This window comes from Streptomyces sp. NPDC093071 (assembly GCF_044754545.1).
Classification (GTDB): domain Bacteria; phylum Actinomycetota; class Actinomycetes; order Streptomycetales; family Streptomycetaceae; genus Streptomyces.
Genome location: NZ_JBIVPH010000010.1, coordinates 111957 through 169627 on the forward strand (window position 1 = coordinate 111957; position 57671 = coordinate 169627).

The window sequence follows — 57671 nt, forward strand, 5'->3', positions numbered from 1 at the left end:
GGGCCCTGGACTGCTTCTCGAAGGCGGCGACGAAGGAGCTGAGCTGTCCCTTGAACCCGGCGAGGCGGCGGCGTCCGTCGAGGATCTCCCGCTCCAGGGGGACCAGGAGTTCCATCTGGGCGGCCTCGGGGCTGACCGCGACGAGCCGGCCCGTGCCGCCCCCGGCGGGCTTGACCAGGCGCAGTTCGCGCAGCACCGCGACCGCCTGCTCGGCCCGCCGGTGTGGGACGCCCAGCTCCTCGGCGATCCCGGCCGGGGCAAAATCGGCGCGCCCGAGGACGCACTCGTAGAACGTGACCACGAACTCGTCCACCTGGGCCGCCCTCCGGCCTTCCTGACGGGGGGGCTGTGTCGCGGTTTCCATCGTCACCTCGTTCTGATCGCGCGGATGTGGTCGGCAGGGGGAACGGTGTGGGAACGGCTGTGCGGTGCGGCCACCGTATGGCTCCGGGCTGGGCGGGCTCCTACAGCCGGACCAGAGGACCGGCGGCTTCCGGAAGGCCGCTCCCGGCCGCGCGCACCGGTGTCGACCTGTGGTTCCGGCAGCCGCCGGCGGTATGCCCCTGGCAACCGGCAGAACTCTGGCAACTGCCGGAGTACTTGTCCTTCCTCCGGTTCAACTTCCCGCAACAAAGCCGTAGTTGACTGAAAAGAGACCTTGCCGGCCGCTCAGCGGGGTAGAGCGCGGCCGGGGGCGTCGGCGGCGGTCGCGGCCCCCGTCCCGTGGCCGCAGCCGGTGAGTTCACGGGCCGGGGAGAAGGGGTCGCAGGCGGGGGGAGCGGTGCCGGTGCGGCGCAGCGCGAGGACCTGTCCCTCGGTCCAGTCGGCCTGCCGCGCGAGTTCGAGGGCGCTGGCGAACAGCTCCCGGGCCTGCGCCTCGTTCCCCAGCGCCCGGTGGCACTCGGCGCGCCGCAGCTGGGCGGCGGCCTGGGCCCGCAGCTCGCCGTCGGCGACGGCGGCGAACAGGCTGGCGGTCGCGACCTTGAGGCAGTCGCCCGTGTACATCCCCGTCGCGAGGTAGGGGTGCAGGCTCTCGGCGAGGCGCCAGGCGACGGCGGTGAAGCCGGACCCGGACGCCTGGAGGACGGCTCCGGCCAGGTTCTCCCGCTCGTCGTCCAGCCACCGGGCGGCCTCGGAGCGGTCCGGGAAGACCGGTGGGGCCGGGGGCGCCGTCCCGGCGGCCGGGGCCGGGAGGGTCTGCGCCGGGTAGAGCAGCCGGGCCGCCGCGTCGGCGCGGTGGAGGTACCAGTCGAAGAGCCGCTGCCGGGCGGCGTGCGCCTCCTCCCGGCCGGCCAGTTCGCGGGCATAGGAGCGCAGCAGGTCGTGGAGTCCGAACCGGCCGGGGGCCCGTTCCCGTACCAGGTGGGCGTCGGTCAGGACGGCGAGGAGGCCGGCCGATCCGGCCGGGGTCGCGTCCGCGAGGGCGGCGGCCCCGGCCACGGTGAGGTCGGGCCCCGGCATCAGGCCGAGCAGCCGGAACATCCGCCGCCCCTCGGCCGGGAGCGCGCGGTACGAGAGGTCGAAGGCGGCCCGCACCGTGGAGCGCCGGTCCCCCTCGACGCGCAGCCGGCTGAGCATGTCGTCGCCGGGTAACGCGGCGCAGTGGTCGGCGATGCGGGTGTCGCGGGCGAGCAGGTTCGCCCCGGCGATCCGGATGGCGAGGGGCAGGCCGCCGCACACCCGCACGAGCCTGCGGGCCGCCTCCTCCTCGGCCGCGACCCGGCTCTCGCCGATGGTGGCCGCGAGCAGGCCGCGGCCCTCCTCGGGGTCGAGGACGTCCAGGACGAGCTGGCGGGCGCCGTCGCTGGCGACGAGGCCCGCGAGCCGGCTGCGGCTGGTGATCACCACGGCGCAGCCCCGGGCGCCGGGGATGAGCGGTCTGACCTGCTCGGCGTCGCGCGCGTTGTCGAGGACGATCAGCATCTGGCGGTCGGCGAGCAGCGTGCGGTACAGCGCGGCGGCCTCGTCCTCGTCGGCGGGCAGCCGGCCGGGCGGGGCGCCCAGGGCCCGGAGGAACTGCGCCAGGACGTCGGCGGGGCGCAGGGTGGGGAGCGGGGAGTGGCCGCGCAGGTCGACGAAGAGCTGTCCGTCCGCGAAGTGTTCGCGCCGGGCGTGCGCCCAGTGCTTGGCGAGGGCGGTCTTGCCGACCCCGGGCGCGCCGACCACCGCCACCACGTGGGCGCGGTCCGCCGGGTCGGGCGAGACGAGGGCGTCCAGCTCCCGCATCTGCCGCCGCCGTCCGACATAGGGGCCGGCCGTGGCGGGCAGTTGGGCCGGGAGCGGTCCTGCGGGGGCGGTGTGCCCGGGGGGCGCGGGGCGTTCGGGGGGCGGGGCGAGGGGCAGTTGCTGGCGCAGCACCCGCAGGTGGGCGTCGCGGACCTCCGCGCTGGGCGCGATGCCCAGCTCGTCGTCGAGCCGGTCGCGCAGCCGGTTGAACACGTTGAGCGCGGCGGCCTGTTCGCCGCAGCTGGCGAGGGCGAGGATCAGCCGGGCGTGCAGGCCCTCGTGCAGCGGCTCGGCGTTCACCATGTCCCACAGCGCCGGGACGGCCTCTCCGGGCCGGTGCAGCAGCAGCGCCGTGTCGGCGTGCAGCAGCACCGCCTTGACCCGCCGCTCGTCGGCCACCACGGCGGCCGGGTGCCGGCGCAGGACCGGGTCGGCGTCGGCGAGCACCGGGCCCCGCCACCACCGCAGGGCCTGGGTCAGCGCCTCGTACGCGGCCGCCGGGTCGGGCACCCGGAGCAGCCGCTCCGCCTGGTCGAGGAGTTCGTCGAAGTGGCCGAGGTCGATCTGGCTCCGGGCCGCTTCCAGGAGGTAGCCGGTGGGGGTGCGGACGACGGTGGGCGGCGGACCGGTCCGCGGGCCGTCCTGCTCCAGGAGCCGCCGCACCTGGCTGACGTAGGTGTGCACGAGGCTCTGGTGGGAGCTGGGCGGTCCGGACGGCCAGAGGGTGTCGGTGATCTCCTGCTGGGTGGCGGGCTCGGGGTGCTTGAGCGCGAGGAGCCCGAGCAGACGGCGCAGCATCGGGCTGGTGACGGGGACGGGGGTCCGGCCGCGCCGCAGGGAGAGCGGGCCGAGGATGAGGAGCCGCGGCCGGCCGGCGCCGCGCGGCGCCCCGGCCCGGTCGGCTGCCAGCAGCTCCCCCAGCTCCCCGCTGCTGAGCCCCAGCGCCCCGGCGAGCCGTTGGAGGGTCCGTGACTGGGGCCGCTGGACCCGTCCGCGCTCGATGTCGCGCAGCGCCCTGGTACTGATCCCGGCCCGCGCGGCGGCCGTCTCCTGACTCATCCCGGCCCGCCTGCGGAACGCCCGGAGCCGCGGACCGAACGCCCCCGCCTCACCCTCCGGCCCGCCCCCGAAGTCCCCCGTGGCCGGCGCCCGCTCCGACATGGCATCCCCCTCATCCGATGACCGCGTCCTGTCGATCATGACCGGCGGCGGCCTGGCGGGCCGTGCACGGCCGACTCTGCAGAGGCTTCGTCAATGATCAGTTTGGACTAGACCAATGCACCGGGCAAGGGTACGTCGGCTACGCCCCCACGCCACTGCTCCGCGACGCCCCCTGGGTCGAGACCCGCGACAACCAGGGAGCAAGCCCCGCTCCGGGCAACGAAAAAGCCGGGCCAGAATTGATCTGACCCGGCTTTCGACTGAGCCGCCTTCGGGATTCGAACCCGAGACCTACGCATTACGAGTGCGTTGCTCTGGCCAACTGAGCTAAGGCGGCAAGCCGTGCGGTCCCATGGTGGGCGCAGCGGCGTCGCCAAGTCTACACAGTTTCCGGGAGTGCTCCGACCACCCCTGGAGAGGGCCTACGAGCAGCGCTTTCCGTCCGACGGAGGGGTGCCTTCGAGGAGGTAGGCGTTGATCGCCGTGTCGATGCAGTCGCTGCCCCGGCCGTACGCGGTGTGGCCGTCGCCCTCGTAGGTCAGGAGGGTGCCGGAGGAGAGCTGGGCGGCGAGGGACTCGGCCCACTTGTACGGGGTGGCCGGGTCGCGGGTGGTGCCGACGACCAGGATCGGGGCGGCTCCCTCGGCGGTGATGCGGTGGGGGCGGCCGGTGGCCGGGGACGGCCAGTAGGTGCAGTTGAGGGCCGCCCAGGCGAGGCCCGCGCCGAAGACCGGGGAGGCCTTCTCGAAGGACGGGACGGCCTTCGCCGCGTCGGCCGGGTCCCGGTAGGCGGCCGGCAGGTCGAGGCAGTTCACGGCGGCGTTGGCGGCCATCAGGTTGGCGTACTCGCCGTCCGGCTCGCGTTCGTAGTAGCTGTCCGCGAGCGCCAGGAGGCCCGCCCCCCGGCCGCCCTTCGCCTGGGTGAGGGCCTCGCGGAGCTGGGGCCAGGCGCCCTCGTCGTACATCGCCGCGATCACGCCCGTGGTGGCGAGGGACTCGCCGAGCTTCCGGCTCTCCCCCGTGGGCAGCGGCTTCGCGTCCACGTCCCGGAAGAACTTCTTCAGCGCCTCGCCGGCCTCCGGGACCGACCCGGTGCCCAGCGGGCAGCCCGGCGTGGCGACGCAGTCGGCGGCGAAGGCGCGGAAGGCGGTCTCGAAGCCGGCGGTCTGGTCGCGGTTGAGGTCGATCGCGGGGAGCGAGGGGTCCATCGCCCCGTCGAGGACCAGTCGCCCGACCCGGCCGGGGAACAGCTCGGCGTAGGTGGCGCCGAGGAACGTGCCGTATGACGCCCCCACGTAGTTCAGCCGCTCGTCGCCGAGGACCGCCCGCAGCACGTCCATGTCCCGGGCCGTCTCGACGGTGGAGACGTGCGGCAGGACCTTCCCCGAGCGCTTCGCGCAGCCCGCCGCGAAGTCCTTGAAGGCGGCGCCCAGCGCCTCGGTCTCGGCGGCGTCGTCGGGGGTCTGGTCGACCTGGGTGTACGCGTCCATCTGCGGGCCCGTCAGGCATTCGACCGGCTCGCTGCGGGCGACCCCGCGCGGGTCGACGGCCACCATGTCGTAGCGGGCGCGGACGGGGGCCGGGTAGCCGACGCCCGCGTACCCCTGGAGGTAGCCGACGGCGGAGCCGCCGGGCCCGCCCGGGTTGACCAGGAGCGAACCGAGCCGCTTCCCCGGGCCCGTGGCCCGCACCCGGGAGACCGCGAGCTCGATCTCCTCCCCGTCCGGCTTCGCGTAGTCGAGCGGGGCCTTCAGGGTCGCGCACTGGAAGCCGCTCGTCCCGCAGTCCCGCCACGCCGGCTTCTGGGCGTAGAACCTCTTCAGCGCCTCGGGCGCGGCGGAGGGCGCCTGCTGCCCCTGGGTCGTCGTGCGGGGCGCGGCTTCGCCGCTCCCGCCCGAGCAGCCGGAGAGGATGAGCCCGGCCGAGGCGAGGGCCGCGGCGGACGTACGGAGCAAGCGCCTGGAGTCCATCCCCGGAGCGTATCCGGCCCGGTACGGACCGTGTCCAATCGTGACGAGTCGCCTACGGAACGCCGCGCGGGATCCGGAGCCACTGGATCCGGAGCCACTGGACCCGGAGCCACTGGACCCGGGGCCCCGCCCTACCTCAGCGCCATCGTCATCGCCTCCACCGCGAGGAGCGGCGCCACGTTCCGGTCGAGGGCCTTGCGGCAGGCGAGGACGGCCTCGATGCGGCGGAGGGTCCGCTCCGGGGTGGTGTCGCGGGCGACGGCCTCCAGGGTGTCCCGTACGTCCTCGTTGTTCAGGGGCGTGCGCGAACGGAGCTGGAGGGCGAGGACGTCCCGGTAGAAGCCGGTCAGGTCGGTGAGGGCGAGGTCCAGGGTGTCGATCTGGGTCCGGCGTCCGCGCCGCTTCTGGTTGTCCTCCAGCTCCTTCATCATCCCGGCCGTGCCGCGCGGCATCCGCTCGCCCTGCGCGACACCGAGCGTCGCCTTCAGCTCCTCGATCTCCTTGGCGTCGATCTCCTCCGCGACCTGCTTCGCGTCCTCCGTCGCCGTGTCGACCAGCTCTTGGGCCGCCTTGAAACAGCCGCCGATGTCCGCGACCCGCGTCGGCAGTCTGAGGACGACGGCGCGGCGCGCGCGGGCCCGCTCGTCGGTGGCGAGCCGGCGGGCCCGGCCGATGTTCCCCTGGCCGGCGCGGGCGGCGGCCAGGGCGACGCCGGGCTCGACTCCGTCGCGCCGTACGAGCACGTCGGCCACGGCCTCCACCGAGGGGGTCCGCAGGCTCAGGTGGCGGCAGCGGGAGCGGATCGTGGGCAGCACGTCGTCCAGGGAGGGGGCGCAGATCAGCCAGACGGTGCGGGGGGCGGGCTCCTCCACGGCCTTCAGGACGCCGTTGCCCGACTTCTCGTTGAGCCGCTCGGCGTCCGCGACCAGGATGACCTGCCAGCGGCCGTTGGCCGGCGCGGTGAAGGACTTGCGGACGGTGGCGAGCATGTCACTGCCGCGGATCTGCGTACCGATGGCGGAGATCGTCGTGACGTCGGCGTGGGTGCCGATCAGCGCCGTGTGGCAGCCGGTGCAGAACCCGCAGCCCGGCGTCCCGCCGAGGGCCCGGTCGGGGCTCACGCACTGGAGGGCCGCCGCGAAGGCCCGCGCGGCGTCGACCCGGCCGGCGCCCGGCGGGCCGGTGAAGAGCCAGGCGTGGGTCATCTTCGAGGCCTCGGGAGCGGGCCCGCCGGTCTCCTGGGCGGTCACGAACGCGTCGGCGTCGCGCGCGGCGGCGGCGAGCTGCTCCTCGACCCGGGTCTGTCCGACCAGGTCGTCCCATACGGCCATGTCTGCCCCTCCTCAGGTACGCCCTCCATTGTGGGGCAGCCCTCGGACAGTCCCCGTCCACCGGAAAGGCGGGGAAGGCGGGGAACGGCCGCACGGCCGGAGCCCGAAGGCGTCCGGCCGTGCGGAAGGGGTACGGGAGGCGTCAGCGGCGGCGCCGGGGCTCCTCGTCCTCGTCCTCGTGCGGGCCGAACAGCTCGTCCGCCAGCGTCGGCAGGTCGTCGAGCGGGGTCTCCTCGGCCCAGTCGGAGCGGCGGCGCGGCCGGCCGTTCTCGTCGAGCTGGGGCAGCTCCCTGGTCCGGTCGTTCGCCCCGTGCGGCTCCTCCGCACGCGCACCGCCGGAACCGGCCCCCCGCTCGTCGCGGAAGAAGTCCTTCGGCAGCCGGTCGGCGGCGAGCCCGGACGCCCGGGGCTTCCGGGGATCCCGTACGGGGGGCAGCACGGCGGTCTCGTCGGCGCCCCGCTCCTCGCGGACCTGCGGCAGGACGGCGGTCTCCGCCTCCGGCCGGACCTCCGCCTCCGGACGCACGATCGGCGTGGCCACCGTGACCTCTTCGGGCGAAACGGTCGGGGCGGTCGAGTCGGCCGGGGCGGTCGGGGCGTCCCGCTCCGGGGAGCGCCCGGCCCCCGGCTTCACGACGGGAGTCGGCACGGTGACGTCGTCCGGCTTCACGATCGGTGTGGCCACCGTGACCTCGTTCGCCGACACCTCGGCGGCGCGGGCGGCCCGCTCGGCGGCGGCCCGTGCGGCGGCCTCGGCCTTCTTGCGCTCCGCCCGGCGCGCCGCCTCGGCGGCCTTCGCGCGGGCCTCCCGCTCGGCGGCGGCCGCGGCCTCGGCCGCCGCCTGCTCCGCCGCGGCCTTCTCCCGGGCCTCCTGCTCGCGGGCGGCCCGCTCCCGGGCCTCCTTCGCCTCGGCGGCCCGCTGGGCGGCAGCCTGCTCGGCCGCAGCGCGTTCGGCGGCGGCGCGCTCGGCCGCGGCCTTCGCGGCGGCCTCCGCCGCGAGCCTCTCCGCGGCCGCCTTCGCCGCTGCCTCCTCCGCCGCCTTCGCGGCGGCGGCGGCCTCGGCGGCCCGGCGCGCCTCCTCGGCGCGGAGCAGGGCCTCCTCGGCCTTGCGCTGCTTCTCCAGGCGGCGCGCCTCGGCCTCGGCCCGCAGCCGGGCCTCCTCCTCGGCCTCCCTGCGGAGCCGCTCCTCCTCTTCCCTGCGGGCCTTCTCCTCCGCCGCGAGGCGCTTGCGCTCCTCCTCGGCGGCGCGCTCGGCGGCGATCCGCTCCTCCTCGGCCTTCCGCCGGGCCTCCTCCGCCTGCCGCTCGGCCTCTAGGCGGCGCGCCTCTTCCTCCTCGCGCCGCTTGCGCTCCTCCTCCTCGGCGCGCAGCTTGGCGAGCTGCGCCTGGCGCTCGCGCTCCAGGCGCTCCTCCTCGGCCTTGCGCGCGGCCTCCTCCTCGGCCCTGCGCCGCGCCTCCTCCTCGGCCTTGCGGCGGGCCTCCTCGGCGGCCTTCACCTCGGCCTCGGAGAGCGGCAGCATCCGGTCGAGCCGGTGGCGCACGACGGTGGTGACGGCCTCCGGCTCCTGGCCGGCGTCGACGACGAGGTAGCGGCTGGGGTCGGCGGCGGCGAGGGCCAGGAAACCGGCCCGTACGCGCGCGTGGAACTCCGGCGGCTCGGACTCCAGCCGGTCGGGCGCCTCGGTGAACCGTTCCCGCGCGGTCTCCGGGGAGACGTCGAGCACGACGGTCAGGTGCGGGACCAGGCCGTCGGTCGCCCAGCGGGAGATGCGGGCGATCTCGGTCGGGGACAGGTCGCGGCCCGCGCCCTGGTAGGCGACGGACGAGTCGATATACCGGTCGGAGAGGACGATCGCGCCCCGCTCCAGGGCCGGCCGGACCAGGGAGTCGACGTGCTCGGCGCGGTCGGCCGCGTACAGCAGGGCCTCGGCCCGGTTCGAGAGCCCCGCCGACGACACGTCGAGGAGGATCGAGCGGAGCCGCTTGCCGATCGGGGTGGCGCCGGGCTCGCGGGTGACGACGACCTCGTGGCCCTTGGCGCGGATCCAGTCGGCGAGCGCCTGCACCTGGGTGGACTTCCCGGCGCCGTCGCCGCCCTCCAGGGCGATGAAGAAGCCGGTCGGGGACGGCGCCTGGGCCGGGTCGGAGCCGCGCAGCGCGTCGCGCAGGTCGCGCCGGAGCGGGACGCCCGCCCGGTCGTCGGTCTTCGCGAGGACGAGCGCGGCGACCGGGAGCAGCAGGGCGCCGGTGAGGGCGAGCGTGAAGGCGGCGCCGCCGTGCTCCAGGACGGAGCTGCCGGAGGCGAGCCGGTGCGGCCCGATCGCGGCGGCGAGCAGCGGGGCGGCGAGCGCGCCGATGCCCATCGCGAAGCGGGCGGTAGCCTGGAGGTGCTCGGTGGTCCGGGCCCGGCGGGGCTCCTCGGTCTCCTGGTCGACGAGGACGTGGCCGGTGTTCGCGGCGACCCCGGCCGCGTATCCGGCGAGGACGGCGAGGAAGAGGACGGTCGCCGTGTCCGGGACCAGGCCCGCGGCGATCAGGGCGACCCCGGTGACGGTGATCGCGAGGGCGAGCAGCCGGCGCCGGGACAGGACGGGCAGCACGGAGCCCGCGGTGCGGATGCCGGCGGCGGTGGCGCCGCTGAGGGCCAGGATCAGGAGGGCGTACGTGACGGGGCCGCCGCCCAGGTCGGCGGCGTGGAGCACGGCGACGGACGCGGCCGCGGCGATGGCCCCGGCGACGGTGGCGCAGGCGAGGACGAGGAGGGACAGGATGCCGGTGCGGCCGTCCTTGCCGGCCTTCTCCGGAGCGCCGGCCTTCCCCGGAGCGCCGCCGTTCCCCGGAGCGCCCCCCTTCTGCGCGGCACCGCTCCCGCCGTCCTTCTCCGCGGCACCGCCCTTGCCCGCGTCGGTCTTCTTCGCGGACGGCCGGCGCAGGCCCTCCAGGGGCGAGCGGGGCCGGGGCGTCTCCCCGCCGGGCAGCGCCATCGCGTACAGGACGGTGACGGAGGCGGCGAAGAGCCCGGCGGCAACGTACGAGCCGAGGGCGGCCTGGTGCAGCGAGAACCAGTCGAGTCCGACGCCGAGCAGTTCGCCGACCAGGGTGGCGGCGAGCAGGACGACGGCCGCGGCCGGGACGGCGAGGAAGCCGGTGCGCTGGGACAGCCGGCGCAGCGCGCCGAGGTGGTCGGGCAGCGGCCGTACGGCGGAGCCCTCCAGGGGCGGGGCGGGCAGCAGCGCGGGCGCGGCGCCCTCGCGGCTGATCGTCCAGAGCCGTTCGGCCGCTCCGGTGACGAAGACGGTGCCGAGCAGGTACCAGAGGGCGCTGCCGGGGGTCCAGTCGATCCACAGGGGCGCGACGACGAGGAGCGCGATCCGCACGCCGTCGGCGCCGATCATGGTCCAGCGCCGGTCGAGCTTCCCGCCGGGTCCGGTGAGCGAGATCAGTGGTCCGAGGAGGACGGCCCCGAAGAGGACCGAGGCGAGCAGGCGCGCGCCGACGACGGCGGCCACGGCGAACGCGGCCCCCCGGTAGCCGCCCCCGAGCGCGCCCTCCGTCACGGCCGCCTGGAAACCGAGGAGGACGAGGACGAGCAGGGCGAGGGCGTCGCCGGTACTGCCGAGCAGATGGGCGCTCCACAGCCGGCGCAGCGGCTGGTGGCGCAAGAGGGCGCGTACGGCGCGCTCCCGGGAATCCGCGACGAGTGCGGCGTCGGAATCGCCGAGACGGTCTGGCTGCTCTGCTCGCGTCATCCGTCCACCCTATCCGGACGCCCTTCCTCCCCGCGGCCTCCGCCCGAACATCCGGACGAGGCTGTGACAGGAGGACCGGAGAGGGGAGGGCGAAGGGGCGGAGACCGGTGGTCTCCGCCCCTCGGGGGTCGTCGCGGTGCGGGACGACTACTCCGCCTTCTTCGCCGCCGCGGTCTTCTTCGCCGTCGTCGTCTTCTTCGCGGTCGTCTTCTTCGCCGCCGTCTTCTTGGCGGTGGAAGCGGTGGCCTTCTTCGCGGCGGTCTTCTTCGCCGGGGCCTTCTTGGCGGTCTTCTTCGCCGGTCCCTTGGCCCGCTTCTCGGCGAGCAGCTCGTAGCCGCGCTCGGGCGTGATGGTCTCCACGCTGTCGCCGGTCCGCAGCGTCGCGTTCGTCTCGCCGTCGGTCACGTACGGGCCGAAGCGCCCGTCCTTGACGACCACGGGCTTCTCGCTGACCGGGTCGGTGCCCAGCTCCTTCAGCGGCGGCTTGGCCGCGGCCCGGCCCCGCTGCTTCGGCTGGGCGTAGATCGCGAGGGCCTCGTCGAGCGTGATCGTGAAGAGCTGCTGCTCGTCGGTGAGCGACCGCGAGTCCGTGCCCTTCTTCAGGTACGGGCCGTAGCGGCCGTTCTGCGCGGTGATCTCGACGCCCTCGGCGTCCGCGCCGACGACCCGGGGCAGGGACATCAGCTTGAGCGCGTCGTCCAGGGTCACCGTGTCGAGGGACATGGTCTTGAAGAGGGAGGCGGTGCGCGGCTTGACCGCGTTCTTGCCGGTCTTTGGGGTGCCCTCGGGCAGGATCTCGGTGACGTACGGGCCGTAGCGGCCGTCCTTCGCGACGATCTGGTGGCCGCTGACGGGGTCGGTGCCCAGCTCGAAGTCGCCGCTCGGCTTGGCGAGCAGCTCCTCGGCGAGCTCGACGGTCAGCTCGTCGGGCGCGAGGTCCTCGGGGACGTCGGCGCGCTGGTGGCCCTCGGCGTCCTTCTCGCCGCGCTCGACGTACGGGCCGTAGCGGCCGACGCGGAGCACGATGCCGTTGCCGACGGGGAAGGAGGAGATCTCCCGCGCGTCGATGGCGCCGAGGTCGGTGACCAGTTCCTTGAGGCCGCCGAGGTGGTCGCCGTCGCCGTTCCCGGCGTCGGCGGCGCCGCCCTCGCCGGGGGTCGCGCCCTCGCCGAAGTAGAAGCGCTTCAGCCACGGCACGGACTGGGCCTCGCCGCGCGCGATGCGGTCGAGGTCGTCCTCCATGCGGGCGGTGAAGTCGTAGTCGACGAGCCGCCCGAAGTGCTTCTCCAGGAGGTTGACGACGGCGAAGCTCAGGAAGGACGGCACCAGCGCCGTGCCCTTCTTGAAGACGTAGCCGCGGTCGAGGATGGTGCCGATGATCGAGGCGTACGTCGACGGGCGGCCGATCTCGCGCTCTTCCAGCTCCTTGACCAGCGAGGCCTCGGTGTAGCGGGCCGGCGGCTTGGTCGCGTGGCCGTCCGCCGTGATCTCCTCGGCGCTCAGCGCGTCGCCCTCGGCGACCTGCGGCAGGCGCCGCTCGCGGTCGTCGAGCTCGGCGTTCGGGTCGTCGGCCCCCTCCACGTACGCCTTCATGAAGCCGTGGAAGGTGATCGTCTTGCCGGAGGCGCTGAACTCGGCGTCGCGGCCGTCGGAGGCCCGGCCGCCGATCTTGACGGTGACCGAGTTGCCGGTCGCGTCCTTCATCTGGGAGGCGACGGTCCGCTTCCAGATCAGCTCGTACAGCTTGAACTGGTCGCCGGTCAGGCCGGTCTCCGCCGGGGTGCGGAAACGATCGCCCGAAGGACGGATCGCCTCGTGCGCCTCCTGCGCGTTCTTGACCTTGCCCGCGTAGACGCGCGGCTTCTCCGGCAGGTAGTCGGCGCCGTACAGGTGCGTGACCTGCGCCCGGGCCGCCGAGACGGCGGTGTCGGACAGGATCGTGGAGTCCGTACGCATGTAGGTGATGAAGCCATTTTCGTACAGCTTCTGCGCCACCTGCATGGTCGCCTTCGCACCGAAGCCCAGCTTGCGGCTCGCCTCCTGCTGGAGGGTGGTGGTCCGGAAGGGGGCGTACGGGGAGCGGCGGTACGGCTTCGACTCGACCGAGCGCACGGAGAACGCGGTGTCGGCGAGCGCGGCGGCGAGCGTCCGCGCGTTCTGCTCGTCCAGGTGGAGGACGTTCGCGGTCTTCAGCTGCCCGTCGGAGCCGAAGTCGCGGCCCTGCGCGACGCGCCGGCCGTCGACCGTCGCGAGCCGCGCGACCAGCGAGGACGGGTCGGAGGCGTCACCCTTGCGGCCGGTGGAGAAGGTGCCGGTGAGGTCCCAGTACTCGGCGGAGCGGAAGGCGATGCGCTCGCGCTCGCGCTCGACGACGAGCCGGGTGGCGACGGACTGGACGCGGCCCGCCGACAGCTTCGGCATGACCTTCTTCCACAGGACCGGCGAGACCTCGTAGCCGTAGAGGCGGTCGAGGATGCGGCGGGTCTCCTGGGCGTCGACCATGCGCTGGTTGAGCTCGCGCGGGTTGGCGACGGCCTCGCGGATCGCGTCCTTGGTGATCTCGTGGAAGACCATCCGGTGGACCGGGACCTTGGGCTTCAGGACTTCCCGGAGGTGCCACGCGATGGCCTCGCCCTCGCGGTCCTCATCGGTGGCGAGGTAGAGCTCGTCGGACTCGGCGAGCAGCTCCTTGAGCTTCCTGACCTGCGCCTTCTTGTCGGCGTTGACGACGTAGACGGGCTGGAAGTCGTGCTCGACGTCGACTCCGAGGCGGCGCACCTCGCCGGTGTACTTCTCGGGCACCTCGGCGGCGCCGCTGGGGAGGTCGCGGATGTGCCCGACGCTCGCCTCGACGACGTAGCCGGGGCCGAGGTAGCCCTTGATCGTCTTCGCCTTGGCAGGCGACTCGACGATGACGAGTCGGCGGCCGCCGTGTGCGGTCTCGCTGGTCGGGGACAACTTCGCTCTTCTCTCCGGTTCGGCACTCTCTGGGCACGTACGGCGCTGGCACGCACGGCAGCGGCACGGACGGTGACGCTCCCGTCGCTGCGGAGTGTGACGGTACAACCCGCCCCCGTGTCAAACGGCGAAAGCCCGCAACGGCCACTCGAACGGTAACCCGAGTCCTGGCATTCCTGCCGCCCGGACTCCCGGACCGGCGGGGCGGGGCGTGCGCGCCGGGATCGGCGGCGGCACCGGAGGAGGAGGTCAGAGGCGCCCGAAGCACCAGACGCCGAGGGCGAGCAGAACGGCCCCGGAGAGGCTCGTCAGCGCGACCGCGGCGCGCGGGGGGATCCCGTACGCGACCGGCTCGCGGTGCAGCGCGCGCACGGCGGTCCACAGCAGCAGCGCGCCTCCGAACAGCGTGAACGCCGCTCCCGCGAAGATCGCCGGCCCGCTCTCCATGCCCGTACCCCGTTCCGTCCCCGTGCGGTGTTCGTCTCCCGCAGGGGAGGCTCGCAGCCCCGGAAGGCGGGGGCGCGAACTCCGGGTGAACGCCGCGGGCCCGTCCGGCCGGTTTCACGAAGATGGCCGGTAGTGACCCGCCTCTCACCCCCCTCGCCTGTCGCCCACGTCACTCCTCGCCGGCGGTCAGGAGCAGCAGGCCGGGGGCCGTACACGCAGGAGGCGGAAGCTGCGGGACGGCGTTTCCGGCGAGGTGGAAGCGGTCGTCGGCGGCACCCGGTTCCCTGCCCGGGCTCACGAAGAGGAAAACCTGGAAGAGGGGTCCGACCAGCAGCGTTCCGACGAACATCGGCGGGGTGACCCCGCTGAACAGCGCCCGGCGGGAGATCGCCCCGCCGACGACCACGACCCGGACGGTGGCGGGGAAACGGAACACGGCTGTCCGACCTTTCGGGGTGCCGGACGGCCGGCCCCCCGTGCACGTGGACCGTGCCGAAGGGCCGGGGCAGCAGGAAGCGCGCCGCCCTTGGGCGAACAGGTCCCGCAGCGGCCGGAGCCGATCGCCCTCCCGCCCCGCCTCGCGCGCCCGCACGACCCGCTCCCGGTACGGCCGGCCCGTGTCGGACGCCCGCCCCGGTCCGTATCAGACGCCAGCCCCGGTCCGTATCAGACGCCAGCCCCGGTCCGTGTCAGACGCCCTCCCCCTCGGCCCCTTCGTCCACGGGCAGCAGGAAGCCCTCCTCAACGAGGAGCCGGATCGCCTGCGGGGTGCGGTCGCGCAGCAGGACCGGGTCCTCGCCCATCAGCTGGCCGATGGCGTCAAGGATGCGGCCCGCGCTGAGGGTGCCGTCGCAGACGCCGGCGAACCCGGCGCCGACGTGGTCCACCCGGGTCGCCCGGCGCATCCCCCGGTTCTGCCGGAGCACCACGTGCTCCGGGTCCTCGGCGCCGGGCAGGCCGACCTGCTCCTGGACCACCTCGGGCGCGAGCGTGAACCGGTCGGCGAGGAGGGCCGCGTCGTCGTGGGTCCGCAGGTAGTCCTGGCGCTCGAAGTGGGCGAGGACGGTGGGGCCGAGGGGCTGCTCGACCGGGTGCGGCCACTCCTCGATCACGATCGAGGGCTCGACCGCGCCGGAGGCCACCGCCGCGTTCCGCCGGAGCGTGATCCAGCCGAAGCCGACCGCGCGTGTCTTACGGGCCTCGAACTCGTCGAGCCAGCGGGCGTACGCGGCCCGGTAGGCGGCCGGGTCGCCCCGGTGGTCGCCGCTGTCCCGCAGCCACAGCTCGGTGTACTGGGTGACGTCCTGGACCTCCCGCTGCACGATCCAGGCGTCGCAGCCGCGCGGCACCCAGGACCGCAGCCGCTCCTGCCACTCCTCGCCGTCCACGTGCTGCCAGTTGGCGAGGAACTGGGCGTATCCCCCGTCGTTGAGCCGCTCCCCCGCCTGCTGCACGAGCGTCCGGCACAGGTCGTCGCCGCCCATCCCGCCGTCCCGGTAGGTGAGTCCGGTGCCGGGGGAGATCACGAACGGCGGGTTGGAGACGATCAGGTCGTACGTGTCGTCCCCGACCGGCTCGAAGAGCGAGCCCGTGACCAGCTCGGCCTCCGGGGCCCCGGAGAGGGCGAGGGTGAGCCGGGTGAAGTCCAGGGCGCGCGGGTTGAGGTCGGTGGCGGTGACCCGGGTGGCGTGCCGGGCGGCGTGCAGCGCCTGGATGCCGGAGCCGGTGCCGAGGTCGAGCGCGGCGGAGACCGGGGTGCGGACGGTGATGCCGGCGAGGGTGGTGGAGGCGCCGCCGACGCCGAGGACGACCCCTTCGTCCTTCTTCCCGATGCCTCCGGCGCCGCCGACGGCGCAGCCCAGGTCGGAGACGATGAACCAGTCCTCGCCGTCGGGCCCGCCGTAGGGCCGGACGTCGACGGTGGCGCGCACGGTGTCGTCCTCGCGGAGCACCCAGCCGTCGGCGAGGGCCTCGTCCAGCGGGAGCGCGGCGGCGGCGCGGGCGTGCTCGACGGGCTCCTGGAGCAGGAAGAGCCGGACGAGGGTCTCCAGCGGGCCGTCGCCGCCGGTGGCGCGCAGGGCGGGCACGGTCTCGCTGCGGGCGAGCGCCGCGTAGGCGGGGGCGCCGAGCAGGTCGAGGAGGCCGTCGGCGGTGAAGGCGGCGGCGAGCAGCGCCTCGCGCAGACGGGCGGCGTGCGCGGGCACCGGGAGGCGGGAAGTCAGGCTGGTCGTACTCACCACCCCATTGTGACGGCCGCCACCGACAACGCCCGCCACCGACATCGGGCCGCCCGGTGACGGCCCGTCGTCTCCGGGGGCCTCCGGGGCCCGGGGATCGCCGGGGCCGGGGGCCTCCGGGGCCCGGGGGCCGTCGGAGTCCGCGCCGGTGCCCGCCGAGAGCCCAACCGGGCCCAGGTGGCGCCTACTCCTCGCTCTTGGTCGCCGTCGCCTTCGCGCTCGGCTTCGCGGACGCGCCCTTGGAGGGCTCGACGGCGCCGCCCGCGTCGGCGGTGGAGCCGGCGCCCGGGGAGGCGGAGCCCGAGGGCTTCGGCGGGGTGGAGGCGGTGGGCTTCTGGCAGCCGGGCTGCTTGGCCATCGCCTGGCCGAGCTCGCCCTCCTCCAGCTTGGCCAGGGCCTGCTGGTCCATCTTCTCGATCTTGGTCAGCCCGTTGGCGACGTTCTGGAGGCCGTCCGCGAACTTCTGCTGGTTCGACGGGTCCAGCGCGTCGACCTGCTTCTTGAGCCCCTCGTAGGCCACCGCGGTCTCGTTGAGCTCCTTGATCGCGTCCTGCTTGACCTTCTCGCCGTTCTCCACGGGCGGGGCGCCGGCACTCTCCACGGCCTTGGCGAGGGCGCGGTCGGCGTCGGCGATGTCCTGGAACGCCTTCGAGTCCGCGGCCTGGATCTCGGCGGGCTTGCTGTCGGCCGCCGTCGAGATGATGATCTGGTGGGCGTCGGCCCGCTTCTGGATCTGGGGCTTGGCCTGGTCGCAGAACGTCTTCGCCCAGTCGTCCACCTTGTTGCCCTCGTCGTCGCTGCAACCCGACAGCGCGAGCACCAGTACCGCGCCGCCGGACAGTGCGGCCGCAAGCTTCTTGTTCACCGGATCGGTCCCTTCCAAGGCTCTCGGCCCCGGAACATACACGCCGAACGGGCTACTTCCACCTTTCGTACGACTGATTCATCCGGGATTGAAGCCTTTTGAACCAAGGGAGAGACCGCTCACGTTTCCCCGGCGTCTCCCTGGACGAGACGGACGCGGCGTCAGGAGACCTCCACGGAGCGCCGCTTGGAGAGCAGCACGGCGGTGGCGACGACGAGCAGCGCGACCGCGGCGACGCCCGCCCGCGCCCAGGGGTTCGCGTCGTCCCCGTGGCCGAACCGCACGACCGCCGGGGCGATGAGGAGCGCGACCAGGTTCATCACCTTCAGGAGGGGGTTGATCGCCGGTCCCGCCGTGTCCTTGAACGGGTCGCCGACGGTGTCCCCGATGACGGTCGCCGCGTGCGCCTCGCCGCCCTTGCCGCCGTGGTGCCCGTCCTCGACCAGCTTCTTCGCGTTGTCCCAGGCGCCACCGGAGTTGGCGAGGAAGACCGCCATCAGCGCCCCCGTGCCGATCGCCCCGGCGAGGTACGCGCCGAGCGGGCCGACGCCGAGCGCGAAGCCCACCGCGATCGGGGCCGTCACGGCGAGCAGCCCGGGCGTGGCGAGTTCGCGCAGCGCGTCCTTGGTGCAGATGTCGACGACCCGCCCGTACTCCGGCTTCTCGGTGAAGTCCATGATCCCGGGGTGCTCGCGGAACTGCCGCCGCACCTCGTACACCACCGATCCCGCCGACCGGGACACGGCGTTGACGGCGAGGCCCGAGAAGAGGAAGACGACCGAGGAGCCGAGGATCAGGCCGAAGAGGTTGTTGGGCTGCGAGACGTCCATCGAGAGCGTCAGCGCGCCCGCCTCCGCGCCGACGTCGGCGACCGCGGTCGCGATGGCGTCCCGGTACGAGCCGAAGAGCGCGGCGGCGGCCAGGACGGCGGTGGCGATGGCGATGCCCTTGGTGATGGCCTTGGTCGTGTTGCCGACGGCGTCCAGCTCGGTCAGGACCCGCGCGCCCGCGCCCTCGACGTCCCCGGACATCTCCGCGATGCCCTGGGCGTTGTCCGCGACCGGGCCGAAGGTGTCCATGGCGACGATCACGCCGACGGTGGTGAGCAGGCCCGTCCCGGCGAGCGCGACCGCGAAGAGCGCCAGCACGATCGAGGTCCCGCCGAGCAGGAACGCCCCGTACACGGTGAGTCCGATGAGGAGCGCCGTGTAGACGGCGGACTCCATGCCGAGGGCCACGCCCGCGAGGACGACGGTCGCGGGGCCGGTGAGCGAGGACTTCCCGATGTCCCGTACGGGCCGCCGGTTCGTCTCGGTGAAGTAGCCGGTGAGCTGCTGGATGAGCGCGGCGAGGACGATGCCGAGGGCGACGGCGACCAGGGCGAGGACGCGCGGGTCGCCCCCGTGGCCGGGGACGCCGGGCTCGGTGACGCCCTCCAGGTCGGCGTAGGAGGACGGCAGGTAGGCGAAGGCGGCGACGGCGACGAGCCCGAGCGAGACCACCGCCGAGACGAGGAAGCCGCGGTTGATCGCGCTCATCCCGCCGCGGTCGGTGCGCCGGGGCGAGACGGCGAGGATGCCGATCACGGCGGTGACCACGCCGATCGCGGGCACGATCAGGGGGAAGGCGAGACCGTGGTCGCCGAAGGCGGCCTTGCCGAGGATGAGCGCGGCGACCAGGGTGACGGCGTACGACTCGAAGAGGTCGGCCGCCATGCCGGCGCAGTCGCCGACGTTGTCCCCCACGTTGTCGGCGATGGTGGCGGCGTTGCGCGGGTCGTCCTCCGGGATGCCCTGCTCGACCTTGCCGACCAGGTCGGCGCCGACGTCGGCGGCCTTGGTGAAGATGCCGCCGCCCACGCGCATGAACATGGCGATGAGCGCCGCGCCGAGCCCGAATCCCTCCAGGACCTTGGGCGCGTCGGCGGCGTAGACGAGGACGACGCAGGCGACGCCGAGCAGCCCGAGGCCGACGGTGCACATGCCGACGGCCCCGCCGGTGCGGAAGGCGATCCGCATGGCCCGGTGGGTGGCCTCGGCCGGGTCCCCCTCCGGTCCGCCCGGTACCGGGGCGGCGTCCCGGGCCGCGGCGGCGACCCGGACGTTCGCCCGTACGGCGAGCCTCATGCCGAGGTAGCCGGTGGTCGCCGAGAACAACGCCCCGACCAGGAAGAACAGGGACCGTCCGGCCCGCTGCGACCAGGTGTCGGCGGGCAGCGCGAGGAGCAGGAGGAACACGGCGGCGGCGAAGACGGCGAGGGTCCGCAGCTGCCGCGCGAGATAGGCGTTGGCCCCTTCCTGCACGGCGGCGGCGATCTCCCGCATCCGCTCGGTGCCCTCGCCGGCCGCGAGCACCCGGCGGGCGAAGACCCACGCGACGACCAGCGCGGCGAGGGCGACGGCCGCGACGCCGACCACGATCGCCCGGTTCCCGCTCGTGAGCACCGCCGCGGCGAGGGAGGTCGGGTCCGTGAGAAGGAAAGCGGGGTCGTCCATGGAGACGGATCATAGGGAGACGAACCGGAACATACGGGGACCCTGGGGCCGCCCGCGCGGATGCGTCAACCCGCAGCCCGACGTCCCGGAATGCGGCCCAGGGGCACCCCGGGACGCCCCTGGACACGGGAAGAGGCCCTGCCGGGGGCAGGGCCTCTTCCCGTACCGCCGCTTTCGCGTCGGCCGGGTCCGGGGGCGTCTCAGGACAGGACGTCCGCCGAACTCACCGGCCAGGTCATGCGGAGGGTGCCGCCGTCCGCGCCGGCGCTCACCTCGACGTCGTCGACGAGTCCGCGGATCACCGCGAGACCCATCTCGTCCTCACCGTCGGCGTCGTCGAAGTCCTCGGCCGGGGCCTCGGCGCGCGCGCCGGGCACCCCGACGGCATCGGCCGCCGCCACCCCCGCTCCCGGGACCTCGTCGCCGACCTCGATGGAGAAGGACTTCTCCTCCTCGGTCAGGACGACCCGGATGGGGGTCGTGACGTCGTTGCTGCGGTGCAGCCCGACGGCACGGGAACACGCCTCGCCGACGGCGAGCCGCACCTCGTCGAGGACCGCCTCGTCCACCCCCGCCCGGCGCGCCACCGCGGCCGCCACCAGGCGGGCCGTCCGGACGTGCTCGGGCTGGGCGCTGAAGCGGAGTTCAACGGTGGCCATGCGAACCCCCCGGGCTCAGTCGACGGCGTTGACGGCCTCGTCGACCGAGGTGTGGATCGGGAACACCTTGGTGAGACCCGTGATCCGGAAAATCTTGAGAATGCGCTCCTGGTTGCAGACGAGGCGCAGCGAGCCCTCGTGGGCACGGACGCGCTTCAGGCCGCCGACGAGCACACCGAGACCGGTGGAGTCGAGGAAGTCCACGCTCTCCATATCGACGACCAGGTGGTAGCTGCCGTCGTTCACCAACTCGACCAACTGCTCGCGCAGCTTGGGCGCGGTATACACATCAATCTCGCCACCGACCTCGACGACCGTACGGTCACCACCAGCACCGGTCACGTTGCGAGTCGACAGGGACAGGTCCACGGATCCTCCAGCACCTTGCTATCGGGCGATCGTTCTCTCGGGGCTCCCGGACGGGGCCGAGGAACGGATCGCCAGCCGCGATGGCATTCAATCACTTACCAACAGCCATGCACGACGCCTTGGAAGCATTGTCCGTCATGGCAGTGACACACTCGATGCCGATGGCCAAGAATCACCGCCCCAGTCGTCCCGCCGGGGACAAGGGCAGCCGCCCCTCTCCCGACATGCTCCTCGACCGGCTCTCCTCGGGCGAGAGCCGAGCCGCGCGCATCACTCATACGGAGCACATGCCCGCCCGGGCGGGTCGTCATGCGGTCTGGCCGCACCGCATCCGTCCGGAGGTGATCGCGGCGGTCCGGGAGGCCGGGATCGAGCACCCCTGGGCCCATCAGGCACAGGCCGCCGAGCACGCCCTCGACGGCGAGTCCGTGGTGATCGCCACCGGTACCGCCTCGGGCAAGTCGCTCGCCTACCTCGCCCCGGTCCTCAGCACCCTCCTGGACGGCTCCGAGGCCCCGAACGGGCGCGGGGCCACCGCCCTCTACCTCTCCCCCACCAAGGCCCTCGCCGCCGACCAGCGGCGCGCCGTGCGGGAACTGGCCGCCCCGCTCGGCAACCGGATCCGCCCCGCCCTCTACGACGGCGACACGCCGGTCGAGGAGCGCGAGTGGGTCCGCCAGTACGCGAACTACGTGCTCACCAACCCCGACATGCTGCACCGGGGCCTGCTCCCCTCCCACCCCCGGTGGTCCTCCTTCCTGCGCGCCCTGCGCTACGTCGTGATCGACGAGTGCCACACCTACCGGGGCGTCTTCGGCTCCCACGTCGCCCAGGTGCTGCGGCGCCTGCGCCGGATCTGCGCCCGGTACGGCTCCGAGCCGGTCTTCCTCCTCGCCTCGGCCACCTCCGCCGACCCCGCCCGGGCCGCCGGCCGCCTCACCGGCCTGCCGGTCACCGAGGTCTCCGACGACGCCTCCCCGCGCGGCGAGCTGGTCTTCGCCCTGTGGGAGCCGCCGCTGACCGAGCTGAGCGGCGAGCGCGGCGCGCCCGTGCGCCGCACGGCCACCGCCGAGACCGCCGACCTGCTGACCGCCCTGACCCGGCAGGGCGCCCGCTCGGTCGCCTTCGTACGGTCCCGGCGCGGCGCCGAGCTGATCTCGGTGATCGCCCAGGAGCGGCTCGCCGAGACCGACCGCGCGCTGGCCCGCCGCGTCGCCGCCTACCGGGGCGGCTACCTGCCCGAGGAGCGCCGCGCCCTGGAGCGGTCCCTGCACTCCGGGGAGCTCCTGGGCCTGGCCGCCACGACCGCCCTGGAGCTGGGCGTGGACGTCTCGGGCCTGGACGCCGTCCTGATCGCCGGTTACCCGGGGACCAGGGCCTCCCTGTGGCAGCAGGCGGGCCGCGCCGGCCGTTCGGGCGAGGGCGCCCTCGCGATCATGGTCGCCCGGGACGACCCGCTGGACACCTTCCTGGTCCACCACCCGGAGGCGATCTTCGAGCAGCCGGTCGAGTCGACCGTCCTGGACCCCGACAACCCGTACGTCCTCGCCCCCCATCTGTGCGCGGCGGCGGCGGAGCTGCCGCTCACCGAACCCGACCTGGCCCTCTTCGGCCCGGCCGTCCCCGACCTGCTCCCCCAGCTGGAGACGGCCGGGCTCCTGCGCCGCCGTCCCACCGGCTGGTACTGGACCCGCCGCGAGCGGGCCGCCGACCTCACCGACATCCGGGGCGGCGGCGGGAGCCCCGTGCAGATCGTGGAGGCCGGCACCGGCCGCCTCCTCGGTACGGTCGACGAGGCGGCCTCCCACGCCTCCGTCCACGAGGGCGCCGTCCACCTCCACCAGGGCCGCACCTACCTGGTGCGGGAGCTGGACCTCAAGGACTCCGTGGCCCTCGTGGAAGAGGCCGTCCCGCCGTACTCCACCACCGCTCGCGACACCACCTCCATCGCCGTCCTCGACACCGACACCGAGGTCCCCTGGGGAGCCGGCCGCCTCTGCTACGGCTCCGTCGAGGTCACCAACCAGGTCGTCTCCTTCCTCCGCCGCCGTCTCATCACGGGCGAGGTCCTCGGCGAGACCAAGCTCGACCTGCCGCCCCGCACCCTGCGCACCCGCGCCGTGTGGTGGACGGTCACCGAGGACCAGCTCGACGCGGCCCGGGTCGGCCCGGAGATCCTCGGCGGCGCCCTGCACGCCGCCGAGCACGCCTCCATCGGGATGCTGCCGCTCTTCGCCACCTGCGACCGCTGGGACATCGGCGGCGTCTCCGTCCCGCTCCACCCCGACACCCTGCTGCCCACCGTCTTCGTGTACGACGGGCACCCGGGCGGCGCGGGCTTCGCCGAGCGGGCCTTCCACACGGCCCGCGCCTGGCTGACGGCCACCCGGGAGGCCATCGCCTCCTGCGAGTGCGAGGCGGGCTGCCCCTCCTGCATCCAGTCCCCGAAGTGCGGCAACGGCAACGACCCCCTCCACAAGCGCGGCGCGGTCCGCCTCCTCACGGAACTCCTCCGCGAGGCCCCGGAAGACCGGGAGACGGCCCCGGGGGCGGCTCCGGCTGACCTTGCGGGCCCGGCAGGAGTTCCGGAGGCCCCGCGCGCGACCTGACCTCCGGCCGGTACGGGCCGCCTGCCACCCGCGCGGTCACCTCGGCCAGCTCGCCCCGCACCGCGCACCGCACCACCTCGGCGCCCTGTGCGCCGGCCACCCGGGAGGCCGCCGCGCACGCCTCGGCCTCGCCCCACAGGGCCCGGTCGGCGGCGGCGAGGACGGCCAGGTCGGCGGCCCCACCGGCCCGGTGCCGGGCCGCCACCGCCTGTCCCAGCGCGAGCACCGCCCCGAACACCACGCACAGCGCACAGGCCGCGAACGCCGTCCACACGGTCGCCGCACCCCGGTCCCCTCGCCGCCCAGATCCCCGCCGCTCGGATCCCCACCGGCCGGACCGCCACCGGTCGGACCGCCGCCAGCCGGATCCCCACCGACCGGGCCACCGGCGACCGGCCCTCACGGCAGGCTCCCGGGTCCCGAAGGCCCGGAATCCGTGACCCCGAGCTCCCCGCCCCCGCCCCCGGCGTCTCCGATGCCCAAGGCCCCGGTCGCCGCGCCGCCCTCCGCGAGGAGCCCGGTGTCCTCCGCGAGGGCCGCCGCGTCCGCCCGTAGGGTGAGGCCCAGGCCCCGAGGGCCGGGGGCCACCGCCTCCACCGTCACCCGCCACAGCTCGCCCGAGCGCGTCACCGACACCCGGGCGCCCTCGGGAGCCGTGGTCCTCGCGGCCGCCTCCGCGGCGGCCATCGGCTCCGAACGGGCCGCCGCCCGCGCCCCCGCCCGAGCCGCGTCCACGCACCGGATCTGCGCGGCGGACGCGGCCAGCGCCCAGAGCAGGGTCACCGTGAACAGCGCCAGGACGGGGAGGACCATCGCCGCCTCCACGGTCGCGAAGCCCCGGTCAGAACGACGCATCGAGCGCCTTCCCGATCATCGACTCCAGCGCTCCCGAGACCGTCCCGCTGGTCACGACCTTGTAGAGCACCGCGGCGAACGCCGCCGCCGCGATCGTCCCCACCGCGTACTCGGCCGTGCTCATCCCCGCGTCGCGGCGCGCCGCCTCCCGTCGTGCCCGCCACCATCCGCCGACCCGGTCCCTGACCGCCGTCGCCATCGCTGCCGCCGTAACCGCCATGTCGTTCTCCTCGTCATCGTCGGTGCTGTTGTCGTCATGCCGTGTCTTTCGGGCGTCGTCACCCCTTCAGCAGGCCCGTCGCGAGGCCGATCACCACCGGGGCCACCCCCACCGCCAGGAAGGCCGGCAGGAAGCAGAGCCCCACGGGCGCGCTGATCAGGACCTGGGCCCGGCGCGCCCCGGCCGCCGCCGTACGGGTGCGGGCCGCCCTCAGGGCCGTCGCGTGCCGGGCCACGGCCTCCGCCGAGGGCGCCCCCGAGGAACCGGCCCGCTCCAGACAGCGGGCGAGCCCCATGGCTCCCGGTATCGCGCCGAACCTCCGCCACACCTCGGCCGGTTCGCCGCCGAGGCGCAGTTCGGCCGCCGTACGGGCCAGACGCTCCCCGAGCGGACCGCCCAGCGACCGGCCCACCGCCTCCACCGCCTCTCCGGGCGAGGCCCCCGAGGCGACACAGGCCGCCAACAAGTCGGCCGCGAGCGGCAGATGCCGTGCCGCTTCCTCCTCGTCGCCGTCCGGGCCGGGCGGCTTCCGGCGCCCGGGGAGCCGTCCTCGGACCCCGCAGGCCGCCAGCACGCCCGCGCCCAGGCCGGCGATCCCGCCGAAGAGCGCCCAGCCGAGGCCGGCCGCCACGACCGGCACCGTCCAGAGCGCCACCCACGGCGGCAGCTCCGTCCGGACCTTCCGGGGCGGTGGGGCCGGTGTCCCGAGGAGGTTCCGCGCCCGCCTCCGCGACCGGCGCGCCGCCGACTCGCGCAGCACCTCGCGGACGCCTTGCGCGACCAGGCACACCGCCGCCGTCAGGAGCGCCCCCGCCTGGAGGACGTCCAGCGGCGTCACGCCCGCTCACCTCCCCGTACGATCCGCGCGGCCCACCACAGCCCGGCCGCCTCCAGGGCCCCGCCCACGGCCAGGCAGCCCAGGCCGGCCGGGGTGTGGAGCAGCACCCGCAGCGGGTCGGCTCCGAGCGCCGCGCCGAGGGCGAGCCCCGCCGCAGGGAGCAGCGCGAGGACGGTCACCGTGGCCCAGGCACCGGCCAGTTCGGCCCGCAGCCGCTCCCGCTGTTCGTGGTGGCCCCGCAGGGAGGCCTCCAGCCGGTCGAGTCCGGCGGCCAGGCCCGCGCCCCCGTCGACGGCCACCTGCCAGCAGGCCGCCATGCCCGCGAGGCCGTCGGCGCCGTCCTGCCGGGAGGCCCTCCGCAGGGCCTCCGGCACGTCCCCGCCGAACCGGGCCGCCGCGAGCACCCGCGCCTCCTCGTCGCCCAGGGCGCCGGTCTCCCGGGCCGCGAAGGACAGCGCCTGCGCGGGCTGCCGGCCGGATCGCAACTCCCCGACGGCCGCCCCGCACAGGGCCACGACCCGCTCGGCCCGCGCCTCCCGCTCCCTCCGCCGCCCGGCGGCCCGCAGCCGCCGACCGACCAGGGGCACCGCGAGCGCCCCCGCCACCAGCGGCAGCGGCGACTCCCCGAGCAGCGCGATCACCCCCGCCACCGGTAGGCACAGCCACGCGCGCCGCCCCCGCAGCAGGGCCCACCAGCGCGTGACCACCACCACCCGTGCCCTGCCGGGCCCTTCGGGCACACCGCCCGCGAGGACCGCCCGCGCCCGGCCGGTCCCGCGCCGCCGCTCGACCGCCCACCACAGGGCGAACCCCGCGCAGAGCACCGCAGCGCCCTGCGCCGCGCCCCGCACCGCTTCCAGCTCGGCCGTCATCACGCTCCGCCTCCGATCAGCGTCCTCAACCGGTCCCAGCCCCGCTCCCGTGCGAACCCGGCCGCGCCCCACCGGAGCGCGGGGACCGTCCGGACCAGCCCCTCCCGGTCGCGCTCCAGGACGTGGACCTCGGCGATCCGCCGCCGCCCGTCCCGGTCCCGCACCACGTGGAGCACGGCCGAGAGCCCGGCGCCCAACTGGCTGTGCAGGGCGGCCCGGTCGAGCCCTGCCGCCGTCCCCAGGGCTTCGAGCCGCGCCGGGACGTCCGCCGCCGTGTTGGCGTGGACCGTTCCGCAGCCCCCTTCGTGGCCCGTGTTCAGGGCCGCGAGGAGGTCCACGGCCTCCCCTCCGCGCACCTCGCCGACCACCAGCCGGTCGGGCCGCATCCGCAGCGCCTGCCGGACCAGGTCCCGCAGGGTGACAAGCCCGGCGCCCTCCTGGTTGGCGGGCCGCGCCTCCAGGCGCACCACGTGCGGGTGGTCGGGCCGCAGCTCCGCCGAGTCCTCGGCGAGCACGATCCGCTCCCGCTCCCCCACCAGGCCGAGCAGGGAGGCGAGGAGCGTGGTCTTCCCCGTGCCCGTGCCTCCGCTGACCAGGTACGAGACCCGGGCGTCGATCAGGGCCCGCAGGACGGGGGCGCCGCCGGGCGGCACCGTGCCCGCCGCGGCCAGCTCCTCCAGGGAGAAGGCCCGCGGACGCACCACCCGCAGCGAGAGGCAGGTCGAGCCGACCGCCACCGGCGGCAGCACCGCGTGCATCCGGGTGCCGTCGGGGAGCCGGGCGTCCACCCAGGGGCGGGCGTCGTCGAGCCTGCGCCCGGCGACGGCCGCGAGCCGCTGCGCGAGCCTGCGGACGGCGGCGGCGTCGGGGAAGGCCACCGGGACCCGTTCGAGCCCGGTGCCCCGGTCCACCCACACCCGGTCGGGGGCGGAGACCAGGACGTCGGTGACCGCCGGGTCGGCGAGCAGCGGTTCGAGGGGGCCGGTGCCGATCAGTTCACACCGCAACTCCTCGGCCGCTCCGAGCACTTCCGCGTCGCCGAGCAACCTTCCCTGGGCCCGCAGCGCCGCCGCGACCCGGGCCGGGGTGGGCTCGGCCCCGCTCGCCGCGAGCCGTTGCCGCACGGCGTCGAGCAGGCCCGTGCCGCCGCCTTCGCCCCAGGCCCCGGTCATGCCGCACCGCCGGGCGTGAACACGCGCTCCCAGAAGGCGGCGCAGAACCGGCCGAGCGACCCCCGGGGCTCGGCGCCCGGCGGAAGCCCCGCGTCCTGGTCGGCCACGATCCCCGGGTCGTAGGGGAGTTCACCGACGAGCGGCAGCCGCAGCGCGTCGGCGACCCACCGCTCGTCGAGTCCCGTCGCGTAGGGCCCGCGCACCACGGCCCGCAGGTCGCGCACGGCCGTCCCGAGGGTCGCGGCCACCCGGTGGGCCGCCGCGACGGCCCGCAGTTCGCCGGGCACGACGAGCAGTCCGAGGTCGAGCTGGGCCAGGGCCTCGGCGGTCGGCAGGTCTCCGCCGCGCGGCAGGTCGACCACGACGACCCCGCCCCGGCGGCGCGCGGCGGCGAGCACGGACCGCACGGCCTCGGGCGGCACCGGCGGCGCGGGCTCCCTGCCCCAGCTGAGCACCCGGACTCCCCGCACGGACGGCAGGGACTCCTCCAGGGCGCCGCTCGCGAGTCGGCCCTTGGAGGCGACGAAGTCGGGCCACCTCCTGCCCTCCTCGCGCTCGCCGCCGAGCAGCACGTCGAGGCCGCCGCCCAGCGGGTCCCCGTCCACGAGGAGGGTGCGCCGCCCGGTTCCGGCGGCGGCGAGGGCGAGACCGCAGGCCAGGGTGGAGGCGCCCGCGCCTCCACGACCGCCGACGACGCCGACGGTCAGCGCCTGCCGGCCCACCCCTTCGGCCGCGTCGGCGATGCGGTCCACGAGCAGGCCCTCGGCGTCCGGGAGCCGCAGCACGCCCTCCGCGCCGATCTCCACGGCGAGGCGCCACACCCCCGGATCGTCCCGGTCGCGTCCGACCAGGAGGGTCCCCGGCCGGCGCACCGCTCCCCGGCAGCGGGCGGCGGCGTCGTCACCGACCAGGACGAGCGGCGGGTCCGTCCAGCCCGACCGCCGCTCGGGCACCCGGTGGTGCACCTCGGGCTCGACCCCGGCCGCCGCGCACAGCCGGAGCAGGTCGTCGAGCAGCCCGAAGTCCTCGGTGACGATCAGCGGCCCGGCCCGCCGCACCTCCCCCACGCCCCGAGCCTCCGAGTCCGGCTCCCCCGCGCCCCGACCCTCCGGACCGGGCTCCCCCGGGCTGGATCCCCTTGAGCCCGGCCCTCCCGGGCCGGACCCCCTCGGGCCCGGCTCTCCTCGACCCGGTTCCTCCGGCCCCCGCGCCCCGGACCGCCTCGCCCCTGCTCCCGCCGACCACACGCCCCGGCCCGTGCTCCCGCTCCCGGAAGTCCTGGATGCCTCCACGGCACACACCCCTCTCGTGATTCCCGCCGTCCGCGAACTTCGCGACAGGAATCACCGTGGGGCCGTCCGGGAAATCGTGGGGATCTCAACGAAAAACTGTGGATAAGGGAGGGCCTGTGAATAACCGGGCCACCCCTCTGAAGGCTCCCCGGAACGCATCCTGCCGGTTACCCTGAGTGAGGAATCAAGGGCGCGACAGCCCGATGGCCGGCTCGCGGCCGTGAGGTGAAGAGAAGGGAGCGGGCGATGTCACGCAGGCCCAAAACGGCTCCGGACATGCGACGACCCCCGCCGGGGGGGAGAGCGGGGGTCGTCTCTCCGGCCGACTCGGGGGGGGAGGAGCCGGACCGGGGTAGCACGGTCGCGAACGATCCGTGACTTCCATGGTGTACCCGAGAGGCTTCTCAGGCAAACCCACGCGCCCCAGCGTACGCCGAATGGCGGGCACCTATGCTCGGGCTCGTGGAAAACCACTCCTTGCCGCGCGCAGCCGCCTTCTTCGACCTGGACAAGACGGTCATTGCGAAGTCCTCGACGCTGACCTTCAGCAAGTCCTTCTACCGGGGCGGGCTGATCAGCCGCCGTGCCGCCCTGCGGACGGCCTACATCCAGTTCGTCTTCCTGGCGGGCGGTGCCGATCACGACCAGATGGAGCGGATGCGCGAATATCTTTCCGCGCTCTGCAAAGGCTGGAACGTCGCCCAGGTGAAGGAGCTCGTCGCCGAGACCCTTCACGACCTGATCGACCCGATCATCTACGACGAGGCGGCCTCCCTCATCGAGGCCCATCACGCCGCCGGCCGGGATGTCGTCATCGTCTCGACCTCGGGCGCCGAGGTGGTCGAGCCGATCGGCGAGATGCTCGGGGCCGACCGGGTCGTCGCCACCCGGATGGTGGTCGGCGCGGACGGCTGCTTCACCGGGGAGGTGGAGTACTACGCCTACGGCCCCACGAAGGCCGAGGCCGTCCGGGAGCTCGCGAAGTCGGAGGGCTACGACCTCTCGCGCTGCTACGCGTACAGCGACTCGGCGACCGACATCCCCATGCTGGAGGCCGTCGGCCACCCGCACGCCGTCAACCCCGACCGGGCGCTGCGCCGCGAGGCCGTCGCCCGGGAGTGGCCGGTCCTCTCCTTCGACAAGCCGGTCCGCCTCAAGCAGCGGCTGCCGGAGTTCCGGATGCCGCCCCGGCCGGCACTCGTCGCCGCGGCGGCCGTGGGAGCGGCCGCTGTCGGAGCCGGGCTCGTCTGGTACGCCGCCCGGCGTCGCCAGGCCGCTCTCGCCGCCCCTCGGACCGTCGGCGGCTTTGCCCGAATTTGAGCGAATCCCGAAGAAGTGGAACCAGCACTTTCGCTTCCACCCCAAGAGGAGTAAAAAGGAATCAGGCCCGCGAGACCTGGGACATCCGAGAGGATCACCTGTTGAGCATGAAGGCCCCACGGACCTAGCACGAAAGCCAGGTACCCACGCGACGTCGACCCGTCGATTACGGGCCAGCCGCACCAGGCCACGGGCAAAGTTCCCGGCCTGATGGGCACATATCGAGGACGCTTGGTAACTGGGTGGACGTGCCAGCGGCGGTACCCGAAAAGGTACCGCCGCAACCCTTTTCGGGCCCCGGAGCCGGACCGCCCCGGACCCCGATCCTCAGGCTCCGATCCCCCGGGCCCCGACCCTCAGGCCGCGCCGCGCTGGAGCGCCTCGCAGACCGCCGTCGACTCCCGGACCCCCAGCTCCACCGAGCGTCCGCAGTGCGCGATCCAGGCGCCCACGCCCTCCGGGGTCCCCGACAGGTACCCCTCGAACGCGGCGAGGTACGCGGCCCGGCCCTGCTCCGCGTGGCCGACCTCGGCCGGACAGATCGCCTTGGGGTCCAGACCGCTGCCGACGAGCGCGATCCGCTCGGCCGCCCGCGCGACCAGGCCGTTGTACGAGGTGAAGGGGCGCAGCGCGAGCAGTTCGCCGTGCACCACGGAGGACGTCACGAGCGCCGGGGCGCCACTGCCCGCGACGATCAGTTCCGCGAGGCCGTCGAGCCGTCCGGCGACCTCGGCGGGCGTCGGCACCGGCCCCTCGATCAGCGGTTCGTCGACCTTCTCGCCGTCCAGCCGGGGCCGCCCCACCGAGTCGTCCGGGTCGCCCGCGGCGACCAGGTGGAGACGGGCGAGCACGCGCAGCGGCGACTGGCGCCAGATGGAGAGGAGCTGCCCGGCCTCGGCGCCCAGCCGCAGGGCGGCGCCGACCGTGCGGGCCTCGGGATCGGCGCCGAAGTCGGTGCGCCGGCGGACCTCTTCCAGGGCCCAGTCGGCACCGGACAGGGCGGCCGAGCCGCGCGCTCCGCGCAGGGCCGCCTCGGAGGAGATCTCGTTGCTGCGGCGGCGCATCACGCGGTGGCCGTAGACCCGGTCGACGGCCTTGCGTACGGAGTCCACCGCGTCGGCGACGCCCGGCAGGGAGCCGAGCGCGGCCAGGGGGTCAGAGGCGTGCGTACTCATAAGTAGGGAGGCTACGCGCCCGGGCGCCCCGCCCCACGATGGAGTGGTCTTCTTCACGCGAACCGACCACGTTTGGCGATCGTGCGGCTACCCTAGGTGAACATGAAGATCGCTTTCGTCGGGAAGGGCGGCAGCGGCAAGACCACGCTGTCCTCGCTCTTCATCCGTCACCTCGCCGCCAACGAAGCTCCGGTCGTCGCCGTCGACGCGGACATCAACCAGCATCTGGGCGCCGCGCTCGGCCTGTCCGAGGCGGAGGCCGCCGAGCTGCCCGCGATGGGCGCGCACCTGCCGCTCATCAAGGAGTACCTGCGGGGCACCAATCCGCGGATCGTCTCCGCCGACACGATGATCAAGACAACCCCGCCCGGGGAGGGCTCCCGGCTGCTGCGGGTCCGTGAGGACAATCCGGTGTACGGGGCGTGCGCGCGCCCGGTCCGGCTGGACGACGGCGAGGTCCGGCTGATGGCGACCGGCCCCTTCACGGAGTCGGACCTCGGGGTCGCCTGCTACCACTCGAAGGTCGGCGCGGTGGAGCTCTGCCTGAACCACCTGGTCGACGGCGCCGACGAGTACGTGGTCGTCGACATGACGGCGGGCTCGGACTCCTTCGCCTCCGGCCTCTTCACCCGCTTCGACATGACCTTCCTGGTGGCGGAGCCGACCCGCAAGGGGGTCTCGGTCTACCGCCAGTACAAGGAGTACGCGCGGGACTTCGGCGTCGCGCTCAAGGTCGTCGGGAACAAGGTGCAGGGCCCGGACGACCTGGACTTCCTGCGCGAGGAGGTCGGGGAGGACCTGCTCGTGACCGTGGGCCACTCGGACTGGGTCCGGGCGATGGAGAAGGGCCGCCCGTCCCGCTTCGAGCTCCTGGAGGCGGAGAACCGCATGTCGCTCCAGGCCCTCCAGGACGCGGCGGACGACTCGTACGCCCAGCGCGACTGGGAGCGGTACACCCGGCAGATGGTCCACTTCCACCTGCGGAACGCGGAGAGCTGGGGCAACGCGAAGACCGGGGCCGACCTGGCGGCGCAGGTCGACCCCGGTTTCGTGCTCGGCGAGCCGCTGGCGGTGTAGCGGCCGCCTCCGGGCCGGGTCAGCCCGCCGCGGGAGCGGCGGCGCCCACCGGCTTCGCCGGGGAGGCGGGGGAGGCCGGCGAGGAGAGGAAGGCCTTCCAGCCGGCCGCCGGGGCCTCGCCGACCTTCAGGGTGCGCATCTTGGCGACGACGTCCGGGTCCTGGGCGTCGAGCCAGTCGGCGAGCTGGCGGAAGGAGACGCACTTGACGTCCTTCTGCACGCAGACGGTGGCGATGGTCTCCTCGACGGCCCGCATGTACGTGCCGCCGTTCCAGGACTCGAAGTGGTTGCCGATGATCAGCGGCGCGCGGTTGCCCCGGTAGGAGCGCTCGAAGGCCTGCACCAGGCCGTCCCGCATCTGGTCGCCCCAGTACCGGTGCTGGGCGGGGTTGCCCTGGGTGGTGCCGGGGGACTGGTTGACCAGGAAGTTGTAGTCCATGGACAGCGTCTGGAAGGCGCGGCCGGGGACGGGCACGAGCTGCAGCGACAGGTCCCAGAGGCCCAGGTCCTTCTTGGGCCAGATCTGGTCGTTGACGCCGCTGGTGTCGTAGCGGAAGCCCATCTGCGCCGCCGCCTGGACGAAGTTCTTCCGGCCCTCCAGGCAGGGGGTGCGGGCGCCGACGAGTTCCTTGTCGTAGTCGAAGGGCAGCGGCTGTTCGGCGCGCAGTCCGGCGTTCGTCTTCCAGGTCTTGACGAAGGACTTGGCCTGGTTGATCTCGCTCTTCCACTCCTCGACGGACCAGGTGCCGACGCCGCCGTCGGGGCCGCAGAAGTGCCCGTTGAAGTGGGTGCCGATCTCGTTGCCGTCCTGCCAGGCGCCGCGGAGTTCGCGGACGGTGGCGCGGATGCCCTCGGTGTCGTTGAAGCCGATGTCGGAGCGGCCGGTGCCGTGCTGCGGCGGGTCGTAGAGGTTCCGCTTCTCCTCGGGCAGCAGGTACACGCCGCTGAGGAAGTAGGTCATGGTGGCGTTGTACTTCTTGCCCACCTCGCGGAAGTGGGAGAACAGCTTCTGGCTGTCCTCGCCCGCGCCGTCCCACGAGAAGACCACGAACTGCGGCGGGGTCTCCCCCGGCTTGAGCCGCTGCCAGCTCGGCTGCTTCGGCTGGGCGCCGGTGAAGGCGGTCGAGCCGTCGCCGATCAGCCGGGGCATCGTCCGCGGGGCCGCGGCCGGGCCCTTCTCGACGCCGGGGCCGCCGCCCGCCGTGCCCTTCGTGGCGTCGTCCCCGGAGCCCGAACAGCCGGCGACGCCGGTGATCAGGGCGACGGTGAGGGCGCCGGCGGCGAGCGCCCTCCTCTGGGCAGTGGTCCTTCTCCCGGCGGCTGTCATCCGCCCACCTCTCCTCGGTTCCGTGCGAGCGGCGCCAACGTCGCACCGCGACGGCCGGTGAGATGAAACGACAAGCGGGAAAGTGCCGGTCGATCACTAGAACAGGTGAATCATTGCCCCATTCGCCCGGAAAGTACCACCCGGTTCTTTACTCTCCATTACGATCCATTTACTGAGCGTTGATGTTTTCTTCGAAGGGTCTCCCCCGAGACCCCACGCACATCCCGCCGCTGTACGCCGTGACCCACGGCCGCGAGCCCCACGTTCGTCCCGCACGAGCCGCGACCGCGCCGCCCCGGAGGAGACGGGAACATGACCCTCTGCACCCCTGACCGCACGACCACCCGACCCCGCGTCCAGCGGCCGCACAGCCCCCCGGAGGGGCCGCGCCGCTTCCGCGTCGCCGGCGTCGACCTGTCCGCGTCGATCGCCGTCTTCCTGATCGCGCTGCCGCTCTCGCTCGGCATCGCCCTCGCCACCGGAGCCCCGCTCCAGGCCGGCCTGGTCGCCGCCGCCGTCGGCGGCCTCGTCGCCGGCCGCTTCGGCGGCTCCCCGCTCCAGGTGAGCGGCCCCGCCGCCGGTCTCACCGTCGTCACCGCCGAGCTCATCCGGCTCTACGGCTGGCGCACCACCTGCGCCATCACCGTCCTCGCCGGACTCGCCCAACTCGGCCTGTCCGCCTTGCGCGTGGCCCGCTCCGCGCTCGCCGTCTCGCCCGCGATCGTGCACGGCATGTTGGGCGGCATCGGCGTCACCATCGCCCTCGCCCAGCTGCACATCGTGCTCGGCGGCACCCCCCAGAGCTCCGCCGTGGACAACGCCCTGGGTCTGCCCGCCCAGTTGACCCACGTCCAGCCCGCCGCGTTCGTCATCAGCGCGCTCACCGTGGCCGTACTGCTCTGCTGGCCACGCCTGCCGGGCCGCGCCGGGACGCTCCTGCGCAAGGCCCCGGCCGCACTCGTCGCGGTGGCGGGCGCGACGGCGGTGGCGGTGGTCGCCGGACTCGCCGTGCCCCGCGTCGACCTGCCGTCCTGGAGCAGCCACGCCCTGCCGGGGCTGCCCGAGGGACCGGTCCTCGGCATCGCCGCCGGCGTGCTCACGATCACCCTCGTCACCAGCGTGCAGTCCCTGCTCTCCGCCGTCGCGGTCGACAAGCTCGTCGCCGCCCGCCCGGACCACGGCCTGGGCATCCCGCGCACCGCCCTCGATCGGGAACTCGCCGGCCAGGGCATGGCGAACATGGTCTCCGGCGCGCTCGGCGGCCTTCCGGTCGCCGGAGTCGCGGTCCGCAGCGTCGCCAACGTCTCGGCGGGCGCGGTGAGCCGCGCCTCCACCATGCTGCACGGCCTGTGGATCGTCCTCGCGGCCCTGCTGCTCGTGCCCGTGCTCGACCTGATCCCGCTGCCCGCGCTCGCCGCCCTCGTGATGGTGGTCGGCATCCAGATGGTCAGCATCACCCACATCCGCACCGTCACCCGTCACCGTGAAGTCGTCGTCTACGCGGTGACGCTGGCCGGAGTCGTCCTCATCGGCATTCTGGAGGGCGTCGCCCTCGGCATCGGGGTGGCCGTCGCGGTCGCCCTGCACCGGCTCACCCGCACCCGGATCACCCGCGAGGAGCGGGACGGACGCCAACTGCTGCGCGTCCGGGGCCAGCTGACCTTCCTGGCGGTGCCGCGGCTGAGCCGGGCGCTGCACCAACTGCCGCACGGCTCCGACGTGGTGGTCGAGCTGGACGGGTCCTTCATGGACCACGCGGCGTACGAGACGCTGAGCGACTGGAAGACCGGGCACCTCGCCCACGGCGGCAAGGTCGAGACGACCGGCCCCTCCGGGACCCGGATCGCCGATCCCTCCCCCGGCGCGGCCCCGCACTCCTGCTGCCGGCCCTGGACCCCCTGGCACAACCACCAGTGCGGGGAGCGGCCCGCCGAGCGGGACGGGACCGGCGGGACGGACGCGGAACGGGCGGACCGGACCTCGCCGGGGCTGAAACTGGCGAGCGGCATCGGCAAGTTCCAGCGGAACACCGCCCCGCTCGTGCGGGACGAGCTCGCCCGGCTCGCCCGGGAGGGCCAGCGCCCCTCGCAGCTCTTCCTGACCTGCGCCGACTCCCGCCTGGTCACCAGCATGATCACGTCGAGCGGCCCCGGCGACCTCTTCACCGTGCGCAACGTCGGCAATCTGGTCCCGCTCCCCGGCGAGGGCAGCGGAGACGACTCGGTGGCGGCGGCGATCGAGTACGCGGTGGAGGTGCTGCGGGTCGAGTCGATCACCGTCTGCGGCCACTCCGGCTGCGGCGCGATGCAGGCCCTGATGAGCGCGGGCCCGGACGATCCGCCGTCCCCGCTCCGCCGCTGGCTCCGGCACGGCCGGCCCAGCCTGGAGCGGATGGCGAGCAGACGCCACGCCTGGGCCCGGATCGCGGGACGCCTGCCGGCCGACGCGGTCGAGCAGCTCTGCCTGACCAACGTCGTCCAGCAGCTGGAGCACCTGCGGGCGTACGAGTCGGTGGCACGCCGGCTCGCCGACGGCAGCCTCACGCTGCACGGGATGTACTTCCACGTGGGCGAGGCGCAGGCGTACCTGCTCGACGGCGCGGACGAGCCGCACGGCCACGACGTCTACGACGAGGTCTTCACCCGGGTCATGCCGACCGCCCCGTCGGTCGCCCCGGCGGCCGCCCTGCCGACCGAAGCGAAGACCGACCCGAAGGCCGACCCGAAGGCCGACTCGGAGACCGGCCCTGAGACCGACCCGGCAGCCGAGCCGGCGGTCCGGCTGGAGGCGGCGCGCGTCTCCTGAGCGAGCGCCCCTCCCCGGGCCCGCGCCCCGAAGCGCACGGCCCGCCCCCCGGAGCGCACGGTCGGCGCGCGGGCGGCGCGCCGATCCGGGCCGCACGCCCTCTGAACCATCGGCGCCGTCCGTCCGTGAGACTGTGTGGCCCCTTCTCCCACCGCTCGGGAAGAAGGGGCCACCCACGTCAGGCCACCCACAGGTCTAAACCAATTCCCTGGATGCTCTTGTCACCCGGGCATCTGACTGGTGAGCTATGACGCGGGACACATACGCACAGAGGACGCCCTGGGAAAGGGAGATGTCGTGAGCAACGAAAGCCTGGCCAATCTGCTTCGCGAGGAGCGCCGCTTCGCGCCGCCCGCCGAGCTGGCGGCGGACGCCAATGTGACGGCGGAGGCGTACGAGCAGGCCAAGGCGGACCGTCTGGGCTTCTGGGCCGAGCAGGCCAAGCGGCTGACCTGGGCCACCGAGCCGACCGAGACCCTGGACTGGTCGAACCCCCCGTTCGCCAAGTGGTTCGCGGACGGCGAGCTGAACGTGGCGTACAACTGCGTCGACCGGCACGTCGAGGCCGGCCACGGCGACCGGGTCGCCATCCACTTCGAGGGCGAGCCCGGCGACAGCCGCGCGATCACCTACGCCGAGCTCAAGGACGAGGTCTCCAAGGCGGCCAACGCACTGACCGAGCTGGGCGTCCGCAAGGGCGACCGGGTCGCCGTCTACCTGCCGATGATCCCCGAGGCGGCCATCACGATGCTGGCCTGCGCCCGCGTCGGCGCCGCCCACTCGGTGGTCTTCGGCGGCTTCTCGGCCGACGCCGTGGCCTCCCGCATCCAGGACGCCGACGCCAAGCTGGTCGTGACCGCCGACGGCGGCTACCGGCGCGGCAAGCCGAGCGCCCTCAAGCCAGCCATCGACGAGGCCGTCGCCAAGTGCCCGCAGGTCGAGCACGTCCTCGTGGTCCGCCGCACGGGCCAGGACACCGCCTTCACCGAGGGCCGCGACGTGTGGTGGGACGACATCGTCGCCCGCCAGTCCGCCGAGCACACCCCGGAGGCCTTCGACGCGGAGCACCCGCTCTTCATCCTCTACACCTCGGGCACCACGGGGAAGCCGAAGGGCATCCTGCACACCTCCGGCGGCTACCTCACCCAGGCCGCCTACACCCACCACGCCGTCTTCGACCTCAAGCCGGAGAGCGACGTCTACTGGTGCACCGCCGACATCGGCTGGGTCACCGGCCACTCGTACATCGTCTACGGCCCCCTGGCCAACGGCGCGACGCAGGTCATGTACGAGGGCACCCCGGACACCCCGCACCAGGGCCGGTTCTGGGAGATCGTGCAGAAGTACGGCGTCACCATCCTCTACACGGCGCCGACCGCGATCCGCACGTTCATGAAGTGGGGCGACGACATCCCCGCGAAGTTCGACCTGTCGAGCCTGCGGGTCCTCGGCTCGGTCGGCGAGCCGATCAACCCCGAGGCCTGGGTCTGGTACCGCGAGCACATCGGCGCGGGCAAGACCCCGATCGTGGACACCTGGTGGCAGACCGAGACCGGCGCGATGATGATCTCGCCGCTGCCGGGCGTCACCGAGACCAAGCCGGGCTCCGCCCAGCGCCCGCTGCCGGGCATCTCCGCCACCGTCGTGGACGACGAGGCCAACGAGGTGCCGAACGGCGGGGGCGGCTACCTGGTCCTCACCGAGCCGTGGCCGTCGATGCTCCGCACCATCTGGGGCGACGACCAGCGCTACGTCGACACGTACTGGTCCCGCTTCGAGGGCAAGTACTTCGCGGGCGACGGCGCCAAGAAGGACGAGGACGGCGACATCTGGCTGCTCGGCCGGGTCGACGACGTCATGCTCGTCTCGGGCCACAACATCTCGACGACCGAGGTCGAGTCGGCCCTCGTCTCCCACCCGGCCGTCGCCGAGGCGGCCGTCGTCGGCGCCGCCGACGAGACCACCGGCCAGGCGATCGTCGCCTTCGTGATCCTGCGCGGCACGGCCAGCCAGGACGAGAACCTCGTCGCCGAGCTGCGCAACCACGTCGGCGCGACCCTCGGCCCGATCGCCAAGCCGAAGCGGGTCCTGCCGGTGGCGGAGCTGCCGAAGACCCGCTCGGGCAAGATCATGCGCCGTCTGCTGCGCGACGTGGCGGAGAACCGGGAGCTGGGCGACGTCACCACGCTGACCGACTCCTCGGTCATGTCGCTCATCCAGACCCAGCTGCCGGCCGCCTCCAGCGAGGACTGAGCCGCAGCCCGTACGAGGGAACGCCCGCCCCGGAAAGCACCGACCGGGGCGGGCGTTCCCACGTACCCGCGCACCTCCCGCGATCCCGTGGGTCCCGCGAGCCCGAGGCTCCCGAGGCTCCCGAGGGGACGAAACGGGAGAAACTCCATAGGCTACTTCTCGCCGGATACCCCACCGCCACCTTGGGTAGGGTGTGGGTCGCGTCAGAAACGCGACAGAAAGACCCAGGTGCGCCGGGAAGTCTGGTCGGCATGTGCTTCGCCCTGCCCGCCCGACGGAGGTCCCCCGCATGTCCGCGCCCACCGACCGCAAGTTCCTCGGCCTGCTCCCCCTGCCCGAGCGCCGCTACCTCACCGACGCCCTGCGCACCGAGACCGTCGGCGGCATGTTGCTCCTGCTCGCCGCCGTCACCGCCCTGATCTGGGCGAACACCCCGCTGAGCAGTGGTTACGAGGCCGTGCGGGACTTCCACTTCGGCCCCGCCGCCCTCGGCCTCGACCTCTCCGTCGGGCACTGGGCCGCCGACGGCCTCCTCGCGGTCTTCTTCTTCGTCGCCGGCGTCGAGCTCAAGCGCGAACTCGTCGCGGGCGAGCTGCGCGACCCCCGGGCCGCCGCCCTGCCCGTCGTCGCCGCGCTCTGCGGCATGGCCGCGCCCGCCCTCGTCTACACCCTGGTCAACGTCCTCGGCGACGGCTCGCTCGACGGCTGGGCCGTCCCCACCGCGACCGACATCGCCTTCGCGCTCGCCGTCCTCGCCGTGATCGGCACCTCGCTGCCGTCCGCGCTGCGCGCCTTCCTGCTCACCCTCGCCGTCGTCGACGACCTCTTCGCCATCCTGATCATCGCGGTCTTCTTCACCTCGGACCTGGACTTCGCCGCGCTCGGCGGCGCGTTCGCCGGCCTCGCCGTCTTCTGGCTGCTGCTCCGCAAGGAGGTCCGCGGCTGGTACGTGTACGTGCCGCTCGCCCTGGTGATCTGGGGCCTGATGTACAACAGCGGCGTCCACGCCACCATCGCCGGCGTCGCCATGGGCCTGATGCTGCGCTGCACCGTCCGGGAGGGCGAGGAGCACTCCCCCGGCGAGCACATCGAGCACCTGGTCCGCCCGTTCTCAGCCGGTGTCGCGGTGCCGCTGTTCGCCCTCTTCTCGGCCGGCGTCAGCGTCTCCGGCAAGTCCCTCGGGGACGTCTTCACCCAGCCGGTCACCCTCGGCGTCGTCCTCGGCCTCGTCGTCGGCAAGGCCGTCGGCATCTTCGGCGGCACCTGGCTCACCGCCCGCTTCACCCGGGCCGAACTCAACCCCGACCTGTCCTGGCCGGACGTCTTCGCCCTCGCCACCCTCGCCGGGATCGGCTTCACCGTCTCGCTCCTCATCGGCGAACTCGCCTTCACCGGCGACCCGGCCCTCACCGATCAGGTGAAGGCCGCCGTCCTGACGGGCTCGCTCGTCGCGGCCGTCCTCGCCACCGTCCTGCTGAAGCTGCGGGTGCGGAAGTACAGCGCGCTCTATGCGAACGAGGAGCGCGACGAGGACGAGGACGGCATCCCGGACATCTACGAGGAGAACAGCCCGGAATACCACCTCCGGATGGCCGAGATCCACGAGCGGAAGGCCGCCGAACACCGACAGCGCGCCCAAGTGGCGGGGGCATCGAGCGAGGAGGGCGACCGTCCGGCATGATCTGAGTCGGACCGTAGACGAGGAGAGGGAGCAGCGATGAGCGACCTGTACGACAAGGGCGAGCCGAGCCTCGGCCAACTGGTCGCCTCGGCGACCGCCGAGATGTCGGCACTGGTGCACGACGAGATCGCCCTGGCCAAGGCCGAGATCCGGCAGGACGTCAAGCGCGGCGCGATCGGCAGCGCGGCGGGCATCGCGGCCGGCGTGGTGCTGCTGTTCTCCCTGCCGATGCTGAGCTTCGCCCTCGCGTACGCCATCAACACCTGGACCGGCGGGCACAACGGCAACGGCGGCTGGAACCTCGTCTGGTGCTTCCTGCTCTCCTTCACGGCGAACGTGCTGCTCGCGGGGCTCCTCGGCTTCCTCGCATACTCCAAGTTCAAGAAGGTCAAGCCGCCGGAGAAGTCCATCGCGTCCGCCAAGCAGACGGCCGCGATCGTGCAGAACGTCAAGCCGCACCCGCGCCCCGAGGCGCCCAAGGCTCTGGTCAAGGGCTCCGTTGACCTGGACAAGGGCACCGTTGTGGCACGCTCGTCCGTATGACCCTTCCCGAGAGCAGCACCGCCGGCGGCGGACCCGTACGGCTCGACGGGCCGTGGACCCACCGGGACGTGGCCGCCAACGGCGCCCGCTTCCACATCGCCGAGATGGGCGACGGGCCGCTGGTACTGCTCCTGCACGGCTTCCCGCAGTTCTGGTGGACCTGGCGCCACCAGCTGCCCGCCCTCGCCGAGGCCGGGTTCCGGGCCGTCGCGATGGACCTGCGCGGGGTCGGCGGCAGCGACCGCACCCCCCGGGGTTACGACCCCGCCAACCTGGCGCTCGACATCACCGGCGTCGTCCGCTCGCTCGGCGAGCCGGACGCGGCGCTCGTCGGGCACGACCTCGGCGGCTACCTCGCCTGGACGGCGGCCGTGATGCGGCCCAAGCTGGTGCGCCGGCTCGTGGTCTCCTCGATGCCGCACCCGCGCCGCTGGCGCTCGGCGATGCTCTCCGACTTCGCCCAGTCGCGGGCCGGCTCGCACGTCTGGGGCTTCCAGCGGCCGTGGCTGCCGGAGCGCCGGCTCGTCGCGGACGACGCCGCGCTCGTGGGGGAGTTGATCCGGGACTGGTCGGGGCCGCAGCCGATCGCCGACGAGGGGGCCGTCGAGACGTACCGGCGGGCCATGCTCGTCCCCTCGACGGCGCACTGCTCGATCGAGCCGTACCGCTGGATGGTGCGGTCGCTCGCCCGCCCGGACGGCATCCAGTTCAACCGGCGCATGAAGCGTCCGGTGCGGGTGCCGACGCTCCATCTGCACGGCTCCCTGGACCCGGTGATGCGGACCCGCAGCGCGGCCGGTTCGGGCGAGTACGTGGAGGCTCCGTACCGCTGGCGGCTCTTCGACGGCCTCGGGCACTTCCCCCACGAGGAGGACCCGGTGGCCTTCACCACGGAGCTCGTCAACTGGCTGAAGGACCCCGAGCCGGACCGCTGACGGGCCGTCGCGCTCCCGCGGCCCGGCCGCTGATGCGCCGTCGGACCCCTGTGCGACGAACGGAGTTGCCTCGAACGGCCATGTGCCTCGCGCATACTCCAATTGGCGGGCCCCGGGGAGGTTACCGACCTTGGGGCACGGGCACACGTCCGGGTATGGGCTGGACGCACGACTACGGTGACACGACGGCACGCGACCGCGGCTCGGCCGCCGGACCGGGACCCCTCGAAAGGGGCGGACCTCCGGAGCCGGGCCGTACGCACGCCGTGCAAGGGGTGGGGATCTCGCGCATCCTGCGCCGCCGGGCCCGCTGGGTCTCGGCCCGGCTCAGGCATCCCCGCGACTGACCCCCGAGCTTCCGGAGGAAGTGAGCGACAGAAGCGGTACGAGGGGGCCGCGGGGGTTCAGAGGGCGCAGCCCTGGGTGTCGACCTGCTGGTTGGCCGCCAGGCCGCGCTCGACGTCCCCGCGGACCTCGTCGGCCGTCAGGGCGTAGCCCGTGTTCGCGTCGTCGCGGGAGCGGGCGAAGATCACGCCGTACACCTCGCCGTCCTCGGTGAGGAGCGGGCCACCGGAGTTCCCCTGGCGGACCGTCGCGTACAGCGAGTACACGTCCCTGTTCACCTGGCCCCGGCTGTAGATGTCGGGGCCGTCCGCGCTGATGCGGCCCCGCACGCGCGCCGAGCGCACGTCGTACGCGCCGTTCTCGGGGAAGCCGGCGACGATCGCGCCGTCGCCGCTGCGGGCGTCCCCGTCGGCGAAGACGAGCGGCGGGGCCTTGAGGTCCGGCACGTCCAGGACGGCGATGTCGCGCTGCCAGTCGTAGAGGACGACCTTGGCGTCGTAGAGCTTGCCCTCGCCGCCTATCTGGACGGTCGGCTCGTCGACCCCGCCGACCACGTGGGCGTTGGTCATGATGCGGCGCTCGGCGAAGACGAAGCCGGTGCCTTCGAGGACCTTGCCGCAGCTCTGCGCGGTGCCGACGACCTTCACGATGGAGCGTTGGGCGCGGGCGGCGACCGGGCTGTTCGCGAGCGCCGGGTCGGGGGGCGTGACCGGGGTGATCGGCTCGTTGACGAAGGGGCTGAAGACCGGCGGGAAGCCGCTGCGGGCCAGGGTGGAGCGGAAGTCGGCGAACCAGCCGGACGCCTGTTGCGGTATCACCCGCTCGATGCCGAGCAGGACCCTGGAGCTGCGCACCTCCTTGCCCAGGGTGGGCATCGAGGTGTTGGCGATGAGCGAGCCGACCAGCCAGGCCACGAGCAGCATCGCGACGACGTTGACCAGGGCGCCGCCCGTGGCGTCGAGGGCGCGCGCGGGCGACCAGGTGATGTACCGGCGCAGCTTGTTGCCGAGGTGGGTGGTGAAGGCCTGGCCGACGGAGGCGCAGACGATGACCACCATCACGAAGACGACCGTCGCCGTGGTCGAGACCTCGCTGTTGTCGGTCAGCTCGTTCCAGAGGACCGGAAGCAGCAGGACGGCGACGAGACCGCCGCCGAGGAACCCGATCACGGAGAGGATGCCGACCACGAATCCCTGGCGGTAACCGATGATCGCGAACCACACGGCGGCGAGCAGCAACAAGATGTCCAGCACGTTCACCGTCAATAGCCTCGCAGATTCGTTTCCGGTCGCCCCGGGGTCAGCCTGTCATGAGCGCCAGTCGAGCGGGACCTGTCTGGACCGGTCCCAGGGCAGCTCCCAGCCGGCGAAGTGCAGGATCCGGTCGATCACACCGGCCGTGAAACCCCAGACCAGGGCGGATTCGACCAGGAACGCCGGGCCCTTGTGGCCGCTCGGGTGGACGCTGGTCGCGCGGTTGCCGGGGTCCGTGAGATCCGCCACGGGGACGGTGAAGACGCGGGCGGTCTCGCCGGGGTCGACGACCCCGACCGGGCTCGGGGTGCGCCACCAGCCGAGGACCGGGGTGACGACGAAGCGGCTGACCGGGATGTAGAGCCGGGGCAGCACGCCGAAGAGCTGGACGCCCGCGGGGTCGAGCCCGGTCTCCTCCCGGGCCTCGCGCAGGGCGGCGCGCAGCAGTCCGCCGTCCTCGGGGGTGCCGTCCTCGGGGTCGAGGGCACCGCCCGGGAAGGAGGGCTGCCCCGCGTGCGAGCGGAGGGTGCCGGCCCGCTCCATGAGGAGCAGTTCGGGACCCCGCTCGCCCTCGCCGAAGAGGACGAGGACGGCGGACTGGCGGCCGTCCCCGCTCGCGGGCGGCAGGAAGCGGCTCAGCTGCTCGGGCCGGACGGTGCGGGCGGCCCGGTCGACGGGGGCGAGCCAGACGGGCAGGCCGTCGCGGCTGACGAGGCCGCCGGTGCCGAACCCGCGGGCCTCGTACCCGTGGGGCTCGTGCCCCTGGGTCTCTTCTTCAGTGCGCGTCATAGGCACCCCCGTTGGTTCACAACGCGATGGACGGACGGGTTCGTTCCCGGGTTCCCGGAGGTCCACCCGACCGGGGCGGGCGGGTCCCGGTGCGGGTGGATTGCCGGGGCGGGCGGGCTCCCGGGCCGGGCGGGGCGGGGCCGGCGGGCTCAGCCGCTCGCGCCCAGGGGCGGCGCGGGGCGGCCCGGGTAGTCGGGCGGCGGGTTGAGCCGCTGGCCGGGGAAGCCGCCTTTCTCGTACTTGAGCAGTTTCGCCGCCTTCTCGGGATCGGTCTCGCCCTCCCCGTACGACGGGCAGAGGTGGGTGATCGGGCAGGCGCCGCACGCGGGCTTGCGGGCGTGGCAGATGCGGCGGCCGTGGAAGATCACCCGGTGCGAGAGCATGGTCCACTCGCTCTTCGGGAAGATCGTGGCGACCTCGGCCTCGATCTTCACCGGGTCGTCCGACTCGGTCCACTTCCAGCGCCGGGCGAGGCGCATGAAGTGGGTGTCGACGGTGATGCCGGGGACCCCGAAGGCGTTGCCGAGGACGACGAAGGCGGTCTTGCGGCCGACGCCGGGAAGCTTGACGAGGGCCTCCAGGCGGCCGGGCACCTCGCCGCCGAAGTCGTCCCTGAGGGCGGCGGAGAGACCCATGATCGACTTCGTCTTGGCGCGGAAGAACCCGGTCGGCCGGATCAGCTCCTCGACCTCCTCGGGCACGGCGGCGGCGAGGTCCTCGGGCGTGGGGTACTTCGCGAAGAGGGCGGGGGTGGTCTGGTTGACCCGCAGGTCGGTGGTCTGGGCCGAGAGGACCGTGGCGACGAGCAGCTCGAAGGGGTTGCGGAAGTCCAGCTCCGGGTGGGCGTACGGATAGACCTCGGCCAGCTCGCGGTTGATCCGGCGCGCCCGGCGCACCATCGCGAGCCGCGACTCGGGCTTGGCGGCGCGGTGCGCTTCGGGCCCGGCGGTACGGGAGGGGTCCGCCGTGGCGGTACGACGCTTCCCCGACACGGCCGCACCCGCCTTGGCCGTACCTGTCCTGGCCGCGCCCGCCTTGGCCGTATCCCTTGCGCCCGTACCCGTCTCGGCCGTGTCCCTCGTGGCCGCGCCCTTCGCCGGTCGGGGCGCGGGTGCGCGTCCCGGCTCGGGTGCAGACTTCCGATTTACACCTTTCGCCCGTTTCGGCGCACCATGTTCGCCCACGGCGGAATTACTTTCGGCCGACACTCTTACAGCCCCCTTGGCCTGCGCTCTCACCGGCGAGTTGGACACGCGGCCAGCCTAGGGGCCGCCACCGACATCTGCCCCGGGCACGGCCGATCAGCCCCCGATCGGGCCCCTGACGTACGGAAGTGCGGCGCGGTGCGTCAAACTTGTTGTGATTGATCGCACTGTTTTGTACGTCCGGCATCATGGGATCCGGATCCCGTGAGCAGGTCGACAGTATGGAGAGAACTCGTGGACGACGTTCTGCGGCGCGCCCCGCTCTTCGCGGCGCTCGATGACGAGCAGGCTGCCGAGCTGCGCGCCTCGATGAGTGAGGCGACGCTCGCCCGTGGCGACGCGCTCTTCCACGAGGGCGACCCCGGCGACCGCCTGTACGTGGTCACCGAGGGCAAGGTGAAGCTGCACCGCACCTCCCCCGACGGCCGCGAGAACATGCTGGCCGTCCTCGGCCCCGGCGAGCTCATCGGCGAGCTGTCCCTCTTCGACCCGGGCCCGCGCACCGCCACCGCGACCGCGCTGACCGAGGTCAAGCTGCTCGGCCTGGGCCACGGCGACCTCCAGCCCTGGCTGAACGCGCGCCCCGAGGTGGCCACCGCGCTGCTGCGCGCGGTCGCCCGCCGGCTGCGCAAGACCAACGACCAGATGTCCGACCTGGTCTTCTCCGACGTGCCGGGCCGTGTCGCCCGTGCGCTCCTCGACCTGTCGCGCCGCTTCGGCGTGCAGTCGGAGGAGGGCATCCACGTCGTCCACGACCTCACCCAGGAGGAGCTGGCCCAGCTCGTCGGCGCCTCCCGCGAGACGGTCAACAAGGCGCTCGCGGACTTCGCCCAGCGCGGCTGGCTGCGCCTGGAGGCCCGCGCCGTGATCCTCCTCGACGTGGAGCGCCTCGCGAAGCGCTCGCGGTAAGCACGCACGTACGCGAGTACACACGGACGCGAGCACGCACGCGCACGTCCGCGCGTAGGCACGGAAAAGGCCGCCCCCGGTCCACGGGGGCGGCCTTCCGCGTACGTACGCGCGCGTCCTACCGGATCAGCGCTTCGAGCCGTCCACGATCACCGGCGCCGAGGAGCCGTTCGCGCAGGGCACGGTGTAGATCGGGTTCTTCGCCGCCGCCTCCTTGAAGGCGTCGATGCACTGGTTCATCAGGACCTTGTCCGTCAGTGAGTCGTTGAGGATCTTGTTGGCGCGGGCGATGCCCTCCGCCTCGATCCGGCGCCGGTCGGACTCGGCCTTGGCGGTACGGGCGGCCTCCAGGGCGCGCTCGGTCGCCTGCTGCTGCTGGATCTTGCGGTCGATCTGGTCCTGGAGCGCCTTGGACGGCTTCACGTTGCGCAGGTTGACCGTGGTCACGTCGATGCCGCGCGGGGCCAGCCGCTCCTTGATCAGGGTGCCGATCTCGGCGTTGATCTTCTCGCGGGCGGAGCTGTAGCCCTCCTCGCTGGTGTGGCGGGCGAAGACGTTGCGCACGATCTCCCGGCTGTCCGGGAAGACCAGCCGCTGCTGGATGGCGGCCTCGCTGCCGGCGAGCCGGTACAGCTCCACGGCCTTGGCCGGCGCGACCGCCCACTTCACGGTCACCTCGGCCTCCATCACGCCGCCCTGCGAGGAACGGACCTCGACCACGTCCTGGTCGGAGAGGTTCAGGTCCACCGGGCGGGTCGAGAAGGAGGTGACGGTCGTGAACGGCGAGATCACGTTCACGCCGGGCGTCATGGGCGAGCCCACCTTGCCGAAGGTCACCGGCACGCCGACCTCGTACGCGCCGACCACGTGGACGATGCTGGTGATGCCCGCGAGGAGGGCGGCGATCAGCGCGCCCAGCGCGCCGAGGCGCAGGCCGGTGCGGTCCATGGAGCGCCCCACGAAGTAGAGCACCACCGCGGCTATGAGCAGAAGAATGGCCAGGACGAACACGAGAAATCCCCCCGGTGGAACGATGGCCGAGACAACGGACGTAAAGGGACCGTAAAGCATGGCGTGTCCCCTGGACCATGCCGGGTCCCAGCAACCATTCCCCGGTCCCCGCTGCCGGAATCCGGCCCCTCCCCGGGAAGGACGGGCCGGCGGACCGCGGAAGGACCGCCGTCAGATCAGCCCGCGCTCCCGCAGGTACTCCAGCTGCGCCCGTACCGACAGCTCGGCCGCAGGCCACAGGGACCGGTCCACGTCCGCGTACACGTGGGCGACGACCTCCGGTGCCGTACGGAGGCCGTTCTCGGCGGCCGTCTCGACCTGGGCGAGCCGGCTCGCCCGGTGCGCCAGGTAGAACTCCACGGCCCCCTGCGCGTCCTCCAGGACCGGCCCGTGGCCCGGCAGGACCGTGCGCACCCCGTCGTCGACGGTCAGCGAGCGCAGCCGCCGCAGCGAGTCCAGGTAGTCCCCGAGGCGCCCGTCCGGGTGCGCGACCATCGTCGTCCCGCGCCCCAGGATCGTGTCCCCGGTGAGGACCGCCCGGTCGGCGGGGAGGTGGAAGGAGAGCGAGTCCGAGGTGTGGCCGGGCGTCGGGACGACCCGCAGTTCCAGGCCGCCGACCGTCACCACGTCCCCCTCGCCGAGCCCCTCGTCGCCGAGCCGGAGGGCCGGGTCGAGGGCCCGCACGGGCGTCCGGGTCAGCTCGGCGAAGCGCCCGGCGCCCTCCGCGTGGTCCGGGTGGCCGTGGGTGAGCAGGGTGAGCGCGACCCGCTTGCCGAGCTTCCCGGCGGTCTCGATCACGTTCCGCAGGTGCCCCTCGTCGAGCGGGCCGGGGTCGACGACGACGGCCAGGTCCGAGCCGGGCTCGGAGAGCAGCCAGGTGTTGGTGCCGTCGAGGGTCATCGCGGACGGGTTGGGCGCCAGGACGTTCACGGCGCGGTCGGTCGCGGGTCCGGTGACCACGAGCCCGCGCGGCTGCCCGGGCAGGGCGGCGGCGTCACTCATCGCGCACCCCCGGAGGGGATGATCTTGGTGAACTCCTCGTGGCCCGGCCAGCTCAGGACCAGCTCCTCGCCCTCCAGGCGCGCCTGGGCGAGCACGGGGGTCAGGTCCCGCGCCTCCGCCGCCGCGAGGGCCTCGGCGGCCGTCCCGTACGGCTCCAGGGTGCGCAGGGTGGAGATCGTCGGCGGCATCATGAGCAGCTCGCCCCGGTCGTAGCCGGCGGCGGCCTCCGCCGGGCGGATCCAGACCGTGCGGTCGGCCTCGGTGGAGGCGTTCCGGGTGCGCTGCCCGGCCGGGAGGGCGGCCACGAAGAACCAGGTGTCGTACCGGCGCTGCTCGAACTCGGGCGTGATCCAGCGGGCCCAGGCGCCGAGCAGGTCGGAGCGCAGGACGAGCCCGCGCCGGTCGAGGAAGTCCGCGAAGGACAGCTCGCGGGCGACGAGCGCCTCCCGGTCCCGCTCCCAGTCCTCGCCCGTCGTGTCCCCGACGACCCCGTCCTCGGTCTCCCCGGCGAGCAGGACGCCCGCCTCCTCGTACGTCTCGCGCACGGCGGCGCAGACCACGGCCTGGGCCTGCGCGGGGTCGTCGAGGCCGAGCCGGGCCGCCCAGGTCTCGCGGGACGGGCCCGCCCAGCGCACCGGGTGCTCGTCGCGCGGGTCGACGCCGCCGCCGGGATAGGCGTACGCGCCGCCCGCGAAGGCCATCGAGGTGCGGCGCCGCAGCATGTGGACGTCGGGCCCGGCGGCCCCGTCCCGCAGCAGCAGGACGGTGGCGGCGCGCCGGGGCGCCACCGGGGTCAGCTCACCGGCGGCGAGGGCGCGGATGCGGTCGGGCCACTCCGGCGGGTACCACTGACCGTTCGACTGCTTCGACTGACCATTCGACATGGCCGGATGCTATGCGGAAGGACGGGAATGCACGAGGGCGAGCCGCCGAGGGGGCTCCACGCGCGCGTGGGCCGGCCGCCCCGTGCGGGGTGGCCGGCCCACGCGCACGTACGTGAGGAGGCGAGGGGCGGTCAGGCCTCGGTCAGCTCGACCTGGACCTCGACCTCGACCGGCGCGTCGAGCGGCAGCACGGCCACGCCGACGGCGCTGCGCGCGTGCACGCCCTTCTCCCCGAGGACGGCGCCGAGCAGCTCGCTGGCGCCGTTGATCACGCCGGGCTGCCCGGTGAAGTCGGCGGCGGAGGCGACGAAGCCGACGACCTTGACGACGCGCTTGACGCGGTCGAGGTCACCGGCGACCGACTTCACGGCCGCGAGGGCGTTGAGCGCGCACGTGGCGGCGAGCTGCTTGGCCTCCTCGGCGGTGACCTCGGCGCCGACCTTGCCGGTCACCGGAAGCTTGCCCGCCACCATCGGGAGCTGGCCCGAGGTGTAGACGTAGACGCCCGACTGCACGGCCGGCTGGTACGCGGCCAGCGGAGGAACGACCTCCGGCAGCGTCAGGCCCAGCTCGGCGAGCTTCGCCTCGACGGCCCCGCTCACGACTTGGGCCGCTTCAGGTAGGCCACGAGCTGCTCGGGGTTGTTCGGCCCGGGCACGACCTGGACGAGCTCCCAGCCGTCCTCGCCCCAGGTGTCCAGAATCTGCTTGGTCGCGTGCACCAGAAGCGGCACCGTGACGTACTCCCACTTGGTCATGGGCCCGACTGTATCCGCTGCCGGAGGACGGCTCTCCGAGGCGGCTCTGCGAAGCGGCTCTCCGGGGCGGCCCCGACGCGTCCCCTAGGGAGCTTCTCGGGGGCGGCCTCCTGATTGGGCGCGGCCGCCAGTGGTTAGGCTCGACAACGTGAGCAGGCTCCAGGTCGTCAGCGGCAAGGGTGGTACCGGTAAGACGACGGTCGCCGCCGCCCTCGCCCTCGCCCTTGCGACGGAGGGGAAGCGGACCCTCCTCGTCGAGGTCGAAGGCAGGCAGGGCATCGCACAGCTCTTCGAGACGGAGGCGCTTCCGTACGAGGAGCGCAAGATCGCCGTCGCCCCGGGCGGCGGGGAGGTGTACGCGCTGGCGATCGACGCCGAGCGCGCGCTCCTCGACTACCTCCAGATGTTCTACAAACTGGGCAGCGCGGGGCGGGCCCTGAAGAAGCTCGGCGCGATCGACTTCGCGACGACGATAGCGCCGGGCGTACGGGACGTCCTGCTGACCGGCAAGGCGTGCGAGGCGGTCCGGCGGCGGGAGAAGGACGGGCGCCCGACCTACGACCACGTGGTCATGGACGCGCCGCCCACGGGCCGGATCACCCGCTTCCTCAACGTCAACGACGAGGTGGCCGGCCTGGCCAGGATCGGCCCGATACACAACCAGGCGCAGGCCGTCATGCGGGTCCTCAAGTCCCCCGAGACGGCGGTCCACCTGGTGACCCTCCTGGAGGAGATGCCGGTCCAGGAGACGGCGGACGGCATCGCGGAGCTCCGCGCGGCCGAGCTCCCGGTGGGCCGGATCGTGGTGAACATGGTCCGGCCGCACGTCCTCGACGCCGCGGCGGTACGGGCCGCCTCCGGCGACCACCGGGAGGCGATCGCGAAGACCCTGGCCTCGGTCGGCGTCGCGGGCTCCGCGAAGCTGGTCGATCCGCTCCTGGACCAGGCGGCCGAGCACGCCCGGCGGGTGGAGCTGGAGCGGGCGCAGCGCGCCGTCCTGGACGGCGTCGGCGTCCCCGCGTACGAGCTTCCGTACCTGGGGGACGGGGGCGACATCGCGGGGCTCTACCGACTGGCGAAGGAACTGCGGAGGCAAGGGGTGGGCGCATGACGGAGAAGACGGCGACCGCCGCCACGGGCGGCCGTGAGGCCCCCCACGCCCCGGCCGGACGCGGGCGCGGGCCCGGCGGGACCGGCTCGGACGGCCCCGGAACGGGCGGGCTCGACGCCGCCGCCGTTCTGGAGCTGGATCCGCTGCTCGACGACCGGGGCACCCGCATCATCGTCTGCTGCGGCGCGGGCGGGGTCGGCAAGACGACCACGGCGGCGGCCCTAGGCGTGCGGGCGGCGGAGCGCGGGCGGCGCGTCGTCGTCCTCACCATCGACCCGGCCCGCCGCCTCGCCCAGTCGATGGGGATCGACTCCCTGGACAACACCCCGCGCAAGGTGGAGGGGATCAAGGGCTCCGACGGCGGCGAGCTGCACGCGATGATGCTCGACATGAAGCGGACCTTCGACGAGATCGTCGAGGCGCACGCGGAGCCCGGGCGGGCCCGGGCGATCCTGGAGAATCCCTTCTACCAGTCCCTGTCGGCCGGGTTCGCCGGTACGCAGGAGTACATGGCGATGGAGAAGCTGGGCCAGCTCCGGGCGCGCGACGAGTGGGACCTGATCGTCGTCGACACCCCGCCGTCCCGGTCCGCCCTGGACTTCCTGGACGCGCCGAAGCGGCTCGGGTCCTTCCTCGACGGGACGTTCATCAAGCTGCTCATGGCCCCGGCGAAGGTGGGCGGCCGGGCCGGGATGAAGTTCCTGAACGTCGGGATGTCGATGATGACGGGGACGCTCGGGAAGCTGCTCGGGGGTCAGTTCCTCAAGGACGTGCAGACGTTCGTGGCGGCGATGGACACGATGTTCGGCGGTTTCCGGACCCGCGCCGACGCCACGTACAAGCTGCTCCAGGCCCCGGGCACGGCCTTCCTCGTGGTGGCCACGCCGGAGCGGGACGCGCTGCGCGAGGCCGCGTACTTCGTGGAGCGGCTGGCCGCGGAGCGGATGCCGCTGGCCGGTCTCGTCCTCAACCGCGTGCACGGCAGCGGGGCCGCCGGCCTCTCGGCGGAGCGGGCGCGGGCCGCCGCGGAAAATCTTGACGAGGGTCGCATTGTGGATCAGGGGGACGGGAAGACTGGTCAGCGTGGCTCCCCGGCCACCGCCCCCGAGCCGTCCGAACTCGCCACCGCCGCCGCATCAGCCGTACCCGCCGCACCTGCCGTACCCGCCGGATCCGAGGCTGCCCCCACAGCCGCTGCCGATCCGGCCGCACAGCATGACGCCGCACTCGATGACGACGCCCCCGATGACGAAGCGCACGACGCCACAGACGTAGATGCAGATGCAGACGCAGATACAGACGTAGCCGTAGACGTACGACAGCTCACCGCGGGTCTCCTGCGCCTCCACGCCGAGCGGATGCGGGTGCTCGCGCGCGAGCGGCACACGCGCGACCGCTTCACCGCGCGCCACCCCGAGGTGGCCGTGGCGGAAGTGGCCGCCCTGCCCGGCGATGTGCACGACCTCGCCGGGCTGCGGGCCATCGGTGACCGGCTCACGACCGGGCGGACGTCCTCGGCCTGAGCCCTCTCCGCCGTCCGCGCGTCGGGATCCCCTCCCGGTGCGCGTACGGGTCCGTTCCAACGGGGCGCACGCCCCGGCGCGTTCAGCCGACCGCCGCGTACGCCTCGTACGTCGCGTCGTCGTCCATCGCCACGGGCAGCAGGCCCGCTCCCCGCTCGTACTCCGTGCGCGCGGTCTCCAGGAGCCGGCGCCACGAGGTGACGGTCGGTCTCCGGCGCAGCAGGGCGCGGCGCTCGCGCTCCGTCATCCCGCCCCACACGCCGAACTCCACGCGGTTGTCGAGGGCGTCGGCGAGGCACTCGGTCCGCACCGGGCATCCGGTGCACACCGCCTTGGCCCTGTTCTGCGCCGCTCCCTGCACGAAAAGTTCATCCGGATCGGTAGTGCGGCAGGCCGCCTGCGCACTCCAGTCAGCTACCCAGCCCATACCGGCGCCGTCCTCTCCCGAATCGAGGCTCCCCCACGGCGGCAGCGGCATATTCACCGCTGCCAGTTGGGACGTTACGGAAGGTGGGCACAGCGCAACACCCCCTTCGGGCCCAATCTTGAATGGCCCGAACGGACTATGCGTGCGCGTCAGATCACCCAGGGGAGTGATCGATGGACATGCGTGGGATAAGGGACATACCCCGTGGATATGCCCTTCCTCGGCGGTCGCACTTCGGACACCGCATGACGCATGAGCCGGAATCGGACACGAGCTTCCCGTGTTTCGGGGTCACGGGAATTCATGCCGCCGTCACGACCGGGCCTTGTTGTCGGACCGCACTGCTGTGACAGTTGTGAGCAGCTTAGGCCAAGGCCTGTGCGCCTGTCCGGCGAATGGAAACCCGGGCACGCGCGCGCCCGGGCCCGGTCCCGTACCGCCGCCGGATGTCACGGTCCGGTACCCGAACGCTCCGAGAGGCCCCCGCTCCCGCTGTTCGCTCATGTCTACGGATTAGGCTGCCCCCCATGGCAAAGAAGCGCTCGGGCGGCGGTCTGACCGGGACCCAGCAGGCCGCCAAGTTCCTCGGTGTCAGTGTGCTCGCCGGAGCCGTGCTGGCAGGCATCGCCCTGCCCGCGGCCGGGGCACTCGGGCTGGCCGCGAAGGGCACGGTCGAGGGGTTCGACGAGATCCCCTCGAACCTGAAGACCCCGCCGCTGAGTCAGCGCACCAAGATCCTCGACTCCGAGGGCGGCCTGATCGCCACGGTGTACTCGCGGGACCGGACGGTCGTCCCGATCGAGAAGATCTCCCCGTACATGCAGAAGGCGATCGTCGCGATCGAGGACGGGCGCTTCTACGAGCACGGGGCGATCGACCTCAAGGGCGTGCTGCGCGCGATCAACCGCAACGCGCAGTCCGGCGGGGTCTCGGAGGGCGCGTCGACCCTCACCCAGCAGTACGTGAAGAACGTCTTCGTCGAGGAGGCCGGCGACGACCCCGAGAAGGTCGCGCAGGCCACCCAGCAGACCATCGGCCGCAAGGTCCGCGAGCTGAAGTTCGCGATCCAGGTCGAGGAGGAGCTGGGCAAGAAGAAGATCCTGGAGAACTACCTCAACATCACGTTCTTCGGGCAGCAGGCGTACGGCATCGAGGCCGCCTCGCAGCGGTACTTCTCCAAGCACGCCGCCGACCTGACCCTCGGCGAGGCGGCGATGATGGCCGGCCTCGTCCAGTCGCCCAGCCGCTACGACCCGATCAACGACGTCGAGGAAGCGACCAAGCGCCGCAACGTGGTCCTCCAGCGGATGGCCGACGTGAAGGACATCAGCCAGGCCGAGGCGGACGCGGCGAAGGCCGCTCCGCTGAAGCTGAAGGTCAAGACCCCGAAGAACGGCTGCATCACCGCCGTCGACGGCGCCGGCTTCTTCTGCGACTACGTCCGCAAGACGATCCTCAACGACCCGGTCTTCGGCAAGACGGCCGAGGAGCGCCAGAAGCTGTGGAACCTGGGCGGCCTCACCGTCAAGACCACGCTCAGCCCGCGCGCGCAGGCCGCTGCCAACGAGGCCGCCATCGCGAAGGTCAACAAGGACGACCCGGTCGCCGCCTCGGTGGTGCAGGTCCAGCCCGGCACGGGCAAGGTCCTCTCGATGGGCCAGTCCCGCCCGTACGGCCTGGATCCGAAGAAGAACGAGACGACGCTCAACCTCGCCGTCGGCAGCCGGATGGGCGGCACGACCTTCGGCTTCCAGGTCGGCTCGACCTTCAAGCCGATCACGGCCGCGGCAGCGCTCGAGAAGGGCCTGAGCCCGGCGCAGAGCTTCGACACCCCGGAGCAGATCAACCTGCCGGAGAGCGACTTCCGGCTCTGCGACGGCAAGCCCGCCGGGTACAGCAACTGGGAGGTCAACAACGAGCTCAAGTCCGAGAAGGGCTCGTACGACATGACCAGCGCGCTCGGCAAGTCCATCAACACGTACTTCGCCAAGCTGGAGCAGATGGCCGGCCTGTGCGAGACGCTGACGATGGCGAAGAAGGTCGGTTACGAGCGCGAGCTGGGCAAGCCCATGAAGCAGAGCCCGTCCGCCACCCTCGGCAGCCTGGAGAGCACCCCGCTCGACATGGCGTCCGTCTACGCGACCTTCGCCAACCGGGGCCTGTACTGCACCCCGGTCGTCATCGAGTCGGTCAAGGCCGCCAACGGCGACAAGCTCAACGTGCCGCAGACGAAGTGCACCCGGGCGATGAGCGACCGGACCGCCGACACGATCAGCCAGATGCTGAAGGGCGTCGTCGAGGACGGCACCGGCCAGAAGGCCGGCCTGAGCGACCGCGACAACGCGGGCAAGACCGGTACGACCAACGACCGCAAGGACGCCTGGTTCGTCGGCTACACCCCGAACCTGGCCACGGCGGTCTGGGTCGGTGACGACGTCGGCGAGAAGAAGTCGATGTACGACATCCGGATCGGCGGCGAATACTACGACAAGGTCTGCGGCGGCTGCCTCCCGGGTCCGATCTGGAAGATCGCGATGACCGGCGCGCTGGACGCCGGCAACACCCCGTCCTTCACCCCCATCTCCGTGCCGCGGGCCGAGGCCCCCAAGGGCAAGGAGAAGGAGGGCGACGAGGGCCCGAACAAGCCGAAGAAGCCGAAGAAGCCGCGCGACGGCAAGCCGAACCTCCCCGGGATCACGCTCCCGCCGGGCATCTTCGACTGACCCCGGCTCCGCCGGCCCACTGTCCCGGAACACGAAGGAGGGCGCCCCCACTGGTGGGGGCGCCCTTCCTCGTGTCTCCCCGCGGGTCAGCCCGCGAGCAGCTTCTTCACGGCGGCGGCGACCCGGCCGCCCTCGGCCCGGCCGGCCACCTTGGGGTTCACGATCTTCATGACGGCGCCCATGGCGCGCGGCCCCTCGGCACCCGCCGCCCTCGCCTCCTCGACGGCCTCCGCGACGATCCCGTCGAGCTCCTCGTCGCTGAGCTGCTTCGGCAGGTACGCGTCGAGGAGGAGGCCCTCGGCCCGCTCGCGCTCGGCGGACTCGGGGCGACCGCCCTGGGCGAAGGCGTCCGCGGCCTCGCGGCGCTTCTTCGCCTCCTTGGCGATCACCTTCTGCACCTCGTCGTCGGAGAGTTCGCGCTTGGTCTTGCCCGCGACCTCCTCCTTGGTGATCGCGGTGATGGTCAGCCGGAGGGTCGAGGAGCGCAGTTCGTCGCGCTCCCTGATCGCGGCGTTGAGGTCGTCCTGGAGCTTCGCCTTGAGCGTGGTCATGACCCAAGTGTGGCAGGTGCCGCACCCCCACCGCCCGCGCATTTCCCCCGCACGGGTCTGCGACGATGGGGGGATGCGCGCACGGTACGGGATCCCCCTGAAGATCACGGCAGGCCTCACGGCGACGGCCGCGGCCGGACTCGTCTACGCGGCGGGCTTCGAGGCCCGCTCCTTCCGGCTCCGCCGGGTGACGGTCCCGGTCCTCCCCCGCGGCATGGGCGACCTGCGGGTCCTCCAGGTCTCCGACATCCACATGGTGAGCGGCCAGCGCAAGAAGCGGGCCTGGCTCCAGTCGCTCGCCGGGCTCCGCCCGGACTTCGTCGTGAACACCGGGGACAACCTCTCGGACACCGAGGCGGTGCCGGAGGTCCTGGACGCGCTCGGGCCGCTGATGGAGTTCCCGGGCGTGTACGTCTTCGGGTCCAACGACTACTACGGTCCCAAGCTGCGCAACCCCGCGCGCTACCTGCTGGAGAAGGCGCAGGGCCGCCACGGCCTCAACGGCAACAAGCCGGCGGTCGGCGCCGTCCACAACCCCTGGGAGGGGATGCGGGACGCCTTCGACGCGGCGGGCTGGGTGGACCTCACCAACACCCGGGGCCGGCTGAAGCTGTCGGGGGCCGAGCTGGCGTTCACCGGCCTGGACGACCCGCACATCAAGCGGGACCGGTACGACCGGGTGGCGGGCGGCCCGGACCCGGACGCCGACTTCACGGTGGGCGTGGTCCACGCCCCGTACCTGCGCTCCCTGGACGCCTTCACGGCGGACGGGTACGAGCTGGTCCTCGCCGGGCACACGCACGGCGGCCAGCTCCGCGTCCCCCTCTACGGGGCGCTCGTCACCAACTGCGACCTGGACACGGACCGGGCGCGGGGCCTCTCCACCCACACGGCCGGGGGCCACACGTCCTACCTGCACGTCTCGGCGGGCTGCGGCACCAACCGCTTCACCCCGGTCCGCTTCGCCTGCCCCCCGGAGGCCACCCTCCTCACCCTGACGGCCCGCCCCTGACCCCGGGGCGACGCCCCCGAATACCGGATTTCGCCTCAGCGCGCGCGTGGGCTAAAGTAATCGATGTCGCCGCGACGTGAACACGCAGAGCAGCGACATCGGGGTGTAGCGCAGCTTGGCAGCGCGCTTCGTTCGGGACGAAGAGGTCGTGGGTTCAAATCCCGCCACCCCGACAGCCGAAACACCAGGTCAGGGGCCTGATCCGCGAGAGCGGGTCGGGCCCCTGAGTGGTTTCCAGGGTTATACGAGGGGTCTCTCGCCAACCTTGCCGGCTAATCGGGTTCAGCAGGCGCATACGGCTCACTGCCCGGGTCGCGACCGAAGAACCACGCGAACACGAAGAGTGGGGCGAAGAACACGGCGAGGATGATGCTGCTCCCGGCCACCATCATGTGATCAGAGCGACTCCACCGGTGCTTGGGGCCGCTCAGCATCCAGGTGCCGACGGCAGCGGCGACCGCGACCGTCAGGAGCGCCGGCCACGTATCGCCGCACTGCACCAGGAGCACGAAGGACAGCACCACTGTCGACGGGCTACGCCATTCCATCGTCTGCCCGACGTCCCACCCCATCTGGCGTGGCCTGGGCAGCGCCATCAGTCCGGCCATCAGCAAGAGCTGCGCCACGCCTCCGACCAGTTCGGCTCGCTCGGCGATCCAGCTCGCGGTGGACACCGCCCATCCCGAGGGAAGAGCCAGCGCATCGCACCCGGCGGCCAGCGCGTCAAGC

Annotated in this window: 47 protein-coding genes and 2 tRNA genes (2 of these 49 cut by a window edge); 15 read left to right on the forward strand and 34 right to left on the reverse strand. The window is 73.4% G+C overall.

Annotated elements, in window-relative coordinates:
* The 14 genes from ACIQD7_RS28620 to ACIQD7_RS28685 form a co-directional block, all read right to left on the reverse strand.
* On the reverse strand, positions 1–364 hold the beginning of the coding sequence (locus ACIQD7_RS28620; protein ID WP_402445324.1) for a LuxR C-terminal-related transcriptional regulator. The gene continues 665 nt to the left of window position 1, outside the view; the window shows 364 of its 1029 coding nt (coding positions 1–364); the start codon lies at positions 362–364; the stop codon falls past the left edge of the window.
* A 305-nt stretch (positions 365–669) separates the two neighbouring features.
* Entirely contained in the window at positions 670–3285 is a 2616-nt protein-coding gene (locus ACIQD7_RS28625; protein WP_402445326.1) for a BTAD domain-containing putative transcriptional regulator, read from the reverse strand.
* A gap of 365 nt (positions 3286–3650) precedes the next feature.
* Positions 3651–3724: transfer RNA gene (locus tag ACIQD7_RS28630), tRNA-Thr, on the reverse strand.
* 85 nt (positions 3725–3809) lie between these two features.
* Complete coding sequence (locus ACIQD7_RS28635) at positions 3810–5357, reverse strand: alpha/beta hydrolase (protein WP_402445328.1); 1548 nt, start codon at positions 5355–5357, stop codon at positions 3810–3812.
* 131 nt (positions 5358–5488) lie between these two features.
* A complete protein-coding gene (locus tag ACIQD7_RS28640; RefSeq protein ID WP_402445330.1) occupies positions 5489–6688 on the reverse strand; it encodes a DNA polymerase III subunit delta' in 1200 nt (399 codons plus the stop codon).
* A 142-nt stretch (positions 6689–6830) separates the two neighbouring features.
* Positions 6831–10436: a dTMP kinase gene (tmk, locus tag ACIQD7_RS28645; RefSeq protein ID WP_402445331.1), complete on the reverse strand. Its 3606-nt coding sequence runs from the start codon at positions 10434–10436 to the stop codon at positions 6831–6833.
* Between the two features lie 147 nt (positions 10437–10583).
* Positions 10584–13394 carry a type I DNA topoisomerase gene (gene topA, locus ACIQD7_RS28650; RefSeq protein WP_402445332.1) on the reverse strand — a complete coding sequence of 937 codons (2811 nt, stop codon included), beginning with the start codon at positions 13392–13394 and terminating at the stop codon, positions 10584–10586.
* A gap of 249 nt (positions 13395–13643) precedes the next feature.
* On the reverse strand, positions 13644–13841 hold the full coding sequence (locus ACIQD7_RS28655; protein ID WP_121830227.1) for a hypothetical protein: 198 nt from the start codon (positions 13839–13841) through the stop codon (positions 13644–13646).
* 169 nt (positions 13842–14010) lie between these two features.
* The gene (locus ACIQD7_RS28660) at positions 14011–14277 is read right to left on the reverse strand and encodes a hypothetical protein (RefSeq protein ID WP_402445334.1); all 267 of its coding nucleotides are present in this window, start codon (positions 14275–14277) and stop codon (positions 14011–14013) included.
* Between the two features lie 253 nt (positions 14278–14530).
* On the reverse strand, positions 14531–16078 hold the full coding sequence (locus ACIQD7_RS28665; protein ID WP_402445335.1) for a methyltransferase: 1548 nt from the start codon (positions 16076–16078) through the stop codon (positions 14531–14533).
* A gap of 184 nt (positions 16079–16262) precedes the next feature.
* Positions 16263–16943 carry a small secreted protein gene (locus ACIQD7_RS28670; protein WP_402445336.1) on the reverse strand — a complete coding sequence of 227 codons (681 nt, stop codon included), beginning with the start codon at positions 16941–16943 and terminating at the stop codon, positions 16263–16265.
* A gap of 161 nt (positions 16944–17104) precedes the next feature.
* Positions 17105–19438, reverse strand: a complete 2334-nt coding sequence (locus tag ACIQD7_RS28675) for a sodium-translocating pyrophosphatase (protein WP_402445338.1) — start codon at positions 19436–19438, stop codon at positions 17105–17107.
* A 200-nt stretch (positions 19439–19638) separates the two neighbouring features.
* Entirely contained in the window at positions 19639–20097 is a 459-nt protein-coding gene (locus ACIQD7_RS28680) for an ATP-binding protein (RefSeq protein WP_121830223.1), read from the reverse strand.
* Positions 20098–20112: 15 nt separating this feature from the next.
* Complete coding sequence (locus ACIQD7_RS28685) at positions 20113–20466, reverse strand: STAS domain-containing protein (RefSeq protein WP_030205962.1); 354 nt, start codon at positions 20464–20466, stop codon at positions 20113–20115.
* An 80-nt stretch (positions 20467–20546) separates the two neighbouring features.
* Here ACIQD7_RS28685 and ACIQD7_RS28690 point away from each other — a divergent pair, with 80 nt between their 5' ends.
* Positions 20547–23075, forward strand: a complete 2529-nt coding sequence (locus ACIQD7_RS28690; protein ID WP_402445340.1) for a DEAD/DEAH box helicase — start codon at positions 20547–20549, stop codon at positions 23073–23075.
* On the opposite strand, the gene ACIQD7_RS28695 is transcribed toward ACIQD7_RS28690, so the two are convergent.
* From ACIQD7_RS28695 to ssd, 7 genes are all read right to left on the reverse strand, one after another.
* Positions 22966–23478 carry an Rv3654c family TadE-like protein gene (locus tag ACIQD7_RS28695; protein WP_402445342.1) on the reverse strand — a complete coding sequence of 171 codons (513 nt, stop codon included), beginning with the start codon at positions 23476–23478 and terminating at the stop codon, positions 22966–22968. The genes ACIQD7_RS28690 and ACIQD7_RS28695 overlap by 110 nt on opposite strands.
* On the reverse strand, positions 23475–23930 hold the full coding sequence (locus ACIQD7_RS28700; protein ID WP_402445344.1) for a TadE family type IV pilus minor pilin: 456 nt from the start codon (positions 23928–23930) through the stop codon (positions 23475–23477). Before ACIQD7_RS28700 ends, ACIQD7_RS28695 begins: the two co-directional genes overlap by 4 nt.
* Positions 23917–24129, reverse strand: a complete 213-nt coding sequence (locus tag ACIQD7_RS28705; RefSeq protein ID WP_121830235.1) for a DUF4244 domain-containing protein — start codon at positions 24127–24129, stop codon at positions 23917–23919. Before ACIQD7_RS28705 ends, ACIQD7_RS28700 begins: the two co-directional genes overlap by 14 nt.
* Before the next feature lie 79 nt (positions 24130–24208).
* Positions 24209–24979 carry a type II secretion system F family protein gene (locus ACIQD7_RS28710; protein WP_402445449.1) on the reverse strand — a complete coding sequence of 257 codons (771 nt, stop codon included), beginning with the start codon at positions 24977–24979 and terminating at the stop codon, positions 24209–24211.
* A 5-nt stretch (positions 24980–24984) separates the two neighbouring features.
* The gene (locus tag ACIQD7_RS28715; RefSeq protein WP_402445346.1) at positions 24985–25860 is read right to left on the reverse strand and encodes a type II secretion system F family protein; all 876 of its coding nucleotides are present in this window, start codon (positions 25858–25860) and stop codon (positions 24985–24987) included.
* Positions 25860–27032 (reverse strand): TadA family conjugal transfer-associated ATPase, encoded by a 1173-nt coding sequence (locus ACIQD7_RS28720; RefSeq protein ID WP_402445348.1) that lies wholly within the window; start codon positions 27030–27032, stop codon positions 25860–25862. The genes ACIQD7_RS28715 and ACIQD7_RS28720 overlap by 1 nt, the downstream gene beginning before the upstream one ends.
* On the reverse strand, positions 27029–28099 hold the full coding sequence (ssd, locus tag ACIQD7_RS28725) for a septum site-determining protein Ssd (protein ID WP_402445349.1): 1071 nt from the start codon (positions 28097–28099) through the stop codon (positions 27029–27031). The genes ACIQD7_RS28720 and ssd overlap by 4 nt, the downstream gene beginning before the upstream one ends.
* A gap of 675 nt (positions 28100–28774) precedes the next feature.
* Between ssd and ACIQD7_RS28730 the strand changes: the two genes are divergently transcribed.
* Positions 28775–29644: an HAD family hydrolase gene (locus ACIQD7_RS28730; protein WP_402445351.1), complete on the forward strand. Its 870-nt coding sequence runs from the start codon at positions 28775–28777 to the stop codon at positions 29642–29644.
* A gap of 356 nt (positions 29645–30000) precedes the next feature.
* Here the strand turns inward: ACIQD7_RS28730 and ACIQD7_RS28735 are convergent, their stop codons facing one another.
* Positions 30001–30819, reverse strand: a complete 819-nt coding sequence (locus tag ACIQD7_RS28735) for an oxidoreductase (protein ID WP_121830217.1) — start codon at positions 30817–30819, stop codon at positions 30001–30003.
* A gap of 102 nt (positions 30820–30921) precedes the next feature.
* Between ACIQD7_RS28735 and ACIQD7_RS28740 the strand changes: the two genes are divergently transcribed.
* Complete coding sequence (locus ACIQD7_RS28740; protein WP_402445353.1) at positions 30922–31896, forward strand: ATP-binding protein; 975 nt, start codon at positions 30922–30924, stop codon at positions 31894–31896.
* 19 nt (positions 31897–31915) lie between these two features.
* Here the strand turns inward: ACIQD7_RS28740 and ACIQD7_RS28745 are convergent, their stop codons facing one another.
* The gene (locus ACIQD7_RS28745; RefSeq protein ID WP_402445355.1) at positions 31916–33223 is read right to left on the reverse strand and encodes a hypothetical protein; all 1308 of its coding nucleotides are present in this window, start codon (positions 33221–33223) and stop codon (positions 31916–31918) included.
* Positions 33224–33535: 312 nt separating this feature from the next.
* Between ACIQD7_RS28745 and ACIQD7_RS28750 the strand changes: the two genes are divergently transcribed.
* The 6 genes from ACIQD7_RS28750 (at position 33536) to ACIQD7_RS28775 (ending at position 41787) form a co-directional block, all read left to right on the forward strand.
* On the forward strand, positions 33536–36028 hold the full coding sequence (locus ACIQD7_RS28750; RefSeq protein ID WP_402445356.1) for a SulP family inorganic anion transporter: 2493 nt from the start codon (positions 33536–33538) through the stop codon (positions 36026–36028).
* Positions 36029–36325: 297 nt separating this feature from the next.
* Positions 36326–38281, forward strand: a complete 1956-nt coding sequence (gene acs, locus ACIQD7_RS28755) for an acetate--CoA ligase (RefSeq protein WP_391165749.1) — start codon at positions 36326–36328, stop codon at positions 38279–38281.
* Between the two features lie 289 nt (positions 38282–38570).
* Positions 38571–39962 carry a Na+/H+ antiporter NhaA gene (gene nhaA / locus ACIQD7_RS28760; RefSeq protein ID WP_402445359.1) on the forward strand — a complete coding sequence of 464 codons (1392 nt, stop codon included), beginning with the start codon at positions 38571–38573 and terminating at the stop codon, positions 39960–39962.
* A gap of 36 nt (positions 39963–39998) precedes the next feature.
* On the forward strand, positions 39999–40505 hold the full coding sequence (locus ACIQD7_RS28765; RefSeq protein WP_402445360.1) for a phage holin family protein: 507 nt from the start codon (positions 39999–40001) through the stop codon (positions 40503–40505).
* Entirely contained in the window at positions 40502–41440 is a 939-nt protein-coding gene (locus tag ACIQD7_RS28770) for an alpha/beta fold hydrolase (protein ID WP_121830211.1), read from the forward strand. The genes ACIQD7_RS28765 and ACIQD7_RS28770 overlap by 4 nt, the downstream gene beginning before the upstream one ends.
* Positions 41441–41595: 155 nt before the next feature.
* A complete protein-coding gene (locus ACIQD7_RS28775) occupies positions 41596–41787 on the forward strand; it encodes a hypothetical protein (RefSeq protein WP_121830210.1) in 192 nt (63 codons plus the stop codon).
* A 57-nt stretch (positions 41788–41844) separates the two neighbouring features.
* Here ACIQD7_RS28775 and ACIQD7_RS28780 read toward each other — a convergent pair whose 3' ends face one another.
* The 3 genes from ACIQD7_RS28780 to nth all read right to left on the reverse strand — a co-directional run bounded on the left by ACIQD7_RS28780 (position 41845) and on the right by nth (position 45080).
* Positions 41845–43044 (reverse strand): MarP family serine protease, encoded by a 1200-nt coding sequence (locus ACIQD7_RS28780; protein WP_402445362.1) that lies wholly within the window; start codon positions 43042–43044, stop codon positions 41845–41847.
* Positions 43045–43092: 48 nt separating this feature from the next.
* Entirely contained in the window at positions 43093–43827 is a 735-nt protein-coding gene (locus ACIQD7_RS28785) for an NUDIX hydrolase (RefSeq protein WP_402445364.1), read from the reverse strand.
* A gap of 149 nt (positions 43828–43976) precedes the next feature.
* Positions 43977–45080: an endonuclease III gene (nth, locus tag ACIQD7_RS28790; RefSeq protein WP_402445366.1), complete on the reverse strand. Its 1104-nt coding sequence runs from the start codon at positions 45078–45080 to the stop codon at positions 43977–43979.
* 186 nt (positions 45081–45266) lie between these two features.
* On the opposite strand from nth, the gene ACIQD7_RS28795 reads away from it, so the two are divergent.
* The gene (locus tag ACIQD7_RS28795) at positions 45267–45941 is read left to right on the forward strand and encodes a Crp/Fnr family transcriptional regulator (protein ID WP_015034542.1); all 675 of its coding nucleotides are present in this window, start codon (positions 45267–45269) and stop codon (positions 45939–45941) included.
* A 126-nt stretch (positions 45942–46067) separates the two neighbouring features.
* On the opposite strand, the gene ACIQD7_RS28800 is transcribed toward ACIQD7_RS28795, so the two are convergent.
* The 5 genes from ACIQD7_RS28800 to ACIQD7_RS28820 form a co-directional block, all read right to left on the reverse strand.
* Positions 46068–46952, reverse strand: a complete 885-nt coding sequence (locus ACIQD7_RS28800) for a prohibitin family protein (RefSeq protein WP_121830209.1) — start codon at positions 46950–46952, stop codon at positions 46068–46070.
* Positions 46953–47123: 171 nt separating this feature from the next.
* Complete coding sequence (locus tag ACIQD7_RS28805) at positions 47124–47954, reverse strand: MBL fold metallo-hydrolase (protein ID WP_402445367.1); 831 nt, start codon at positions 47952–47954, stop codon at positions 47124–47126.
* Entirely contained in the window at positions 47951–48838 is an 888-nt protein-coding gene (locus ACIQD7_RS28810; protein ID WP_402445368.1) for an NUDIX hydrolase, read from the reverse strand. Before ACIQD7_RS28810 ends, ACIQD7_RS28805 begins: the two co-directional genes overlap by 4 nt.
* A 131-nt stretch (positions 48839–48969) precedes the next feature.
* On the reverse strand, positions 48970–49440 hold the full coding sequence (locus ACIQD7_RS28815) for a RidA family protein (RefSeq protein ID WP_161373010.1): 471 nt from the start codon (positions 49438–49440) through the stop codon (positions 48970–48972).
* The gene (locus tag ACIQD7_RS28820; protein ID WP_106969341.1) at positions 49437–49595 is read right to left on the reverse strand and encodes a DUF4177 domain-containing protein; all 159 of its coding nucleotides are present in this window, start codon (positions 49593–49595) and stop codon (positions 49437–49439) included. Before ACIQD7_RS28820 ends, ACIQD7_RS28815 begins: the two co-directional genes overlap by 4 nt.
* 148 nt (positions 49596–49743) lie before the next feature.
* On the opposite strand from ACIQD7_RS28820, the gene ACIQD7_RS28825 reads away from it, so the two are divergent.
* The gene (locus tag ACIQD7_RS28825) at positions 49744–50706 is read left to right on the forward strand and encodes an ArsA family ATPase (RefSeq protein ID WP_402445370.1); all 963 of its coding nucleotides are present in this window, start codon (positions 49744–49746) and stop codon (positions 50704–50706) included.
* Positions 50703–52229 (forward strand): ArsA family ATPase, encoded by a 1527-nt coding sequence (locus ACIQD7_RS28830; RefSeq protein ID WP_402445371.1) that lies wholly within the window; start codon positions 50703–50705, stop codon positions 52227–52229. The genes ACIQD7_RS28825 and ACIQD7_RS28830 overlap by 4 nt, the downstream gene beginning before the upstream one ends.
* An 82-nt stretch (positions 52230–52311) precedes the next feature.
* Here ACIQD7_RS28830 and ACIQD7_RS28835 read toward each other — a convergent pair whose 3' ends face one another.
* Positions 52312–52656: a WhiB family transcriptional regulator gene (locus ACIQD7_RS28835; RefSeq protein WP_030206027.1), complete on the reverse strand. Its 345-nt coding sequence runs from the start codon at positions 52654–52656 to the stop codon at positions 52312–52314.
* 527 nt (positions 52657–53183) lie between these two features.
* Between ACIQD7_RS28835 and ACIQD7_RS28840 the strand changes: the two genes are divergently transcribed.
* Positions 53184–55379 carry a transglycosylase domain-containing protein gene (locus tag ACIQD7_RS28840; RefSeq protein WP_402445373.1) on the forward strand — a complete coding sequence of 732 codons (2196 nt, stop codon included), beginning with the start codon at positions 53184–53186 and terminating at the stop codon, positions 55377–55379.
* An 86-nt stretch (positions 55380–55465) separates the two neighbouring features.
* On the opposite strand, the gene ACIQD7_RS28845 is transcribed toward ACIQD7_RS28840, so the two are convergent.
* Complete coding sequence (locus ACIQD7_RS28845; protein ID WP_121833833.1) at positions 55466–55930, reverse strand: GatB/YqeY domain-containing protein; 465 nt, start codon at positions 55928–55930, stop codon at positions 55466–55468.
* A 73-nt stretch (positions 55931–56003) separates the two neighbouring features.
* On the opposite strand from ACIQD7_RS28845, the gene ACIQD7_RS28850 reads away from it, so the two are divergent.
* On the forward strand, positions 56004–56942 hold the full coding sequence (locus ACIQD7_RS28850) for a metallophosphoesterase (RefSeq protein ID WP_121833834.1): 939 nt from the start codon (positions 56004–56006) through the stop codon (positions 56940–56942).
* A gap of 99 nt (positions 56943–57041) precedes the next feature.
* Positions 57042–57115: transfer RNA gene (locus ACIQD7_RS28855), tRNA-Pro, on the forward strand.
* A 99-nt stretch (positions 57116–57214) separates the two neighbouring features.
* Here the strand turns inward: ACIQD7_RS28855 and ACIQD7_RS28860 are convergent.
* Positions 57215–57671: the 3' portion of a hypothetical protein gene (locus tag ACIQD7_RS28860; RefSeq protein WP_402445375.1), read on the reverse strand. Its footprint extends 209 nt past the window's final position; the window shows 457 of its 666 coding nt (coding positions 210–666); its start codon lies beyond the right edge, outside the window; the stop codon is at positions 57215–57217.

Excerpts from the sequence above, each read along its gene's own strand:
- ACIQD7_RS28810 (WP_402445368.1), bottom strand. The coding sequence starts at position 48,838 with ATGTCGAATGGTCAGTCGAAGCAGTCGAACGGTCAGTGGTACCCGCCG.
- ACIQD7_RS28715 (WP_402445346.1), bottom strand. The coding sequence starts at position 25,860 with ATGACGGCCGAGCTGGAAGCGGTGCGGGGCGCGGCGCAGGGCGCTGCG.
- ACIQD7_RS28625 (WP_402445326.1), bottom strand. The coding sequence starts at position 3,285 with ATGAGTCAGGAGACGGCCGCCGCGCGGGCCGGGATCAGTACCAGGGCG.
- ACIQD7_RS28835 (WP_030206027.1), bottom strand. The coding sequence starts at position 52,656 with ATGGGCTGGGTAGCTGACTGGAGTGCGCAGGCGGCCTGCCGCACTACC.
- ACIQD7_RS28735 (WP_121830217.1), bottom strand. The coding sequence starts at position 30,819 with ATGAGTACGCACGCCTCTGACCCCCTGGCCGCGCTCGGCTCCCTGCCG.
- ACIQD7_RS28750 (WP_402445356.1), top strand. The coding sequence starts at position 33,536 with ATGACCCTCTGCACCCCTGACCGCACGACCACCCGACCCCGCGTCCAG.
- ACIQD7_RS28705 (WP_121830235.1), bottom strand. The coding sequence starts at position 24,129 with ATGGCGACGGCGGTCAGGGACCGGGTCGGCGGATGGTGGCGGGCACGA.
- ACIQD7_RS28675 (WP_402445338.1), bottom strand. The coding sequence starts at position 19,438 with ATGGACGACCCCGCTTTCCTTCTCACGGACCCGACCTCCCTCGCCGCG.
- ACIQD7_RS28720 (WP_402445348.1), bottom strand. The coding sequence starts at position 27,032 with ATGACCGGGGCCTGGGGCGAAGGCGGCGGCACGGGCCTGCTCGACGCC.
- ACIQD7_RS28730 (WP_402445351.1), top strand. The coding sequence starts at position 28,775 with ATGCTCGGGCTCGTGGAAAACCACTCCTTGCCGCGCGCAGCCGCCTTC.
- ACIQD7_RS28805 (WP_402445367.1), bottom strand. The coding sequence starts at position 47,954 with ATGAGTGACGCCGCCGCCCTGCCCGGGCAGCCGCGCGGGCTCGTGGTC.
- ACIQD7_RS28840 (WP_402445373.1), top strand. The coding sequence starts at position 53,184 with ATGGCAAAGAAGCGCTCGGGCGGCGGTCTGACCGGGACCCAGCAGGCC.
- ACIQD7_RS28765 (WP_402445360.1), top strand. The coding sequence starts at position 39,999 with ATGAGCGACCTGTACGACAAGGGCGAGCCGAGCCTCGGCCAACTGGTC.
- tmk (WP_402445331.1), bottom strand. The coding sequence starts at position 10,436 with ATGACGCGAGCAGAGCAGCCAGACCGTCTCGGCGATTCCGACGCCGCA.
- ACIQD7_RS28830 (WP_402445371.1), top strand. The coding sequence starts at position 50,703 with ATGACGGAGAAGACGGCGACCGCCGCCACGGGCGGCCGTGAGGCCCCC.
- ACIQD7_RS28690 (WP_402445340.1), top strand. The coding sequence starts at position 20,547 with ATGGCATTCAATCACTTACCAACAGCCATGCACGACGCCTTGGAAGCA.
- ACIQD7_RS28770 (WP_121830211.1), top strand. The coding sequence starts at position 40,502 with ATGACCCTTCCCGAGAGCAGCACCGCCGGCGGCGGACCCGTACGGCTC.
- ACIQD7_RS28850 (WP_121833834.1), top strand. The coding sequence starts at position 56,004 with ATGCGCGCACGGTACGGGATCCCCCTGAAGATCACGGCAGGCCTCACG.
- ACIQD7_RS28845 (WP_121833833.1), bottom strand. The coding sequence starts at position 55,930 with ATGACCACGCTCAAGGCGAAGCTCCAGGACGACCTCAACGCCGCGATC.
- ACIQD7_RS28740 (WP_402445353.1), top strand. The coding sequence starts at position 30,922 with ATGAAGATCGCTTTCGTCGGGAAGGGCGGCAGCGGCAAGACCACGCTG.
- ACIQD7_RS28745 (WP_402445355.1), bottom strand. The coding sequence starts at position 33,223 with ATGACAGCCGCCGGGAGAAGGACCACTGCCCAGAGGAGGGCGCTCGCC.
- ACIQD7_RS28640 (WP_402445330.1), bottom strand. The coding sequence starts at position 6,688 with ATGGCCGTATGGGACGACCTGGTCGGACAGACCCGGGTCGAGGAGCAG.
- nhaA (WP_402445359.1), top strand. The coding sequence starts at position 38,571 with ATGTCCGCGCCCACCGACCGCAAGTTCCTCGGCCTGCTCCCCCTGCCC.
- ACIQD7_RS28680 (WP_121830223.1), bottom strand. The coding sequence starts at position 20,097 with ATGGCCACCGTTGAACTCCGCTTCAGCGCCCAGCCCGAGCACGTCCGG.
- ACIQD7_RS28655 (WP_121830227.1), bottom strand. The coding sequence starts at position 13,841 with ATGGAGAGCGGGCCGGCGATCTTCGCGGGAGCGGCGTTCACGCTGTTC.
- ACIQD7_RS28785 (WP_402445364.1), bottom strand. The coding sequence starts at position 43,827 with ATGACGCGCACTGAAGAAGAGACCCAGGGGCACGAGCCCCACGGGTAC.
- ACIQD7_RS28775 (WP_121830210.1), top strand. The coding sequence starts at position 41,596 with ATGGGCTGGACGCACGACTACGGTGACACGACGGCACGCGACCGCGGC.
- ACIQD7_RS28820 (WP_106969341.1), bottom strand. The coding sequence starts at position 49,595 with ATGACCAAGTGGGAGTACGTCACGGTGCCGCTTCTGGTGCACGCGACC.
- ACIQD7_RS28700 (WP_402445344.1), bottom strand. The coding sequence starts at position 23,930 with ATGCGTCGTTCTGACCGGGGCTTCGCGACCGTGGAGGCGGCGATGGTC.
- ACIQD7_RS28635 (WP_402445328.1), bottom strand. The coding sequence starts at position 5,357 with ATGGACTCCAGGCGCTTGCTCCGTACGTCCGCCGCGGCCCTCGCCTCG.